The organism is Polaribacter huanghezhanensis (assembly GCF_030444335.1).
In the GTDB taxonomy this organism is placed as follows: Bacteria; Bacteroidota; Bacteroidia; order Flavobacteriales; family Flavobacteriaceae; genus Polaribacter; species Polaribacter huanghezhanensis.
Map to the genome: position 1 here is coordinate 1671395 of NZ_CP128595.1, position 57671 is coordinate 1729065.

At 32.6% G+C, this 57671-nt stretch carries 50 protein-coding genes and 6 tRNA genes (2 of these 56 running past the window's edge); 41 read left to right on the forward strand and 15 right to left on the reverse strand.

The window, feature by feature from the left end; genetic code table 11:
• Together wecB and KCTC32516_RS07910 are read left to right on the forward strand one after the other, a co-directional pair.
• Window positions 1-350: the 3' end of a non-hydrolyzing UDP-N-acetylglucosamine 2-epimerase gene (gene wecB / locus KCTC32516_RS07905; RefSeq protein WP_301399881.1), read on the forward strand. The gene continues 736 nt to the left of window position 1, outside the view; 350 of the gene's 1086 nt are visible here — the last part of the coding sequence; the start codon falls outside the window, past its left edge; it ends in the stop codon at window positions 348-350.
• 8 nt (window positions 351-358) lie between these two features.
• Window positions 359-1819 carry an oligosaccharide flippase family protein gene (locus KCTC32516_RS07910; RefSeq protein ID WP_301399882.1) on the forward strand — a complete coding sequence of 487 codons (1461 nt, stop codon included), beginning with the start codon at window positions 359-361 and terminating at the stop codon, window positions 1817-1819.
• On the opposite strand, the gene KCTC32516_RS07915 is transcribed toward KCTC32516_RS07910, so the two are convergent.
• The 10 genes from KCTC32516_RS07915 to KCTC32516_RS07960 form a co-directional block, all read right to left on the reverse strand.
• Window positions 1800-2108, reverse strand: a complete 309-nt coding sequence (locus KCTC32516_RS07915) for a DUF6122 family protein (protein ID WP_301399883.1) — start codon at window positions 2106-2108, stop codon at window positions 1800-1802. The genes KCTC32516_RS07910 and KCTC32516_RS07915 overlap by 20 nt on opposite strands.
• 181 nt (window positions 2109-2289) lie before the next feature.
• Window positions 2290-2832, reverse strand: coding sequence for a Crp/Fnr family transcriptional regulator (locus KCTC32516_RS07920; protein WP_301399884.1), 543 nt, complete (start codon window positions 2830-2832; stop codon window positions 2290-2292).
• Window positions 2833-2836: 4 nt separating this feature from the next.
• Complete coding sequence (locus tag KCTC32516_RS07925; protein ID WP_301399885.1) at window positions 2837-3463, reverse strand: WbqC family protein; 627 nt, start codon at window positions 3461-3463, stop codon at window positions 2837-2839.
• Complete coding sequence (gene lepB, locus KCTC32516_RS07930; protein WP_301399886.1) at window positions 3464-5068, reverse strand: signal peptidase I; 1605 nt, start codon at window positions 5066-5068, stop codon at window positions 3464-3466.
• 88 nt (window positions 5069-5156) lie between these two features.
• Entirely contained in the window at window positions 5157-5858 is a 702-nt protein-coding gene (dapB, locus tag KCTC32516_RS07935) for a 4-hydroxy-tetrahydrodipicolinate reductase (RefSeq protein WP_301399887.1), read from the reverse strand.
• 1 nt (window position 5859) lies between these two features.
• Complete coding sequence (locus tag KCTC32516_RS07940; RefSeq protein WP_301399888.1) at window positions 5860-6450, reverse strand: DUF5683 domain-containing protein; 591 nt, start codon at window positions 6448-6450, stop codon at window positions 5860-5862.
• Complete coding sequence (locus KCTC32516_RS07945) at window positions 6450-7337, reverse strand: ParB/RepB/Spo0J family partition protein (protein WP_301399889.1); 888 nt, start codon at window positions 7335-7337, stop codon at window positions 6450-6452. The genes KCTC32516_RS07940 and KCTC32516_RS07945 overlap by 1 nt, the downstream gene beginning before the upstream one ends.
• Window positions 7337-8101 carry a ParA family protein gene (locus KCTC32516_RS07950; protein WP_301399890.1) on the reverse strand — a complete coding sequence of 255 codons (765 nt, stop codon included), beginning with the start codon at window positions 8099-8101 and terminating at the stop codon, window positions 7337-7339. Before KCTC32516_RS07950 ends, KCTC32516_RS07945 begins: the two co-directional genes overlap by 1 nt.
• Window positions 8102-8288: 187 nt before the next feature.
• Window positions 8289-9752 carry an aminoacyl-histidine dipeptidase gene (locus KCTC32516_RS07955; protein WP_301399891.1) on the reverse strand — a complete coding sequence of 488 codons (1464 nt, stop codon included), beginning with the start codon at window positions 9750-9752 and terminating at the stop codon, window positions 8289-8291.
• A gap of 148 nt (window positions 9753-9900) precedes the next feature.
• The gene (locus tag KCTC32516_RS07960) at window positions 9901-10533 is read right to left on the reverse strand and encodes an NAD(P)H-dependent oxidoreductase (protein ID WP_301399892.1); all 633 of its coding nucleotides are present in this window, start codon (window positions 10531-10533) and stop codon (window positions 9901-9903) included.
• 144 nt (window positions 10534-10677) lie between these two features.
• Here KCTC32516_RS07960 and KCTC32516_RS07965 point away from each other — a divergent pair, with 144 nt between their 5' ends.
• Window positions 10678-11952 (forward strand): DUF2851 family protein, encoded by a 1275-nt coding sequence (locus tag KCTC32516_RS07965; protein ID WP_301399893.1) that lies wholly within the window; start codon window positions 10678-10680, stop codon window positions 11950-11952.
• Here the strand turns inward: KCTC32516_RS07965 and KCTC32516_RS07970 are convergent.
• The 4 genes from KCTC32516_RS07970 to uvrA form a co-directional block, all read right to left on the reverse strand.
• Window positions 11949-14402 carry an alpha-ketoacid dehydrogenase subunit alpha/beta gene (locus KCTC32516_RS07970; RefSeq protein WP_301399894.1) on the reverse strand — a complete coding sequence of 818 codons (2454 nt, stop codon included), beginning with the start codon at window positions 14400-14402 and terminating at the stop codon, window positions 11949-11951. The genes KCTC32516_RS07965 and KCTC32516_RS07970 overlap by 4 nt on opposite strands.
• A 133-nt stretch (window positions 14403-14535) precedes the next feature.
• On the reverse strand, window positions 14536-17337 hold the full coding sequence (locus KCTC32516_RS07975) for a gluzincin family metallopeptidase (RefSeq protein ID WP_301399895.1): 2802 nt from the start codon (window positions 17335-17337) through the stop codon (window positions 14536-14538).
• A 70-nt stretch (window positions 17338-17407) separates the two neighbouring features.
• Complete coding sequence (locus KCTC32516_RS07980; protein ID WP_301399896.1) at window positions 17408-18118, reverse strand: LOG family protein; 711 nt, start codon at window positions 18116-18118, stop codon at window positions 17408-17410.
• 64 nt (window positions 18119-18182) lie between these two features.
• The gene (gene uvrA, locus KCTC32516_RS07985; RefSeq protein ID WP_301399897.1) at window positions 18183-21005 is read right to left on the reverse strand and encodes an excinuclease ABC subunit UvrA; all 2823 of its coding nucleotides are present in this window, start codon (window positions 21003-21005) and stop codon (window positions 18183-18185) included.
• A 109-nt stretch (window positions 21006-21114) separates the two neighbouring features.
• On the opposite strand from uvrA, the gene KCTC32516_RS07990 reads away from it, so the two are divergent.
• The 32 genes from KCTC32516_RS07990 to KCTC32516_RS08145 all read left to right on the forward strand — a co-directional run bounded on the left by KCTC32516_RS07990 (window position 21115) and on the right by KCTC32516_RS08145 (window position 51561).
• The gene (locus tag KCTC32516_RS07990; protein WP_301399898.1) at window positions 21115-21342 is read left to right on the forward strand and encodes a PspC domain-containing protein; all 228 of its coding nucleotides are present in this window, start codon (window positions 21115-21117) and stop codon (window positions 21340-21342) included.
• Window positions 21342-22340: a potassium channel family protein gene (locus KCTC32516_RS07995; protein WP_301399899.1), complete on the forward strand. Its 999-nt coding sequence runs from the start codon at window positions 21342-21344 to the stop codon at window positions 22338-22340. The genes KCTC32516_RS07990 and KCTC32516_RS07995 overlap by 1 nt, the downstream gene beginning before the upstream one ends.
• Window positions 22340-23242, forward strand: coding sequence for a dTDP-4-dehydrorhamnose reductase (gene rfbD, locus KCTC32516_RS08000; protein WP_301399900.1), 903 nt, complete (start codon window positions 22340-22342; stop codon window positions 23240-23242). The genes KCTC32516_RS07995 and rfbD overlap by 1 nt, the downstream gene beginning before the upstream one ends.
• Window positions 23243-23330: 88 nt before the next feature.
• A complete protein-coding gene (locus tag KCTC32516_RS08005) occupies window positions 23331-25031 on the forward strand; it encodes an alanine/glycine:cation symporter family protein (RefSeq protein ID WP_301399901.1) in 1701 nt (566 codons plus the stop codon).
• A 21-nt stretch (window positions 25032-25052) separates the two neighbouring features.
• Entirely contained in the window at window positions 25053-25931 is an 879-nt protein-coding gene (locus KCTC32516_RS08010; protein ID WP_301399902.1) for a ComEA family DNA-binding protein, read from the forward strand.
• A 28-nt stretch (window positions 25932-25959) separates the two neighbouring features.
• On the forward strand, window positions 25960-27126 hold the full coding sequence (locus KCTC32516_RS08015) for an acyl-CoA dehydrogenase family protein (RefSeq protein ID WP_301399903.1): 1167 nt from the start codon (window positions 25960-25962) through the stop codon (window positions 27124-27126).
• 242 nt (window positions 27127-27368) lie between these two features.
• Window positions 27369-27566 carry a 30S ribosomal protein S21 gene (gene rpsU / locus KCTC32516_RS08020; protein WP_301399904.1) on the forward strand — a complete coding sequence of 66 codons (198 nt, stop codon included), beginning with the start codon at window positions 27369-27371 and terminating at the stop codon, window positions 27564-27566.
• A 138-nt stretch (window positions 27567-27704) separates the two neighbouring features.
• Window positions 27705-28592, forward strand: a complete 888-nt coding sequence (locus KCTC32516_RS08025; RefSeq protein ID WP_301399905.1) for a tyrosine-type recombinase/integrase — start codon at window positions 27705-27707, stop codon at window positions 28590-28592.
• 6 nt (window positions 28593-28598) lie between these two features.
• On the forward strand, window positions 28599-28907 hold the full coding sequence (hpf, locus tag KCTC32516_RS08030) for a ribosome hibernation-promoting factor, HPF/YfiA family (RefSeq protein WP_301399906.1): 309 nt from the start codon (window positions 28599-28601) through the stop codon (window positions 28905-28907).
• Between the two features lie 96 nt (window positions 28908-29003).
• A tRNA-Thr gene (locus tag KCTC32516_RS08035) sits at window positions 29004-29077 on the forward strand.
• Between the two features lie 30 nt (window positions 29078-29107).
• Window positions 29108-29189 (forward strand) — tRNA-Tyr (locus KCTC32516_RS08040).
• A gap of 41 nt (window positions 29190-29230) precedes the next feature.
• Window positions 29231-29303 (forward strand) — tRNA-Gly (locus tag KCTC32516_RS08045).
• An 11-nt stretch (window positions 29304-29314) separates the two neighbouring features.
• A tRNA-Thr gene (locus KCTC32516_RS08050) sits at window positions 29315-29387 on the forward strand.
• A 63-nt stretch (window positions 29388-29450) separates the two neighbouring features.
• Window positions 29451-30635: an elongation factor Tu gene (tuf, locus tag KCTC32516_RS08055; protein WP_301399907.1), complete on the forward strand. Its 1185-nt coding sequence runs from the start codon at window positions 29451-29453 to the stop codon at window positions 30633-30635.
• A 65-nt stretch (window positions 30636-30700) separates the two neighbouring features.
• Window positions 30701-30773: transfer RNA gene (locus tag KCTC32516_RS08060), tRNA-Trp, on the forward strand.
• Window positions 30774-30788: 15 nt separating this feature from the next.
• On the forward strand, window positions 30789-30977 hold the full coding sequence (secE, locus tag KCTC32516_RS08065) for a preprotein translocase subunit SecE (protein WP_301399908.1): 189 nt from the start codon (window positions 30789-30791) through the stop codon (window positions 30975-30977).
• Window positions 30978-30979: 2 nt separating this feature from the next.
• Window positions 30980-31531 (forward strand): transcription termination/antitermination protein NusG, encoded by a 552-nt coding sequence (gene nusG / locus KCTC32516_RS08070; RefSeq protein ID WP_301399909.1) that lies wholly within the window; start codon window positions 30980-30982, stop codon window positions 31529-31531.
• Window positions 31532-31601: 70 nt separating this feature from the next.
• A complete protein-coding gene (gene rplK / locus KCTC32516_RS08075) occupies window positions 31602-32039 on the forward strand; it encodes a 50S ribosomal protein L11 (RefSeq protein WP_301399910.1) in 438 nt (145 codons plus the stop codon).
• A 21-nt stretch (window positions 32040-32060) separates the two neighbouring features.
• The gene (gene rplA, locus KCTC32516_RS08080; protein WP_301399911.1) at window positions 32061-32750 is read left to right on the forward strand and encodes a 50S ribosomal protein L1; all 690 of its coding nucleotides are present in this window, start codon (window positions 32061-32063) and stop codon (window positions 32748-32750) included.
• A gap of 11 nt (window positions 32751-32761) precedes the next feature.
• Complete coding sequence (gene rplJ, locus KCTC32516_RS08085) at window positions 32762-33277, forward strand: 50S ribosomal protein L10 (protein WP_301399912.1); 516 nt, start codon at window positions 32762-32764, stop codon at window positions 33275-33277.
• Between the two features lie 51 nt (window positions 33278-33328).
• Complete coding sequence (rplL, locus tag KCTC32516_RS08090; RefSeq protein WP_301399913.1) at window positions 33329-33703, forward strand: 50S ribosomal protein L7/L12; 375 nt, start codon at window positions 33329-33331, stop codon at window positions 33701-33703.
• 124 nt (window positions 33704-33827) lie between these two features.
• Window positions 33828-37643, forward strand: coding sequence for a DNA-directed RNA polymerase subunit beta (gene rpoB, locus KCTC32516_RS08095; protein ID WP_301399914.1), 3816 nt, complete (start codon window positions 33828-33830; stop codon window positions 37641-37643).
• A 105-nt stretch (window positions 37644-37748) separates the two neighbouring features.
• Window positions 37749-42023 (forward strand): DNA-directed RNA polymerase subunit beta', encoded by a 4275-nt coding sequence (gene rpoC, locus KCTC32516_RS08100; RefSeq protein ID WP_301399915.1) that lies wholly within the window; start codon window positions 37749-37751, stop codon window positions 42021-42023.
• 51 nt (window positions 42024-42074) lie between these two features.
• Entirely contained in the window at window positions 42075-42389 is a 315-nt protein-coding gene (locus KCTC32516_RS08105) for a DUF3467 domain-containing protein (RefSeq protein WP_301399916.1), read from the forward strand.
• Between the two features lie 414 nt (window positions 42390-42803).
• Window positions 42804-43370: a helix-turn-helix domain-containing protein gene (locus KCTC32516_RS08110; RefSeq protein ID WP_301402745.1), complete on the forward strand. Its 567-nt coding sequence runs from the start codon at window positions 42804-42806 to the stop codon at window positions 43368-43370.
• A gap of 23 nt (window positions 43371-43393) precedes the next feature.
• A complete protein-coding gene (locus KCTC32516_RS08115) occupies window positions 43394-46129 on the forward strand; it encodes a PAS domain S-box protein (RefSeq protein ID WP_301399917.1) in 2736 nt (911 codons plus the stop codon).
• Window positions 46122-46556: a response regulator gene (locus KCTC32516_RS08120; RefSeq protein WP_301399918.1), complete on the forward strand. Its 435-nt coding sequence runs from the start codon at window positions 46122-46124 to the stop codon at window positions 46554-46556. Before KCTC32516_RS08115 ends, KCTC32516_RS08120 begins: the two co-directional genes overlap by 8 nt.
• 272 nt (window positions 46557-46828) lie before the next feature.
• Window positions 46829-47044 (forward strand): hypothetical protein, encoded by a 216-nt coding sequence (locus KCTC32516_RS08125; protein WP_301399919.1) that lies wholly within the window; start codon window positions 46829-46831, stop codon window positions 47042-47044.
• Window positions 47045-47112: 68 nt separating this feature from the next.
• Window positions 47113-47301 carry a CsbD family protein gene (locus tag KCTC32516_RS08130; RefSeq protein WP_301399920.1) on the forward strand — a complete coding sequence of 63 codons (189 nt, stop codon included), beginning with the start codon at window positions 47113-47115 and terminating at the stop codon, window positions 47299-47301.
• Between the two features lie 113 nt (window positions 47302-47414).
• Window positions 47415-47570 carry a lmo0937 family membrane protein gene (locus KCTC32516_RS08135; RefSeq protein WP_301399921.1) on the forward strand — a complete coding sequence of 52 codons (156 nt, stop codon included), beginning with the start codon at window positions 47415-47417 and terminating at the stop codon, window positions 47568-47570.
• A 329-nt stretch (window positions 47571-47899) separates the two neighbouring features.
• Window positions 47900-49429 carry an ice-binding family protein gene (locus KCTC32516_RS08140; protein WP_301399922.1) on the forward strand — a complete coding sequence of 510 codons (1530 nt, stop codon included), beginning with the start codon at window positions 47900-47902 and terminating at the stop codon, window positions 49427-49429.
• Between the two features lie 80 nt (window positions 49430-49509).
• Window positions 49510-51561 (forward strand): OmpA family protein, encoded by a 2052-nt coding sequence (locus tag KCTC32516_RS08145; protein ID WP_301399923.1) that lies wholly within the window; start codon window positions 49510-49512, stop codon window positions 51559-51561.
• 223 nt (window positions 51562-51784) lie between these two features.
• Here KCTC32516_RS08145 and aroC read toward each other — a convergent pair whose 3' ends face one another.
• Complete coding sequence (gene aroC, locus KCTC32516_RS08150) at window positions 51785-52846, reverse strand: chorismate synthase (protein ID WP_301399924.1); 1062 nt, start codon at window positions 52844-52846, stop codon at window positions 51785-51787.
• A gap of 212 nt (window positions 52847-53058) precedes the next feature.
• Here aroC and KCTC32516_RS08155 point away from each other — a divergent pair.
• From KCTC32516_RS08155 to KCTC32516_RS08180, 6 genes are all read left to right on the forward strand, one after another.
• Window positions 53059-53143: transfer RNA gene (locus KCTC32516_RS08155), tRNA-Ser, on the forward strand.
• A gap of 71 nt (window positions 53144-53214) precedes the next feature.
• A complete protein-coding gene (locus KCTC32516_RS08160) occupies window positions 53215-53817 on the forward strand; it encodes an alpha-ketoglutarate-dependent dioxygenase AlkB family protein (protein ID WP_301402746.1) in 603 nt (200 codons plus the stop codon).
• A gap of 35 nt (window positions 53818-53852) precedes the next feature.
• Window positions 53853-54737: a 23S rRNA pseudouridine(2604) synthase RluF gene (gene rluF, locus KCTC32516_RS08165; RefSeq protein WP_301399925.1), complete on the forward strand. Its 885-nt coding sequence runs from the start codon at window positions 53853-53855 to the stop codon at window positions 54735-54737.
• Between the two features lie 54 nt (window positions 54738-54791).
• Window positions 54792-55922: a tRNA guanosine(34) transglycosylase Tgt gene (gene tgt / locus KCTC32516_RS08170; protein ID WP_301402748.1), complete on the forward strand. Its 1131-nt coding sequence runs from the start codon at window positions 54792-54794 to the stop codon at window positions 55920-55922.
• A 1-nt stretch (window position 55923) separates the two neighbouring features.
• The gene (locus tag KCTC32516_RS08175; RefSeq protein WP_301399926.1) at window positions 55924-57009 is read left to right on the forward strand and encodes an LptF/LptG family permease; all 1086 of its coding nucleotides are present in this window, start codon (window positions 55924-55926) and stop codon (window positions 57007-57009) included.
• Window positions 56996-57671, forward strand: the 5' portion of a protein-coding gene (locus KCTC32516_RS08180; protein WP_301399927.1) for a DMT family transporter. It continues 230 nt past the right edge of the window; 676 of the gene's 906 nt are visible here — the first part of the coding sequence; its start codon is at window positions 56996-56998; its stop codon lies off the right edge, out of view. Before KCTC32516_RS08175 ends, KCTC32516_RS08180 begins: the two co-directional genes overlap by 14 nt.

A 57671-nucleotide genomic window follows, 5' to 3' on the forward strand; every position in this document is an offset into this window, starting at 1 on the left:
AAATATTAGTACAGCATCATATTCAACCAAAAATCACTTTGATAGATCCTGTTGGTTATTTTGCCATGTTAGAATTATTAAAACATTGTAAACTCGTAATTTCGGATAGTGGCGGATTACAAAAGGAAGCATTTTTTAATAAAAGAAATTGCATTACTGTAAGAGAAGAAACCGAATGGATTGAATTGGTAGAAAACGGTTTTGCAGAAATCGTTGGAAGCAATCAATCTAAAATTATACATGCATTTCACAAGTTTAAAAATGCAAAAATGGATTTTAATAAAGAACTTTATGGGAATAGGGTTGGAGAAAGTATTCATCAATCTATTTTAACATTGTTAACTAAATAAATTTTTCATTGGGAATTGTTTTAAATCAATCGTTTAAAAACACAATTATCACTTTCGGAGCATTCGGAATTGGTGGTGTAAATGCGTTGTTTTTATATACTAATTTCTTAACGGACGAATATTATGGTTTGGTTACTTTTTTATTATCAACTGCAAATTTGTTGATGCCTTTAACTGCTTTTGGTGTACAATATTCTATCGTTAAGTTTTTCTCGTCGTACACTTCTAAGCTAGAAAAAGATAAATTTTTGAGCTCATCTTTGGTGTTTCCATTGCTAATTGCATTGCCATTTGGATTTTTTGGAACTGTATTTTACGAGCAAATTAGCAACTATTTGTCTTTAGAAAACCCGATTATAAAAGAGTTTACTTGGGTTATTTATTTAGTGGCAATTGCAACCGCGTATTTCGAAATTTTTTATGCTTGGGCAAAAGTGCAAATGCAATCGGTTTTTGGAAATATTTTAAAAGAAATGTTTTCTAGAATAATTGTAATGATTTTGTTAATATTAATTTTTTTTAAAGTTATTGATCAAGTTGAATTTATTTATTATTTAACCGGAGCTTATTTTATTCGCGCACTTATCATGCTTTTGTATGCATTAAAATTATACACGCCAAAGTTTACTTTTCAATTGCCAGAAAATTATAAAGAAGTATTTAAATACGCTTCGTATATCATTTTAGCAGGTTCTGCAGGAGCAATTTTATTGGATATTGATAAATTTATGATTCCGCAAAAAGAAGCAATTGCGTACACAGCATATTATTCTGTCGGGGTGTATATTGCATCCTTATTAGAAGCTCCAGGAAGAGCGATGGCACAAATTGTGCAACCAATTACCGCAAAGGCTTTAAACGAAAATAATGCACTAGAAATTAATAAATTATACAAAAGCACATCCATTAATTTAGTATTAATCTGCGGATTGTTTTTCTTGCTGATAAATCTAAATATCAGTCAAGGATATTTATTGATTGATGAAAAATATTCTCAAGGAATTTGGGTTGTGTTTATGATTTCTGTAGCAAAATTATACACAATGGCATTGGGAAATAACGGCGCAATCATTTCGAATTCTAAATACTATAAAATTTTATTACCATATTCTATTGCAATGGCGTTGGCTGTAATTATTTTAAATAATTGGTTTATTTCTCTTTATAGAATGAACGGAGCAGCATTATCTACATTAATTGTTTTATTGTTTTTTAATACAATTAAGATTTGGTACGTAAAAAAGAAATTCAATATTCTACCTTTTACGATTAAAACAATCTATTTGCTTTTGATTTTAGTAGTTATATATGGCTTGTTTTTCTTTTGGGATTTTAAATTTCATCCACTAATTAATATCGGATTAAAAGGAACTTTAATAACTGTTTTGTACTTGGTTAGTATTTACAAATTAAAGATTTCTTCTGATATCAATACGATCATCAATAAGTTTATAAAAAGCAATCAATAGCATCTGCAAGAATGTGTAATAGTAATCCAATCGCTAAGATTCTAGATTTTTTCCAAATCAATAATAGAAAATAAATTGCAATTGCAATATAACTGTGTAATGGATGAAAATTAATACTACATCTGTTCGGGTCAAAAATGGGGTTTGCCAATAAATGATCTACATCTATAAACATCGTTGCAATAAAAATAAGGTACACTTTTTTCCAGTTTTCTTTAAAAAACGCACCTGCAATTATTGCAGGAACAATAAAGTGAAAGCTATAATGTACTAGAAATTTTAATTCCATTTTGTAAAAATAAAAAAGACTTGTGGTTAAACAAGTCTTTTTTTTAATAAACAACTAGGGGATAGTAAATTTATCAAGGAACATTCTTCTGCCAAAGGTAGAAGAATATCTAATGTTAGTAGTTAACATATGTTAAGAGATCGTTTTATTTAGAATACAACTCTTTTCTAATTCTACTTAATTACACAGGTGTTATATTTAAGAATGATGCAATATGGTATTGTTGTATTAAATTATTAATATTTGGAATGTCTTTTTTTAATTTGATATACCTTTCAGTAGCATTTAATAAAGAAAGATCAAAAATCCTTTTTTCAGTTCTAATAAAAACACTTTCTAAAACTCTATTGTAAAATAGTGCTAAATCGTGATGTTCTTCTGTAGATTTTATAAAAGCGGTAAAATCGCCAACTAATATTTCTGCATCTGTTAAGCAATCGTAAATTGCACTTGACGGTGTTTTTGTGATTAACGAAGACAATGATCCAGAAGTAGTAACCGGAGTGTAAATAGTTCTTATATGTTCTTTTCCTTTAGAATCCCGCATAAAACTTCTTAATACACCAGTTTTTAAGATATAGAAGTTTGTAGGGATTTCTCCAAGACTTACAATAACATCACCTTTTTTAAAAGATTTTAATTGGATGTACGATTCAAAAATTTGCCTAGATTTTTTTGATAAATCAGGCGAATATGCGCTTAAAAATTTAGAAACAAAATTCATGCTATTATTTTGATTCACCCAAAGTTAAAGTATTATTTTCTAAAAAACTAATAGTATTTGGTCCTTCCATAAATAATAAATCTAAAATAGAAAGGTTTTTTAGAAACCCAAATTTGTCATCAAAAGTCTGAATATAGGTTTTAAAATTACAATTATGTTCTTGTTTTGCATTGGCTAATAAACGATAATCATTTTTGGCATCAAGTTGATATTCTGCGGTCTTTTTATATTCTTGATTTATTTGTAAAGCATCCGTAATAAAAAGATACGTGTCAGTATTTACGTCTAATAAGTATTTGTATTTTTTTGATAAAATGGGTAGTAAATCATCTTCGTAAAATTCAAAAAAAGGGGAGTTTCGATACGCAATTTGTATCGATTTTAAATGCTGACTTTGCCAAGAAACCGTATTGTCTACTAAAGTGTCTTTTGTCTTTTTTTTAGATGAAGTTGAAGTGTGTTTTACAGGAATGTTTAGTAATTGTTTTCCGTTTGGGCCATAAATATAGCACCGATTTCTATAGGTTTGCTTCTGATAATTGTCTTCTGTTTCAAAAAGTACTTCGTCTGAATTTACAATCGCAATATATTGCGAAATAGGAGAGAAGTAAGTTGGTAAAAACAACGACATTTATTTGGTTACTTTTTTCTTTTTACGGTAATAATTTATTACAAAATAACCCATTAAAACTACTAAAAAAGCTTTAAAATAAGAAACTGGTTCTCCGCTTCCACCAACAGTTGTAAACATTCTGTCCCAACGAATAGAAGCTAATTTTGCAAATCCTTTTGCATTTGGATCCCAACTTAACCAAATAAAAACTGGTTTTCCAACCACATGATCAAACGGAACATAACCCCAATAACGTGCGTCTAAAGAGTTTTGTCTGTTGTCTCCCATCATCCAATAATAATCTTGTTTAAAGGTGTAAGAAGTGATTTTTTTACCATTTAAATAATAGTTGTTGCCAACGATTGATAAATTATTACGCTCGTATCTTCTTATGATTTGCTCATAAAAAGGCATCGATTTTTCATTTAATTCAACTTTATCTCCTTTTTTAGGAATATAAATTGGGCCATAATTATCTTGACTCCATAAATAGTATGGACTGTGCGGAAATAAATCTTTGTTAAATGTTCCTTTAGGTTCTAATTTTTTTACAACACTTTTTACAATTGGATTGTTTTTAATGAGAGCAGCTTCTTCATCCGTTAAATTTAAAAGAAATTCTCCTTTCTCATTTGTAACTAAATTACCATTTCTATCTCTATAAGCTTCTCTAATATTATATCTATTTAATGCTCCTCTACTAAATTGTTTTCCCCCGGTATTAACAGCAAATATATATTGAGTTTTTGCTCTGTCTGGCAACACCGTTCTTTTTCCATTTATAAATACATAACCATCTCTTACCTCTAAAGAATCTCCAGGAATACCAACTGCACGTTTTACATAATTGGTTTTTTTGTCGATTGGTTTGTATGTAAATTTTCCAGAATGATCTCCCCACATTAAATTTAAAGAATCCGCAGGCCAACTAAATACAACAATATCGTTGCGTTTAATTTTTTGAATTCCTGGCAAACGCATATACGGAAGCGATAATTTGTTTAAAATCGAATTTTTATCTTTAGAATTTGAGAGGTACGATTTTCCTAAGAAAGGCAAGGTGTCATGAACCATTGGAGCAGCAACTGTTGTCATCGGAACTCTTGCTCCGTAATGAAACTTACTTACAAATAAGAAGTCGCCAACATACAATGTTTTCTCTAATGATGATGTAGGAATTGTGTATGGCTGCATAAAATAAGTATGCACCAAGGTAGCTGCAATAATTGCAAAAGTGATAGAACTAATCCATTCTCCAAGCGCACTTCTTGGCTCTAAACTTCGGTCTTTTACATATTCGTTTTTAGAAAAATAATTGATGTAAAATAAATAAAAGCCTAAAGTTGCAATGGCAAGAATTGTATCTGGTTTTTTATGATGACTAAAACTTCTACAGGTTTCTACCCAAATTATTGGAAACATTAATAAGTTTACAATTGGAATAAACAATAAGATTGTCCACCATTTTGGTCGATTTATAATTTGCATTAATACAATTGCGTTGTAAATTGGTACAATTGCTTCCCAAGCTTTTCTTCCAGCTTTTATGTATAATTTCCAAGTAGCTAAAAAGTGGATTGCTTGTATTGCTAAAAAGAATAAAAACCATTCTGTAAATGTCATAATTTGTGTTTTTTGATTGTTTTCTTATTAGAAAACGTCATCGTAATATTAGTTTATTAGTTCGTTTTACTGAAAAATGTTACATTCTTTAACCTATGTTTAACACATCTTTCATTGTAAAAACGCCTTTTTTATTTAGAATCCATTCTGCAGCAATCACTGCTCCCAAAGCAAATCCTTTTCTATTATGTGCTGTGTGTTTTATCTCAATTGCATCAACTTCTGATGCGTAATTTACAATATGTGTACCTGGAACATCGGCAATTCTTTTAGAAGTTATAGGAACAATTTCTTCGGATGTTTCTCCGTCTAATTTCCATGATGTTTTAGAACTATTTTCTATAATTCCTTCTGCCAATGTAATTGCTGTTCCGCTTGGTGCATCTAGTTTTTGTGTGTGATGAATTTCTTCTAAAGAGATTTTATAATCACTTAAAGAATTCATCATTTTTGCCAATTGCTTGTTGAGTTCAAAAAAAATATTGACTCCGATGCTAAAGTTTGATGCATAGATAAAAGCGCCATTTTTATCTTTACATAAAGCAACAATTTTATCATATTTTTCTAGCCAACCAGTTGTTCCAGAAATTACAGGAACTTGGTGTTCAATACAATTCGAAATGTTGTTGAAAGCAGAATTTGATACACTAAAATCGATAGCAACATCCGCAGTTTTTATATCATAAGAACTATCAGAACTTGTTTTAAGCACAATTTCATGCCCTCTTTGTAAAGCAATTTTCTCAATTTCTTTACCCATCCTTCCGTATCCTAATAAAGCTATTTTCATCTTAAAAAGAATATTTAAAGGTTAATCCAAATTTAGGAACCTCATAGGTTGTAGGATTGTACATCATTACCGGAGTGAATGTTAAATTATCGTTGGTGTTAAATTGCAATAAATGTGCATTTACACTTGCTTCAACGATTTGTAAAACGTAAAAAACCACTGTGGTTAACAACGCTAAATCTCGATTACTTTTTAATGTTTTTTGTGCATTGATCAATCCGTTTCTAGAAATTAACAAAGAGCCATCGCCATTTGTAAACTCATCTTTTAAACCAGCTTCACGCATTTTAAATGCTGTTCTGTATCTATTATACTCTTTGTTATTATCCAAATACAAATAAATACTAGTTGCCATTGCTCCCCAAACAATTGGCGCTTTCCAATATTTCTTGTTGTAAATTTGTCCACCACCAGGAAAAATAGCGGAATAAAATGCTGCTTTTGATGGTGATAGCGGATTAAAATAATTGCTATTGATGTTAATTTTCCCTTTTATTTTAAGATCATCTACTTGCGTAGAATCTTTTTGTGCGCTTATAGAAAATGATATAAGTACAGATAAAAAGAAAAATATTTTTTTTAGTGATAACACTACTTTAATAAGTTTTTTATTCGGTTAAAATCTTCTTCTGATTTAAAAGAAATTGAAATTTTTCCTTTTCCTTTTGCCGTTACATTTACATCAACTTTACTACCAAAAAAGGAATTTAATTCGGATAAAGATTCTTTTACAAAAGCAGGAGTTTTCTTTTTTGATTTTGCTGCAGTATTTCCTTCTTTTAGGTTCTTAACCAATTCTTCAGTTTGTCTTACAGACAATTTATCTTTGACAACTTTGGTGTAAATATTCAATTGATTTTCAGAAGAATCAACATTGATTAATGCGCGTCCATGTCCCATTGAAATAAATCCATCTCGCATTCCGGTTTGGATAATTGGATCTAATTTTAACAATCGTAAATAGTTGGTTACGGTGGATCTTTTTTTACCAACTCGCACACTTAACTGTTCTTGTGTTAATTTTATTTCATCAATTAAGCGTTGATAAGAAAGTGCAACTTCTATCGGGTCTAAATTTTTCCGTTGGATGTTTTCTACCAATGCCATTTCTAGCATTTCTTGATCGTTGGCAAGTCTAATATAAGCCGGAACAGTAGTGTTTCCAACTAATTTTGAGGCTCTAAATCTACGTTCTCCAGAAACTAACTGGAATTTATTTCCCTCTAATTTACGAACGGTAATTGGCTGAATAACGCCTAGTTCTTTAATAGAATTGGCTAATTCAGTTAAAGCATCTTGGTCAAAATAAGTTCTAGGCTGAAAAGGATTTACTTCGATGTTTTCTAACTCGATTTCTACAATGGTACCAACTAATTTGTCGGCATTTTTGTCTGAAACAGAATTAATGTCTGCCGAAGATTCTTTTAATAAAGCAGATAATCCTCTACCTAAAGCTTGCTTTTTTGTTGCTTTTGCCATTATGCGTTTTTCTTAATAATTTCGTTTGCTAAACTTAAATAATTTACAGCACCTTTACTCGTCGCATCATAAGCAATAATGCTTTCTCCGTAACTTGGAGCTTCTCCTAAACGTGTGTTTCTTCTAATAATTGTATCAAAAACCATCGAACTAAAGTGCTTTCGAACTTCTTCTACAACTTGATTAGAAAGGCGTAAACGAGAATCGAACATGGTTAATAATAATCCTTCGATATCTAAATTTGGATTGTGGATATTTTGTACACTTTTAATGGTGTTTAATAACTTTCCTAATCCTTCTAATGCAAAATATTCACACTGAATTGGAATGATAACCGAATCTGCTGCAACTAAAGAGTTTAACGTGATTAAACCTAAAGAAGGAGCACAATCAATTAAAATATAATCGTATTTGTTTTTTAATTTTGTGAGCGATTTTTGAAGCATGTATTCTCTTTGCTCTTTATCAACTAACTCAATTTCTATCGCAACCAAATCTATGTGAGCGGGAACAATATCAACATTCGGTGACGTAGTTTTTTGGATCGCATCGTTTATAGAAGCAGTATGTTCTAAAACTTGATAGGTTCCAATTTCTACAACATCTACATCAATTCCCAAACCCGAAGAAGCATTTGCTTGAGGGTCAGCATCTATTAACAACACTTTCTTTTCTAAAACACCTAAAGAAGCGGCTAAGTTTACAGTGGTTGTTGTTTTACCAACACCGCCTTTTTGATTTGCAATTGCAATAATTTTAGTCATTAAAATATCGGATTATATAAAAAGTAAAAATACAATTATTTGTCGTTAATTAAAATCAAAGATGTTAACAAAATAATAAAAATATAACAATATGCAAATCAAAAACTTATGTTTATTTTATTGAAGATAATAAACATTATAAGGCGTAAAAAAACCGTTGAGTTATCAACGGTTTTCTGATTGAGTTTTATTCTTTTTTAGGAATATTTTTAAGTATTTCTTGTAAGAATTTCCAAATTTTTTGGGTTGATGAAATGCTTGCTCTTTCGTCTGGAGAATGTGCTCCTAAAATTGTTGGTCCAAAAGAAACCATGTCCATTTCTGGGTAATTCTGACCTAAAATTCCACATTCTAACCCAGCATGACAAGCAGCTATTTTTGCTTTTTCTCCGTGTAGTTTTTCATATAAATTATCTAAAATTTTTAAAATTTCTGAATTGATATTTGGCAACCAACCAGGATATTCTCCAGAGAAAGTAACGTCAAATCCAGCCAATTCAAAAGCAGCACGAATGGAATTTGCCAAGTCTATTTTATTGCTTTCTGAGGAAGAGCGCGTTAAACAATTCACTAAAATTTCTCCGTCTTTTACAACAACTTTTGCAATATTATTTGAAGTTTCTACCAAATCTTTAATGTCTGGACTCATTCTGTAAACTCCGTTTAATGTAGCATAAACCGATTTTATAAATCCTTCTTGAACACCTAATTCCATTACTTTTTCTGGAGGATTTACTTCAGAAATCTCAATAGATAAATTAGGCTCAATAGTTTTAAATTCGGCGTAAATACTGTTGATTAATTCATTCATTTCAAAAAAGAAAGGTTCTTTTGAAACGGTATCAATTACAACCGTTGCTTCGCTTTCTCTAGGAATTGCATTGCGTAAACTTCCTCCATTTATTTCTGAAACTCGCAAACCAAAATTTTCAAAACCATCAAACAAAATACGATTCATTATTTTATTTGCATTTCCTAATCCTTTGTGAATATCCATTCCAGAATGTCCGCCGTTTAATCCGTTTACAGAAATCGTAAATGCTAATGTATTTTCAGAAATTGCTTCTTCAGAATAGCTTCTTTTTGCTGTAACATCAATTCCGCCAGCACAACCCATTCCAATTTCATCATCTTCTTCAGTATCTAGATTTAATAGAATTTCTCCGTCTAAATATCCAGCTTCTAATCCCATTGCACCTGTCATTCCAGTTTCTTCATCAATGGTAAATAAGGCTTCAATTGCAGGGTGTGCTATTGTTGTAGATTCTAAAACACTCATAATTGCAGCAACTCCTAAGCCGTTATCTGCACCTAAAGTGGTGCCTTTTGCAGTTACCCAATCGCCATCAACATACATTTCGATTCCTTGCGTATCAAAATCAAAATCAGTATCAGAATTTTTTTGATGTACCATGTCTAAGTGACTTTGCATCACGATTGTTTTTCTGTTTTCAAATCCAGCAGTTGCCCGTTTTTTAATGATGACATTTCCAACAGGATCTACAACAGTTTCTAATTTTAGTTTTTTACCAAAATCAACTATAAAAGCAATGACTCTTTCTTCTTTTTTTGAAGGTCTTGGGACAGTGTTTAAGTCTGCAAAATTCTTCCAAACAGCTTTTGGTTCTAAGTTTTTTATTTCTGAGTTCATGGTGTTTATTTTTTGTGTTTCAAAAGTACTCTTTTACTCTTGTTCTATAAAATTAAAGTATTTAAAAGGTCTCGACTCCGCTCGACCAGACAAAGTATAAATGTCGCTTCGAGCGGAGTCGAGAAGTATTTTTTAGTCCATCTAATTGTTAATTGATTTCGATAATGACTTCATCGGTATTTTTACGAACTTTTTTCAAGTCCTTCATAAAATCATCTTCGGCTCTAAAGCCAACAGGAATAACTAAAACTGATTTTAAATTGTGTTTATCTAGGTTTAAAAGTGCATCATATTTTTCAGGAATAAATCCTTCCATCGGACAAGAATCAATATTTTCTGATGCCGCAACCGTCATTAAATTTCCCAAAGCGATATAGGCCTGATTTGTCATCCAAGAATGTAAATCAACTTCAGATTTAGCATCCATATCATTTTTTAAATATTCTTTAAACGGATTTATAATTTCATCGGGTGTATTTCTGATTTTCTTGACTAAAGAAAAATAATTTTCTACGTCTTCGCTAGACATATTTTTCTGAATGCAAAGGACTAAAACATGAGACGCTTGTGAGATTTGTTGTTGATTCCAAGAATGTTTTACCAATTCTTCTTGTAGTTTTTTATTATGAACAATAACCATTTTTACCGGTTGTAATCCGTAAGAAGTTGCGGTTAAATTAAACGCTTTTTTTAAAGTATTTATCTGTAAATCTGACAGTACTTTTGTAGCATCAAATTTTTTTGTTGCATACCGCCATTCTAAATTTTTTATAATACTCATTCTGTCTTTTTTACTGAACAAAAGTACCATAAATTCAATTTAATACAGAAGATCCTTCATTAGATTTAATAATCTTTATATAGATTTTTTCTTTACTCAATTTTTTTTTCTAAATTGATTGGCGAAAAAGAAAAATATTTAGCTATGAAGGAAGATTTTCTACATTATGTGTGGAGACATCAATTGTTCTCTAAAACAAATTTACAATCCACAGAATTTAATCAAATTGAAATTGTTTTTCCGGGAATGTATAATACCAATTCTGGGCCAGATTTTTTAAATGCTAAAATTAAGATTGAGGACATTTTATGGGCAGGAAATGTGGAGATTCATGTAAAATCTTCTGATTGGTATGTGCATCAACACGAGAAAGATGCTAATTACGATTCCGTTATTTTACACGTTGTTTGGGAAGATGATGCTGAAGTTTTTAGCAAAGATAATTTGTCTTTGCCAACCATAAATCTCTCTAAATTAGTTGCCAAAGATTTGTTGTTTAACTATCAAAAATTGTACTCAAAAGAACAGCGTTGGATTCCTTGTGAAAGTACAATTAATACAATTGATTCTTTTGTGTTTGAGAACTGGAAAGAGCGTTTGTTTTTTGAACGATTGGAAGAGAAATCAGTATTGATAAATCAATTATTAAACGATTCTAATTCTGATTATGAAGCAGTACTTTTTAAATTATTGACTAAAAATTTTGGATTGAAAACCAATGGAGAAGCATTTTTAAATCTAGCAAACTCTATTGATTTTTCTATCGTTAGAAAATTGCAAAATGATTCTTTTAAATTACAAGCATTATTTTTCGGTCAAGCTGGATTTTTAAAAACAAAATCTGAAGAACAATATGCAATCGATTTAAAAACTGAATATGAGTATTTAAAATACAAGTTCAAGTTAGAGCCAATTCACAACGGACAATTTCAATTTTTTAGAATGAGACCAACAAATTTTCCGACCATAAGAATTGCACAATTGGTTTCTTTGTATCAAAAGCACCAAAACTTGTTTTCTAAATTGATGGAAATTGCTGATGTAAAAGAAATGTATAAATTCTTTTCAATTGATTTAAATGATTTTTGGAAAACACATTACACCTTTCAGAAAACAGGATTGAAAAGTGCAAAAAATAGCACAAAATCATTTGTAGATTTATTGTTGATTAACTCTGTAATTCCTTTGAAATTTAATTATTTAAAAAGTAGAGGAGAAGTAGAAGAAGCTGAATTTTTAACATTAATTCAACAGTTAAAACCTGAGCAAAATTCAATTATTTCTAAATTTAAAGAATTTGGGATTCTTTCTAAAAATGCTTTTGAAACGCAAGCGTTGTTACAGCTTAAAAAGAACTATTGCGCAAAGAAACGATGTTTGCAATGCGCAATAGGAAATGTAATTTTAAATAGAATTTAGTACAAACTTTTATACTTTGTTGGGTTTGCTTCGTGCATTATTTTATAGATAGTTTCAAAAATATCTTCAACAGAAGGTTTAGAGAAGTAATCTCCATCGGTTCCGTAAGCTGGTCTGTGCGCTTTTGAAGTCAATGTTGTTGGTTTGCTGTCTAAATGCTCATATCCGTTTTGGTTTTCTAAAATTTCTTGTAATAAATATGCTGAAGCTCCGCCCGGAACATCCTCATCAACCACCAACAATCTGTTTGTTTTTGCTATACTTTTTACCGTTTCTTTATTGATATCAAAAGGCAATAAACTTTGCACATCAACAATCTCTATATTAATATCAACCTGTTGTAATTCTTTTGCAGCTTCTTCTACCAATCTTAAAGTTGATCCGTAAGAAACAACCGTAATGTCTTTTCCTTCTTTTATGACTTCAATTTCTCCGATTGCGGTTTTAAAATCACCTAAATTGGTTGGTAATTCTTCTTTCAATCGATATCCATTTAAACATTCTATAACCAATCCTGGATCATCGCCCTCTAATAATGTGTTGTAAAAACCAGCGGCTTTTGTCATGTTCCTGGGAACCAAAACATGCATTCCGCGAGTATTATTTATAATTCCGCCCATCGGAGAACCAGAGTGCCAAATACCCTCTAATCTGTGTCCGCGAGTTCTTATAATTAATGGTGCTTTTTGTTTTCCAGCGGTTCTGTAACGTAAGGTTGCTAAATCATCACTTATGATTTGCAAAGCGTATAATAAATAATCTAAATATTGAATTTCTGCAATTGGGCGTAAACCTCTCATTGCCATTCCAATTCCTTGTCCAATAATAGTTGCTTCTCTAATTCCTGTGTCTGAAACTCTTAATTCTCCAAATTTTTCTTGTAAACCTTCTAATCCTTGATTTACATCACCAATAAAACCTGCATCTTCACCAAAAATTAAAACTTCTGGATGTTTTTGTAGGATAGCATCAAAATTATCTCTCATAATGACTCTCGCATCCACCAATTTCTTTTCAGAATTATATGTTGGTGGTACTGGAGGTATATTTGTTGTTGCGAATTCGGTTTCACTCAATAAATGCGTTGAGAATAAGTCAAATCCTTGATTGATTTTGTTTTTTATAAAGTTTTGTAAAACAGTCTTTTCAGCAAAAGTTTCATCTTTTAGATAGCGTAACGCTTTTCTTGTCGCAATTAAAATGTCTTTTCTGATGGGGTCAGAAATAGCTTCCAATTCGTTTTTTAATTTTAGAATAAAAGTCTTGTTAGAGCTTTTAATAGCAACTTTGTCTAAGATATTGAGGGCTATTTTTACTTCGCCTTTTATTTCATCTAAATACGCACTCCAAGCATTTCTCTTTGCCTCGCCAACGTGCTTTTTTGCATCTTTTTCTAGTGCTATTAATTCTTCTTCTGAGGTAACAAATTTTAAAGTTTCTCCATCGCCATCTTCTAATTCGAAATCTAAAATCCAAGAACGCATCTTTGCGATACAATCAAAATCTTGTTCCCATTTTAATCTGTTCTCGTCTTTATAACGTTCATGAGAACCAGAAGTAGAATGACCTTGAGGTTGTGTTAATTCTTTTACATGAATTAAAACTGGAACATGTTCTTCTCTTGCGATTTTTGATGCTTTTTGATACACGTCAATTAGTTGCACATAATCCCATCCGTTGACAACAATAATTTCGTAGCCGTTATTTTTTTCGTCTCTCTGAAACCCTTTTAAAATTTCAGAAATACTTTCTTTTGTGGTTTGATATTTTGCGTGAACCGAAATTCCGTATTCATCGTCCCAAACATTCATTACCATTGGTACTTGCAAAACTCCAGCAGCATTTATAGTTTCAAAAAACACGCCTTCGCTTGTACTTGCGTTCCCAATTGTTCCCCAAGCAATTTCGTTTCCGTTGGTAGAAAAAGTAGAAGCATTTTTTAATTCATCTACATTTCTGTAAATTTTTGATGCTTGTGCCAATCCTAATAAACGAGGCATTTGTCCGGCAGTCGGAGAGATATCTGCACTAGAATTGTATTGTTTTGTTAGATTTTTCCAGTCTCCATTTTCATCTAAACTATGCGTTGCAAAATGTCCGCCCATTTGTCTTCCGGCCGACATTGGTTCTGCTTCTATACTTGGGTGCGCATACAAACCTGCAAAAAATTGTTGCGCAGTTAATTCGTCCAAAGCCATCATAAAGGTTTGATCTCTGTAGTAACCAGATCTAAAATCTCCTTTTTGAAAAGCTTTTGCCATTGCCAATTGCGGCACTTCTTTTCCGTCTCCAAAAATTCCGAATTTTGCTTTTCCGGTAAGTACTTCTCTACGACCTAACAAACTACATTCTCTACTAATACGGGCAATTTTATAATCATTTAAAACTTCGTTTCGAAAATCATTAAAAGATAATTTTGTTGAACTAGAAAGTGCAGTGTCTTGAGTCATATGTTATGGTTTTAATCTTTTGCAAATATACCTTTTTTGATTGATATTTAAAAATGTTTTATTTGATTGAGAATATCGCAATTAAAACACGGTATTTGTACTTAAAAATAGGAAATTGATAATGAATGTACAGTTATAAAAAGCCTCTTCTAAAAAAGTTGTAAATGGCAGAAGGTCTTGCGGTTAACACAAAACGAATTTTACTTGAATAGGCATTTTGCGTTATTTCCCAACCATTATTAGAGTACATTGGGAAGTAAATTTCTAGAATATTGTGAATAAAATTAAAACGAATTCCGTTTTCGTACGCAAAATAAGTACTTGCACCTTTGTTCTTTAAAAAAGCGACATCGTTATAATATTCTACCCATTTCCAAAGCCCGATACTTGAGTTAAAAGATACCATAAACTGATTTGCATAACGCGTTGGCAATACAGATTTAAATCCACCATCATTAATAATAACTTGTTGGCTAAAAATTCCTGAGCTTTCTGATCTCCCAAAATAATTTTGCTCAAACAAATAATCTGAAGGACGATCTAGTCCAAAGCTAAAATAGTTTCCTGAGGTATTATTGTTTAAAAAGAATCCGCCAAAAAATCTAAAATCTAATAGTCTGTTAGTTTCAGTTAGTTTTCTATATCGTATATCTGTAGAAAATTTTGTAAAGTTTGATGAAATATCAGTGTTTATTTTGTACGAAATTCCTTCAATAATATTTGGTTTAGAATAGAGGTATTTTACATTTAAAACATTGTACACATCTTGCTCTCTAACAGAAGTATTTGGTGCAGATTCCTTGTATACATTCACGTATTTAAGGGTTAGAGCGCTTCCGCCAACATCACGCAAACTATGACGTTTAAAAACGGCAGCAATATATGGAGCAAAAATACCGTAAGATAATTCTGGAGCATAATGAAAATTGCTCGCTGAAACTCCGTAAATAATTTGTCGAATCTTAGATTTTTCGAAATACTGATTGTACATTATAGAAGCAAAACCCGTTACAGACTGACTTTTTGTTGCGTAAGAGGGTACTAATTTAAAAACAAAATTTCGAGGGATTATAGGTTTGTTGTGCAGTTTTAACCCAAGTGTAACTCCATCATAATAATTGTAGCCAAACTCAGGCTGATAAAATAATTGATTGTAATAAGGGTCTTCAATATCTTTAATTAATTTTAATTGTATGGGTTTGTCTAAAATGCTTTTTTCTACATTTTTCCAATTATCTAAGGTGTTGTATTCTGGGTATAATTGCTCGTAATTAAGAGATACTTTATCAAAATCTCCTTTTGCAATGGTTACTGTTTTTGTAGAATCGATACCCGTAAACCATTTTTTAAATTTTATTTCTTTGTTTTTTACGCCATATAAAGCAACAGGAGCAGTAATATTTCTTTTATTTTTGATGTCAATTTTTAAAGAATCATTTTCTGTTTCGATTTTTTTAATGGTGTAATCAATTTTTTTATTGGTGTTGATATAATCGCCAAAAAACCAGGTCAAATCTTTATCTGTTTTCGATGAAATGATGTCGTTAAAATCAGCACTTTTACTAACTTTTAAAAGATGCGTTTTGTAGTATTCTTTAAAGCTTTGTTTGACAATAGAATCTCCTAAATATCCTTTTAAATATTGCAATCCTAAACCAGCTTTGTATTTGTTGGTAATTTTTCTATTAAAATTTGATAAAGAATCTGCTCTTGTAGTCAATGCTTGATCTAAAAATTGACGCGCGCTAAATTGATAGATAAACGGATATTTATCATTAAAATTTAGCTTAGAAAAATTAAAATTTCTGATTCCCCAAATTTTAGAAACGTTTCCTAAAAGTTTTACTTCTGGATAATATGTATTTACATATTCAATCATTAAATAGGTTTGAATTCCGTCTATCAGCCAGTAATCTTTTCGTCTGTTTAAGAGTAAAGTGTTTTCGATATATTTTCTTGTAATCGCTTTAAAAAAGGTGATATCTCTATCAAAAACATCAGAAAACGGACTTAAAAATTTTGGCAATTGATTTAATCCATAAATAGGATTGTTATTTTGAGAAATTTGATCAATTAAAATTTCTTTATGAGGGTATTTACCTAAGTAGCTTTCTATAAAATAAAGTTCTCTATTTAAAATATCAGACGTTAATTTTTTGTTGATTCCCTTTGTTGGAATGTCAGAAATAACATCAATATTTTCGGTTTTATAAACCGTAAAATTATTTTTTTTATCAATACTTATTATGACATCTGTTTTGTTTTTCCCCGACAAAGTATAAACCGAATTTGATTCTTTTTTTTGCGTTAAATTACTTGTCACAAAAGTGTTTTCGGTAACTTTTAAGCGGATGTCATAATTGGTGATATTTATAAATAAATCATCAATATTTAAATTGCTCATTAATTGCCAATCAGTAGTAAAAACAACAGGCGTTAAATACCAATAACGTAAATGATACCCCGTTTTTGTTTTTCCGTAACCTGTAAATTTAGCATCTGGAATTTTAACAGTAAACGAAGTACTGATGACAATAGAATCTGCAGGATTTAACGCTTCGGCTAAATCAATTTTTAAAATGTCTTCAGTATTTTTATCCGAAGTAAATGGTACCGGTTTATAGTTTACAGATACGTTTAAAATCTTGCTAAAACCACGCTCATTCTTTTTTGCAAAATAGAGTGATTTATCATAGTCTTCAATCAATCTTTTTGTTAATGGTGTGTTTTTATCTTTAAAACTATTTGCCCAATTAAGAAGATATATTTCGCTTAAAGATTGGTTAGAATTGTTGTAGTAAACAAGTTCTTGCTGAATTTTTAATACATCATTTTTTGCATCTAAAACTGCATTAATTCGACTCGAATTTGTTTGCGCGCAAATCCGATTCACAAATAATAAAAGAAAAAATGCAAAGATTAGTTTTAGCTTCAAAACGAAATTAATTTTAATAAAGAGTACATGTTATTAATGAAAAAATTTCAAAAAAAGTATGTAGCTATTTTTAGAAGTTTGGTTTTAGACTGTATTTTGCATAAAACTTATTTAAATGATCTATGGCTTCATTAGCAGTATCAACAATTCTAAATAAATTTAAATCTTCTGCATTAATATTTCCTTCTGCAATTAAAGTTTTTTTAATCCAATCTAACAATCCGCCCCAAAAATCTTTACCAACTAAAACGATAGGAAAACGGCCAATTTTTTTAGTTTGAATTAAGGTAATTGCTTCAAACAATTCATCCATTGTGCCAAAACCTCCAGGCATTACAATAAATCCTTGAGAATATTTTACAAACATTACTTTACGAACAAAGAAATAATCAAATTCTAAGTTTTTATCGCTGTCTATCCACGGATTAAAGTGCTGCTCAAAAGGCAATTCAATGTTTAATCCAACCGAAGTTCCTTTTCCTCTGTGCGCACCTTTATTACCAGCTTCCATAATTCCTGGTCCGCCGCCAGTAATTACACCATAACCGTTTTGTGTAAGTTTGTAGGCTACTTCTTCAGCTAATTTATAATATTTATCTTCTGGTTTTGTTCTCGCAGAACCAAAGATTGAAACACAGGGGCCAATTTTACTTAATTTTTCATATCCTGTAACGAATTCAGACATGATTTTAAAAATCGCCCAAGAGTCGTTTGATTTTATTTCATTCCACGTTTTTTGATCTAATTTCTCTCTAATTAATTCCTCTTCCTTCGGATCCATAATCTCTATTTTTAAATGATTCTATTAAAATTGTATGAGCCAAATTACTTTTTTGGCAAACGTGCTAAGATACTTCTTTTTTCAAAAACTTAGCAGTATAACTGGTTTTATGTTTTGCAACTTCTTCTGGAGTTCCGAAACATAAAACTTCTCCGCCTTTTTTTCCGCCTTCCATACCAATATCAATAATATAATCTGCCAATTTTATAACATCTAAATTGTGTTCTATAATTAAAACAGTATTTCCTTTATCTGCCAACTTGTTTAACACATCCATTAACACCCTAATGTCTTCAAAATGTAAACCAGTGGTTGGTTCGTCTAGAATGTAAAAAGTATTTCCGGTATCTCTTTTAGATAATTCTGACGCTAATTTTATTCGTTGTGCTTCTCCACCAGAGAGTGTTGTTGATTGTTGTCCTAACGTAATATATCCTAAGCCAACATCTTTGATAGTTTTAATTTTACGGTGGATTTTAGGAACTTTTTCAAAAAAGACAACTGCGTCATCAATGGTCATTCCTAAAATATCTGAAATTGATTTTCCTTTGTACCGAATCTCTAAGGTTTCTCTGTTAAAACGTTTTCCTTGACAGGTTTCACATTCTACATGAACGTCTGGTAAAAAATTCATTTCAATAACTCGAACTCCGCCACCTTGACACGTTTCACATCTTCCGCCAGTAACATTAAAAGAAAATCTACCGGGTTTGTAACCACGAATTGCAGCTTCTGGTGTGCGTGCAAATAAACTTCTAATTTCTCCAAAAGTTCCTGTGTAAGTTGCAGGATTTGAACGAGGAGTTCTTCCGATTGGAGATTGATCAATATCTATTACTTTATCAATATGTTCTAAACCTTTGATGCTTTTATACGGCATTGGTTTTTTAACGCCACGATAAATATGTGCGTTTAAGATTGGATACAACGTTTCGTTGATTAAGGTAGATTTTCCGCTTCCAGAAACTCCGGTAACGCAAATCATTTTTCCTAAAGGGAACTCTACCGAAACGTTTTTTAAATTATTTCCGGTTGCGCCTTTTAATTGAATTTTTTTTCCGTTTCCTTTTCTTCTTTTTTTAGGAACGGCAATCACTCTTTTTCCTGTGATATAATCCGCAGTTAACGTATCGTGTTTTTTTAATTCTTCAAAAGTTCCTTCGCTTACAATTTCTCCGCCATGTCTTCCAGCTCCAGGACCAATGTCAAACACAAAATCTGCTGCTTCAATCATGTCTTTGTCATGTTCTACAACCAACACCGAATTGCCAATATCTCGTAATTTTATTAAAGAATCAATTAATTTTTGATTGTCTCTTTGGTGCAAGCCAATACTCGGTTCGTCTAAAATATACAACACACCAACTAGTTGAGAACCGATTTGTGTTGCCAATCTGATGCGTTGCGTTTCTCCGCCAGACAACGATTTTGAAGTTCTGTCTAAGTTTAAATAATCTAAACCAACATCAAGTAAAAACTGAATTCGAGTTCTAATTTCTTTTAAAATTTCTTCGGCAATTGTTAACTGCCTTTTAGAGATTTTATTATCGATTTTATCAAACCAATTTGCCAATTCGGTGATGTCCATCTTCGCTAAATCGCTAATATTTTTATCGAGAATTTTAAAATATAAGGCTTCTTTTTTAAGGCGATTTCCGTTACACGTAGAACACGAAACTTCGTCCATAAAATCTTTTGCCCATCTTTTTATAGAAGTAGATTCACTGTTTTTATACTGACTGTTGATAAATGAAATAATGCCTTCAAAATCAATTTCGTAATTTCTAGTGATGCCAATTGATTTAGATTCTATATTAAATTTTTCGTTTCCGCCATTTAAAATAATATCAATTGCTTCTTTGGGGATTTTACTAATTGGATCGTTTAATTTAAAATTGTAGCGTTCTGCAATTAATTCTAGTTGTTTAAAAATCCAGCTATTTTTTTGTTCTCCTAAAGGAATAATTCCGCCATTTTTTATAGAAATAGCTTCATCAGGAATTACTTTATTCAAGTTCACTTCATTGGTGATTCCCAATCCGTTGCAAGATGCACAAGCACCTTTAGGTGAATTAAAAGAAAAGGTATTTGGTTCTGGATTTGGATATGCAATTCCGGTTGTTGGACACATTAAATCTCTACTAAAATATCTTGGGTTATTGGTTTCTAAATCAATCACCATTAAAATATTATCGCCAGTATATAAAGCCGTTTTTATCGTTTCTTCTAGTCTTTTTTCTACGGAATTATTGACTGCAATTCTGTCAATTACAACTTCTATATCGTGCGTTTTGTATCTGTCTAAACGCATTCCTTTTGTTATCTCAATAATTTCTCCATCAACACGGACTTTCACAAAACCCTGTTTAGAAATTTGCTGAAATAATTCTCTGTAATGTCCTTTTCTAGACTTTACAAGCGGTGCTAAAACAGCAATTTTTTTATCTTGAAAATCGGTAAGAATTAATTCTTTGATTTTTTCATCCGAATAACTGACCATTTTTTCATCCGTATTATAAGAATACGCATCAGCAGCTCTGGCAAAAAGCAATCTTAAAAAATCGTAGATTTCTGTAATCGTTCCAACAGTAGAGCGCGGACTCTTGTTGGTGGTTTTTTGCTCGATAGAAATCACCGGAGAAAGTCCGTCAATTTTATCAACATCAGGGCGTTCTAATCCGCCTAAAAATTGTCTTGCGTAGGCAGAAAATGTTTCAATATAACGTCTTTGTCCTTCTGCATAAATAGTATCAAAAGCCAACGAAGATTTTCCGCTTCCGCTTAAACCAGTAATAACAACTAGTTTTTCGCGTGGAATTTTTACATCAATATTTTTTAAATTATGAACTCTAGCGCCAAAAACTTCTATATATTCTTGTTGTTTCAATCTGCGAATTTTAGGAAAAAGGCAAAGTTACACAAACCAATTTATTTTTTACTAAAAAGCAAAGAGCAATTCATCTTTATATATTATCTTGCATACACAAAATTATAAGATGAGTTTTATACATTCAGTAAGGCATTATTTTGAACGTCATGGATTTGCAGTTTCTACAAGATTAGCAGATCGGTTAGGAATGCGTGCCTTGAATGTGAGATTGTTCTTTATTTATATTTCTTTTGTAACCGTTGGGTTGTCTTTTGGGTTGTATTTAACCTTGGCTTTTGTATTGCGGTTAAAAGATATGGTGTATACAAAACGCAGTTCTGTTTTTGATTTATAATGATTGATATAAAATCAAAATTTTATAAAGCGATATTATTTCTGCTATCAATTCTTGCAATTGGCGTTGTTGGCTATATGTTTTTGTCTGAGTTTAGTTTTATTGATGCTGTTTATATGACAGTTATTACAATATCTACAGTTGGGTTTAGAGAATTACACCCAATGAATTCAGAAGAAAAAATATTTACAATATTTTTAATTTTAACAAGTCTTTCTTTATTTGGGTATGCAGTTTCATCATTTACGGAAGCAATAGCAAGTGGAGAATTTTTTAAACAATTAAAACGAAAGAAAGTGCAACAAAAAATAGATAAACTAAAGAATCATATCATTGTTTGTGGTTATGGAAGAAATGGTATGCAAGCAATTCATAAATTAAAAAACTATCAAAAAGAGTTTGTAGTTGTAGAAAAAGATAAAGAAATATTAAGTTTTTTAGAAGCAGAAGGGATTTTATATATTGAAGGAGATGCGACTACCGATGAAATATTATTGAATGCAGGGATAGAAAATGCAAGTAATTTGATTACCGCTTTGCCTTCTGATGCAGATAATTTATTTGTAGTTTTAACAGCAAGTCAATTAAATAAAAACTGTAGAATTATTAGTAGGGCATCCAACGAATCATCGTTTAATAAATTAAAATTTGCAGGAGCATCAAATGTAATTATGCCAGATAAGTTAGGTGGCGCACATATGGCTTCTTTAGTTGTAACACCAGATGTTATAGAGTTTGTAGATAGATTAACCATTGAAGGAGAAACAACTGCAAACTTAGAAGAAGTAGCTGTAAATGATTTGCCTAAAGAATATTTAGGGAAAACAATTTTTGATTTAGATCTACGAAAAAAAACAGGTTGTTCTGTGATTGGATTTAAAACTTCTGATGGGGATTATATTATCAATCCAGAATCAGCAATAAAATTAGTAGCAGACTCTGGTTTAATTGTTTTAGGAAAACCAGAACAGATTGTAAAATTAAGAAAGTTGTTTTAATGAAAATAAAAATTCTTATTACTGGAAGTAACGGATTGTTAGGTCAAAACTTAATTGAATTATTTCTAAAAGACACCAAAAATTACGAAATTTTCGGATTCTCTAGAGGAGAAAATAGAAGCGGAAGAACCGATTTTGAATATCAAGATATTGATATTACGAACCAACAATTGTTAGCAAAAAAAACAAAGCAAATCAAACCAAATTTTATTATCAATACCGCAGCAATGACAAATGTTGACGCGTGCGAAAACGATAAAGTTGGTTGTTATGATTTAAACGTAAATGTTGTTCAGTATCTAGCAGCTATTTGTTCAGAAATAAACGCCCATTTAATTCATATTTCTACAGATTTTATTTTTGATGGAAAAAAAGGAAATTACACAGAAGATGCTGTTCCGAATCCGTTAAGTTATTACGGAGAAACCAAATTGCTTTCTGAAGCGGTTTTACAAAAATCAGCCATAAATTATACTATTTTAAGAACCATTTTAGTGTACGGTTTGGTAAATGATATGAGCAGAAGTAATATTGTACTTTGGGTCAAAGAATCCTTAGAGAGGAACAAAGAAATTACGATTGTTGATGATCAATTTCGAACGCCAACCTATGTAGAAGATTTGGCATTGGCATGTAAAATTTCAATCGATAAGAAAGCAACAGGAATTTTTAATATTTCTAGCAATCAATTGTTAAGTATTTATGAAATTGCACAAGAAATTGCAGAAGTTTTTCAATTAGATAAAACGTTGATAAAGCCAATTTCTACAAGCACTTTAAATCAGACTGCACCAAGACCTCCAATTACAGGATTTGATTTAACAAAGACAAACAAAATATTGAGTTTTTATCCAAAATCATTCAAAGAAGATTTGCAAAGATTTAAGCAGAAATTAATATGATGTTTATTTTTAACGTCTAAAAGTTGTCAAAAGCTCAATTTTTTATGATATTGCGGTCAACAAAATTAAATAAACTAACTTACATATTATGAAGAAAAAATTTCTAACGGCGCTACTTTTTGTTGCTCCTATGTTAACTTTTGCTCAAGAAACTGCTTCGGTAGGTATCGATCAAAAAATCGATGCAGCTTTTAAACCAATTTCAGAATTTTTTAGCAAGATTATATTTTTTAATGTTTGGCACGATCCAGATATTCCTTTTGTATTGTTGCTTTTGGTTGGGAGTGCAGCTTTTTTTACTATTTATTTTGGTTTTCCAAACTTTCGTTTTTTCAAAAAAGCAATCGATATTGTTCGTGGTAAGTATGAAGATATTGAAACACATGGTGCGCAAATGCTTTATGGTGAAGATGGAATTGCACAAGGAACTGATTTTAACAATGTAGATGATATTGAGAAGCATATCGACGAACTTTCTGACGATTTAGCTATTGACGGCGATATTAAAGATACGATTAGAGATGAGAGTACGAGTGGAGAAGTCTCTCACTTTCAAGCTTTGGCAACAGCAGTTTCTGGGACAGTTGGTAACGGAAATATAGCGGGTGTAGCTTTGGCAATTGCATTGGGTGGTCCTGGAGCCACTTTTTGGATGGTAGTTTGTGGATTGCTAGGTATGTCAACTAAATTTGTTGAATGTACTTTGGGTGTACAATATAGAGATGTTGGAGAAGATGGAACGGTATATGGAGGTCCAATGTACTATTTAACCAAAGGATTAAAAGAACGTGGATTTGCTAAGTTAGGTAAAGTTGCTGCAGTATTATTTGCAATATTTTGTATTGGTGGATCTTTCGGTGGTGGTAATGCTGCTCAATCAAATCAAGCTACAATTGTAATTAAAGACATTATGGGCTTAACAAGTACTGGTGCAGGATTCTGGATTGGTGTTGTCTTAGCTGTTTTTGTTGGAATTATAATTATTGGAGGAATTAAACGAATTGCTCAGGTAACAGAAAAAGTTGTGCCTTTTATGGCGGTTCTATACATAGGAGCATGTTTGTATATTTTATTTAGCAATTTCAGTTTGTTGGATGATGCATTTGGTGTTATTTTTAGAGAAGCCTTTAATCCGAAAGCAATTGGTGTGGGTGGATTTATCGGAGTGTTATTAGTCGGATTTAAAAGAGCTGCTTTTTCAAACGAAGCAGGTGCAGGTTCTGCATCTATTGCTCACTCGGCAGTAAAAACAAAGTATTCTGCTTCAGAAGGTTTGGTGGCTTTATTAGAGCCTTTTATTGATACAGTTGTTATTTGTACAATGACAGCTTTAGTAATTGTAATTTTTAATATGGGCGGTGCTTTTCAATATGGAGGTGACGGATTAGGAGCTGTAATGATTAACGGTGAATCTTTTGAGGGAGCAGGAATTACACAACAAGCTTTTAATAGCTTTATTCCATATTCTCATTTATTCTTAACAGTAGCAGTTGTATTGTTTGCTGTTTCTACTATGATTTCTTGGTCTTATTACGGACTGCAATCGTGGAAGTATTTATTTGGTAGAGGAAAAGTAGCTGATTTAACATATAAAGTGCTATTCTTAATCTTTGTAGTTATTGGTGCTGCGGCGAGTATGAAATCGATCTGGGAATTCTCTGATGCAATGATTTTTGCAATGGTATTTCCAAACATGATTGGATTGTACTTCTTGTTCCCAGTAGTTAAAAAACAATTGACACGTTATTTAGATGCTATTAAATTAAAGCACAAAGCTTTGAAAGACTAGATGAGCTAAAACAAGATTAATATGAAAAATTTAAAACCCCATTTCTGGTATAATAAAAGCCAACGAAATGGGGTTTTCTTTTTGCTGTTGCTAATTATTGCGTTACAAATAGCAATTTTATTTATTGATTTTTCAGAGAACAATAATCTTTTTAATACAAAAGAATCTATTGCATTAAATGCTAAAATAGATTCTTTAAAAAAAGTTGAGATAGAAAAAAGAAAACCAAAAATCTATCCATTCAATCCAAACTACCTTACAGATTATAAAGGTGCTCAATTAGGAATGTCAATTCAAGAGATTGATCGATTACTTGCCTTTAGAGAAGGTGGTAAGTTCATTAATTCAGCAAATCAGTTTCAGAAAGTTACACAAGTTTCAGATCGTTTATTGCGTAAGATTTCTCCTTATTTTAAGTTTCCAGAATGGGTTGTGAAAGAGCAACAGAAAAATATAAAAAAATCAACAAGAAAATTAGAAAACTCTAAAATAGAAGTAAGTACTAGAGATATAAACGTTGCAACTGCAAAAGACTTTCAAACCATAAACGGAGTTAATGAATATTTAGCCCAAAGAATACTTAAATACAGAAAAAAACTAAGCGGATTTTCATATTCAAATCAATTGCTAGAAGTTTGGAAATTAGATGCAATTACTGCGCAAAGAATTTTGAATACTTTTAAAATTATCGACAAGCCCATCATCAACAAAATAAATGTAAATACCGCTACATTTAAACAAGTGCTCTCTAATCCTTATATAGATTATGATTTATGTAAAAAAATCTTTGAATTTAGAGATGAAGTTGCTGAATTGCAATCGATTGAAGAATTAAAAAATATTGAAGGTTTTCCTTTGGATAAATATGATAGAATAATTCTATATTTGGAAGCTAAATAAACAAACAACTAAAATAGCAAGCAGTACTATGAATAATATGTACTTTACAGAAGAACACGAAGTTTTTAGAAAAAGTTTTCGTGATTTTTTACAAAAAGAAGTAACTCCGCATATTGATAAGTGGGAGAAAACAGGAACAATAGAACGCTTTATTTGGAAGAAATTTGGCGAAATGGGTTATTTCGGATTAAACTCTCCTGAAGAATTTGGTGGATTGAATCTAGATATTTTTTACACCGTTATTTTCTTAGAAGAACTGCAAAAAATCAACTCTGGCGGGTTTGCAGCTGCAATGTGGGCGCACGCATATTTAGCAATGACGCACGTTACAAAAGAAGGCGACGACAGAATTAAAAACGAATATTTAACACCAAGTATCGATGGCGATAAAATAGGTTGTTTATGTATTTCAGAACCTTTCGGCGGAAGTGATGTTGCTGGAATGAGAACAACTGCTGTTAAAAAAGGAGATTCGTATGTAATTAATGGTTCTAAGACTTTTATTACAAACGGAATTTATTCTGATTATTTAGTGGTTGCAGCCAAAACAAATCCAGAAGACAAGCATAAAGGAATGAGTATTTTTATTATCGATAGAGATACACCTGGAATTTCATCAACCAAATTAGATAAATTAGGTTGGAGAGCTTCAGATACTGCAGAAATCGCTTTTGATAATGTGGTAATTCCATCAGAAAATTTAATGGGAGAAGAAGGAAAAGGTTTTCCTTATATTATGCAGCATTTTGCGTTAGAACGCTTAATTATGGCGATTAATGCGCATGCAAGAGCAGAATATGCAGTAGAATATGCAATACAATATATGAGTGAGCGCCAAGCTTTTGGAAAAACGTTGGATAAATTTCAGGCATTGCGTCATAAAATAGCAGAAATGGCGAGTGAAGTAGAGATGTGTAAAGAATTTAATTATTCAATTGCAAAAAGATTAAATGATGGAACGTATGTTGTAAAAGAGGCAAGTATGGCAAAAATGTTGTCAACCAAAATGGCAGATTCTGTGATTTATGATGCTTTACAAATGTTAGGCGGATATGGTTATATGGAAGATTACCCATTGGCAAGAATGTTAAGAGATAGTAGATTGGGTCCAATTGGTGGCGGAACTTCTGAAATTTTGAAAGAAATTATCGCAAAAATGATTATTGATAAAAAAGATTACAAGCCTGCGACTTAGTTTAATTGTTTTTGCGAAAATGGTTTTTCCCATTCGCAAAAATGATTGTAAACCCGCGACTTAGTTAGATTGCTAGATATTTAGACTGCTAGATGTTTTTTTATAATTGATAATTGGTAAGTGAAAACTGGTAACTGTTCATTGATAATTGAAATAATCAATACTTTTTACTTGCGCATTAAAAAAACCTTTGTATTTTTGCAGTCCAATTTAAAGAACGACATGAAAGGAGGTGCCAACATATGTTAATTATACCTGTAAAAGAAGGAGAGAATATAGATAGAGCTTTGAAACGTTTCAAAAGAAAATTTGATCGTACGAAGACTATGAAGAACTTACGTAACAGAAAGCATTTTACAAAGCCATCTGTAGCAAAAAGAGCTCAAAACATTAAAGCGTCTTACGTTCAAAAACTAAGAACTCAAGAAGAAGTTGGTTAGTGATAATCAGTTTTAAAAATATAAATCCTGTCAATTTTTGACAGGATTTTTTTGTTTTTATTAACGAAATTCACTTTTATATTATGTAACTTTGAGTGTGTAATTAGTAGTTGATACACTAGAACAAAAATTAGTAATATGCTTGTGAATTCTTTTTTAGAATATTTAGTTTTAGAGAGAAAATATTCAGCACATACAGTTTTGGCTTATAAAAAAGACATCACTTCTTTTTTTGAGTTTTGTAAAGAAGCATATGAAACAGAAAACCTTACGGATGTTAATTACAGTCAAATAAGATCTTGGATTGTAAAATTGGTTGATGATGGAATTTCGAACAACTCTATAAACAGAAAAATTAGTTCTTTAAAATCGTTCTATAAATTTTTACAGAAAACAAATCAGATTACATCAAATCCTTTAGCAAAACACAAATCACTAAAAGTTGCAAAAAAAGTTCAAGTTCCGTTTACATCCAAAGAAATAAATCAAGTTATTGAGAGTTTAGAAGAAGGTAGTGATTTTAAATCGTTAAGAAATAAATTAATTGTAGAACTTTTTTATTCTACAGGAATGAGAAGAGCAGAGTTGATACATCTAAAATTAGCGTCTATAAGTTTTCAATCAAAAACAATAAAGGTTTTAGGGAAAAGAAATAAAGAAAGATTAATCCCTTTGATTCCTTCTGTGTTAAAAACAATCGAAGAATATTTAATTTTTAAAAAAGAAATTGCAACCGACACTAATTATTTATTTGTCACAGAAAAAGGAAATAAAGTATACGAAACACTTGTTTATAGAGTTATAAATAATTACTTTAGTGATGTCTCTACAAAAGTAAAAAAGAGCCCGCATATATTACGACATTCGTTTGCTACTCATTTACTAAATCAAGGAGCAGATTTAAACTCGGTTAAAGAACTGTTAGGGCATTCAAGCTTAGCATCAACTCAAGTTTATACACACAATAGTTTAGAGAAAATAAAACAAGTGTACAACCAGGCTCATCCTAGAAGCCATAAAAAGTAAAATTATATGAAAGTATTTATTCAATCAGTTAATTTTAACGCAGATTCAGATTTATTAAAGCATGCTGAAACCAAAGTGCAAGGTTTGGTTAAGTTTCATGATAAAATTATAGATGCTGAGGTTTTCTTAAAAGTTCAAAACACGAGTGAAAAAGAGAATAAAATTTCAGAAATTAAAATTAATATTCCGGGCAGTGAATTGATTGTAAAAAAAGAGGCAAAATCTTTTGAAGAGGGAATTAGCATGGGTGTAGATTCGTTAAAAAGACAGCTTAAAAAGTCAAAAGAAAAATTAAGAGATTCTATGTCTATTTAAAAAACAAAAAAATAGGTAAAAAAAGTTTTAGAAATAAAAAAAACTTTATACATTTGCAGTCCGTTAGAAATAGCGGATTGTTTTTTTATGCAATATGCCGATGTAGCTCAGCTGGCTAGAGCAGCTGATTTGTAATCAGCAGGTCGGGGGTTCGAGTCCCTTCATCGGCTCAAAAAGACAAAAACGTTCATTGAAACAAGGGTGAGATACTCAAGCGGCCAACGAGGGCGGACTGTAAATCCGCTGACTACGTCTTCGCAGGTTCGAATCCTGCTCTCACCACGATAGTTTTTCAATTGAAAAACAAAGGATAAAAATAAAATGCGAAAGTAGCTCAGTTGGTAGAGCGTCAGCCTTCCAAGCTGAATGTCGCCGGTTCGAACCCGGTCTTTCGCTCTAAGTTTTAAGCCGGTGTAGCTCAGTTGGTAGAGCGCATCCTTGGTAGGGATGAGGTCACGGGTTCAACTCCCGTCGCTGGCTCAAATAAAAGTAGAATAAAATAAACACTAAATATATTTAACTAAGAATTAAAAATTAATAATCATGGCAAAAGGAACTTTCGATCGTTCAAAACCACACTTAAACATTGGTACTATTGGACACGTAGATCACGGTAAAACAACTTTAACTGCTGCTATTACAAAAGTATTAGCGGATGCAGGTTTTTCAGAGGCAAAATCATTTGATCAAATTGACAATGCTCCAGAAGAGAAAGAAAGAGGGATTACAATTAATACATCTCACGTAGAGTATCAAACTGCTAATCGTCACTACGCTCACGTTGACTGTCCTGGTCACGCGGATTACGTAAAGAACATGGTAACTGGTGCTGCACAAATGGATGGAGCTATTTTAGTAGTAGCTGCAACTGATGGCCCAATGCCACAAACAAGAGAGCATATCTTATTAGGTCGCCAGGTAGGAATTCCTAGAATGGTTGTATTTATGAATAAAGTAGATATGGTTGATGATGAAGAGTTATTAGAATTGGTAGACATGGAAATTAGAGATTTACTTTCTTTCTATGAATATGATGGAGATAATGGACCTGTTATTGCTGGATCTGCATTAGGTGCATTAAATGGTGAACAAAAATGGGTTGATTCTGTATTAGAATTAATGGCTGCCGTTGATACTTGGATTGAAGAGCCAAAAAGAGAAGTTGATAAAGATTTCTTAATGCCAATTGAAGATGTATTCTCAATTACTGGTCGTGGAACTGTAGCTACAGGACGTATCGAAACTGGTATTGCTAACACAGGAGACCCCGTTGAAATTATCGGTATGGGAGCTGGAAAATTAACTTCTACGATTACTGGTATTGAAATGTTCCGTCAAATCTTAGATAGAGGTGAGGCTGGAGATAATGCAGGTATTTTATTAAGAGGTATTGATAAAGAACAAATCAAAAGAGGAATGGTAATCTGTAAGCCAGGTTCTGTAACTCCACACGATAAATTCAAAGCGGAGGTTTATATTCTTAAAAAAGAAGAAGGTGGACGTCATACTCCATTTCATAACAACTATCGTCCACAATTCTATGTTAGAACTACGGATGTAACAGGAACAATTACTTTACCAACTGGAGTAGAAATGGTTATGCCAGGTGATAACTTAACAATTACTGTTGAGTTACATTCTACAATTGCAATGAACGTAGGTTTACGTTTTGCAATCCGTGAAGGTGGTAGAACAGTTGGAGCTGGTCAAGTAACTGAAATTCTTTAATTAGAGTTCATTTAATAACATTTCAAGGTGCTTCTCAATATATTTTGGGTTAGCACCTTGTGTTTACGGGCGTAGCTCAGCTGGTAGAGCACTGGTCTCCAAAACCAGGTGTCGGGAGTTCGAGTCTCTCCGCCCGTGCAAATAACTAATAATATGATAAAATATATCAAAGAATCATTTGAAGAATTAGGGAACCATGTAACATGGTTGCCTAGAGATGAGGCACAAAAATCAACGGTAGTGGTTGCTGTGTTTACAATAGTATTTGCATTGGCAGTTTTTGCTGTTGATTACGTTTTTCAATTAGGCTTAGATAACTTTTTTACCATGTTTAATAATTAATTATGGCTGATTCAGTTAAAAAGTGGTACGTAGTTAGAGCAATTGGTGGTCAAGAAAATAAAGTAAAAGCTTATATCGAAACTGAAATAGCAAGGCTAGGCTTGTCTGATTATGTTGATCAGGTTTTAGTACCAAAAGAAAAAGTTATACAAATTAGAGACGGAAAAAAAATACACAAAGAAAGAGTGTATTTTCCTGGTTATATAATGGTAGAAGCTAATTTAGCGGGAGAAGTTCCTCACGTAATTAAATCTGTAACTGGTGTTATTGGTTTTTTAGGTGAAACAAAAGGTGGTTCTCCAGTTCCATTAAGAAAATCAGAAGTGAATAGAATGTTAGGTAAAGTTGATGAACTTTCAGTTCAGGACGATAATGTTTCTATTCCTTATATTATTGGAGAAACAGTAAAAGTTGTTGATGGTCCATTTAATGGATTTGACGGTACTGTTGAAAAAATAAATGAAGAGAAAAGAAAACTTGAGGTTATGGTGAAGATTTTTGGACGTAAAACTCCATTAGAATTAAGCTATATGCAAGTAGATAAAATTTCATAATTGTTACACAAATAGAAATTGATTTTTAATCGCTTCCACGATTCAAAAATCTTAAACTAAAGTTTAAAAAATGGCAAAAGAAGTAAGTAAGGTTGTTAAATTACAAGTGCGTGGAGGATCAGCAAATCCTTCTCCACCAGTTGGACCTGCTTTAGGTGCTGCCGGAGTTAACATCATGGAGTTCTGTAAGCAATTTAATGCTAGAACTCAAGATAAGCAAGGGAAAGTTTTACCAGTAGCAATTACTGTGTATAAAGACAAATCTTTTGACTTTGTTGTTAAAACTCCACCAGCTGCAGTACAATTATTAGAAGCAGCAAAAATTAAAAAAGGTTCTGGAGAGCCTAACCGTAAGAAAGTAGCTAAAGTTTCTTGGGATCAAATTAAAGTTATTGCAGAAGACAAAATGGTAGATTTAAATGCATTTACAGTTGAGTCAGCAATGAAAATGATTGCAGGTACAGCTCGTTCTATGGGATTAACAGTAACAGGAAACGCTCCAGCTTAAATTTAATAACGGTTATTCAAAATGGCAAAATTAACAAAAAAGCGAAAAGAAGCAAGCGCAAAATTAGATAGTACAAAGTCTTATTCTGTAAGTGAAGCTTCAGCTTTAATAAAAGAAATAACAAATGTAAAATTTGATGCATCTGTAGATTTAGCAATACGTTTAGGAGTTGATCCTCGTAAAGCAAATCAAATGGTTCGTGGTGTTGTAACATTACCTCACGGAACAGGTAAAGATGTAAAAGTTTTAGCATTGGTTACTCCAGATAAAGAAGCAGAAGCTACAGAAGCTGGTGCAGATTATGTTGGATTAGATGAGTACCTTCAAAAAATTAAAGGAGGATGGACAGATGTTGATGTAATTATTACGATGCCAAGTGTTATGGGGAAATTAGGTCCTTTAGGTCGTGTTTTAGGACCAAGAGGTTTAATGCCTAACCCAAAGACTGGTACAGTAACAATGGATGTTGCTAAAGCTGTTGCAGATGTAAAAGCTGGTAAAATTGACTTTAAAGTTGATAAAACTGGTATTGTACATGCAGCAATTGGTAAAACATCATTCGACGCTGATAAAATTGCAGATAATGCAAATGAATTAATACAAACAATTGTTAAATTGAAACCTACTACAGCAAAAGGAGTATACATTAAAAGTGTATTTATGTCTAGTACAATGAGCCCTAGTGTTGCAGTTGAAGTAAAAGCAGTTTAATCTTAGAAATTATGACAAGAGAAGAAAAATCACAAGTAATCCAAGATTTAACAGCTAAGCTAGCAGATTCTAATATTATCTATTTAGCAGATATTTCAGGTTTAAATGCTTTAGCTACTTCTAATTTAAGAAGAGCTTGTTTTAAAGCAAACGTAAAACTAGCAGTTGTTAAAAATACATTGCTTTCAAAAGCAATGGAAGCATCTGATAAAGATTTCGGAGAGTTACCAAATGTATTAAAAGGAAATACTTCTATTATGATTGCTGAAGCATCTAATGCGCCAGCAAAAGTAATTAAAGAGTTCAGAAAAAAATCAGACAAGCCTGTATTAAAAGGCGCTTTTGTTGAAGAGTCTATTTATGTTGGTGATGACCAATTAGATACACTAGTTAACATTAAGTCTAAAGAAGAACTTATTGGAGATATTATTACCTTATTACAATCACCAGCTAAAAATGTTATTTCAGCATTGCAGTCTAGTGGTCAAAAACTTTCTGGTATTCTTACAACATTATCAGAAAAATAAGTACGCGCACTAATAAACTATAATAAATAAAATTTTTAAAAAACAATTAAAATGGCAGATTTAAAAGATTTCGCAGAGCAATTAGTTAACTTAACAGTAAAAGAAGTTAATGATTTAGCTACTATTTTAAAAGACGAATATGGTATTGAGCCTGCAGCAGCAGCTGTAGTAGCTGGACCAGCAGCAGGTGGTGCTGACGCAGGAGCTGAAGAGCAAACTGAATTCGATGTAATCTTAACAGCAGCAGGTGGTTCTAAACTAGCAGTTGTAAAATTAGTTAAGGAATTAACTGGATTAGGATTAAAAGAAGCTAAAGGTATCGTTGATAGTGCACCAGCACCAATCAAAGAAGGTATCTCTAAAGATGAAGCTGAAGGGCTTAAAGCATCTTTAGAAGAAGCAGGAGCTGAGGTTGAGCTTAAATAAGCTTTAAGAGCTTAAACAAACTTAGGTTTAGGTCTGTAGAACAAGCGTTCTTAGACCTAAACCATTTTGTGTATATATTCGTTTTATATTTTATTATCGATTTTAATCAAAAAAAATTTCTCTTTTGACAACGAAAAACACTACTGAAAGAATAAACTTCGCGTCAGCAAAATTGGGAACTGATTATCCAGATTTTTTGGATATTCAAGTAAAATCATTCCAAGATTTTTTCCAATTACAAACAAAAGCTGAAGAGCGTGGTGAAGAAGGTTTGTATAAAACTTTCATGGATAATTTTCCAATTACAGATACACGTAATAATTTTGTGTTAGAATTCTTAGACTACTTTGTAGATCCTCCAAGATATAGCATTCAAGAATGTATAGAAAGAGGTTTAACACACAGTGTTCCTCTTAAAGCGCGTTTAAAATTATACTGTACAGATCCAGAACACGAAGATTTCGAAACCATCGTACAAGATGTTTATTTAGGAACTATTCCTTATATGACAAACTCTGGTACGTTCGTAATCAATGGAGCAGAAAGAGTTGTAGTTTCTCAATTACACAGATCTCCAGGTGTATTCTTCGGACAATCATTCCACGCAAACGGAACCAAGTTATACTCTGCAAGAGTAATTCCTTTTAAAGGATCTTGGATAGAATTTGCAACTGATATCAATCAAGTAATGTATGCTTATATTGATAGAAAGAAAAAATTACCAGTAACAACATTATTTAGAGCAATCGGTTTCGAAAGAGATAAAGATATTCTAGAGATTTTTGATTTAGCAGAAGAAGTAAAAGTTTCTAAAGCTGGATTAAAAAAAGTATTAGGACGTAAATTAGCGGCTAGAGTTTTAAAAACTTGGCACGAAGATTTCGTTGATGAAGATACTGGAGAAGTAGTGTCAATTGAAAGAAATGAAATTATCTTTGATAGAGATACTATTATAGAGAAAGACCATATTGATGAGATTATCGAATCGGGTGTAAAAACAGTGTTATTACACAAAGAAGATCATCAAATGGGCGATTATGCTATTATTCATAATACGCTACAAAAAGATCCAACAAACTCAGAAAAAGAGGCTGTTGAACATATTTATAGACAATTACGTAATGCTGAGCCGCCAGATGAGGAAACAGCAAGAGGTATTATTGATAAATTATTCTTTTCTGAACAACGTTACAATTTAGGTGAAGTTGGTCGTTTTAGAATGAATACAAAACTTCAGTTAGACGAACCGATTGATCAAAAAGTATTGACAAAAAATGATATTATTACCATCATTAAATACTTAATTGAATTGATCAATTCTAAAGCAGAAGTAGATGATATTGATCACTTATCTAACCGTCGTGTTAGAACTGTAGGTGAGCAATTGGCTGGTCAGTTTGGTGTTGGTTTAGCTCGTATGGCTCGTACAATTCGTGAAAGAATGAATGTACGTGACAACGAAGTATTTACTCCAATTGATTTGATCAACGCAAAAACATTATCATCAGTAATTAACTCATTCTTTGGTACCAACCAGTTATCTCAATTTATGGATCAAACAAATCCATTAGCAGAGATTACACATAAGCGTCGTTTATCGGCTCTTGGACCTGGAGGTTTATCAAGAGAAAGAGCAGGATTTGAGGTGCGTGATGTTCACTATACACATTACGGTCGTTTATGTCCAATTGAAACTCCAGAGGGACCAAATATTGGATTAATATCTTCTTTAGCTGTGTTTGCAAAAGTAAACAACTTAGGATTTATTGAAACTCCATATGTAAAAGTTGCTGAAGGAAATGTAGACGCTAATAAAGAACACATCTACTTAAGTGCGGAGGAAGAAGAAGGAATGAAGTTTGCGCAATCTAATGTAGAAGTTGATGCAAAAAGAAATATTGTTGGAGACAGAGTTATTTCACGTGAAGGTGGTGATTTTCCAGTAGTTACTCCAAATGAAATTGATTATATGGACGTTGCTCCAAATCAAATCGCTTCTATTTCAGCTTCATTAATTCCATTTTTAGAGCATGATGATGCGAATAGAGCTTTGATGGGATCGAACATGATGCGTCAAGCAGTTCCATTATTAAGACCAGAATCTCCAATTGTTGGTACTGGTTTAGAGCGAAGAGTTGCAAAAGATTCTAGAATCTTAATCAATGCAGAAGGAGCAGGAGTTGTAGAATATGTAGATGCAAATAAAATTACAATTAAGTACGATAGATCTGACGAAGAAAGAATGGTAAGTTTTGATTCTGATGAAATATCTTACAACTTAATTAAATTTAGAAAAACCAATCAAGGTACTTGTATCAACTTAAAACCGATTGTAAAAAAGGGAGATAGAGTTACAGAAGGACAAGTTCTTTGTGAAGGGTATGCAACACAAAAAGGAGAGTTAGCTTTAGGAAGAAATATGAAAGTAGCCTTTATGCCTTGGAAAGGGTATAACTTTGAGGACGCAATTGTAATTTCTGAAAAAGTAGTTCGTGAAGATATTTTTACATCAATTCATATTGATGAATATTCTTTAGATGTTAGAGATACAAAATTGGGAACTGAAGAGTTAACGAATGATATTCCTAATGTTTCTGAAGAAGCGACAAAAGATCTTGATGAAAACGGAATGATTCGTATTGGAGCAGAAGTAAATCCTGGTGATATTTTAATTGGGAAAATTACACCAAAAGGAGAATCAGATCCAACTCCAGAAGAAAAATTATTACGTGCAATTTTTGGTGATAAAGCCGGTGATGTAAAAGATGCATCATTAAAAGCTTCTCCATCATTAAGAGGTGTAGTAATTGATAAAAAATTATTTAGAAGAGCAGTTAAAGATAAAACAAAGAGAGCAAGAGACAAAGAAGCAATTATTGCTTTAGAAAGTTCGTTTGTTACTAAGTTTGAAATTTTAAAAGATCAATTAGTTGAAAAACTTTTTGCGTTGATTAGCGGAAAAACTTCTCAAGGTGTATTTAATGATTTAGGTGAAGAAGTACTTCCAAAAGGAAAGAAGTTTACCTTAAAAATGTTAAACTCTGTTGAAGATTATGCGCATTTAACTCAAGGGTCTTGGACAACTGATAAAGATTTAAACAAATCTGTAGGAGAATTAGTTCATAATTATAAAATTAAAGTAAACGATTTACAAGGTAATTTACGTCGTGAAAAGTTTACAATTTCTGTAGGAGATGAATTACCAGCCGGAATTTTAAAACTAGCTAAAGTTTATGTTGCTAAAAAACGTAAATTAAAAGTAGGTGATAAAATGGCAGGTCGTCACGGAAATAAAGGTATTGTTGCTCGTATTGTTAGAGCAGAAGACATGCCTTTCTTAGAAGACGGAACTCCAGTAGATATCGTTTTAAATCCATTAGGTGTACCATCTCGTATGAACATTGGTCAGATTTATGAAACTGTTCTTGGTTGGGCAGGTCAAAAATTAGGAACTAAATATGCAACACCAATTTTTGATGGAGCATCTTTAGATCAAATCAACGAAATTACAGATGATGCTGGTGTACCTAGATTTGGACATACGTATTTATATGATGGTGGAACAGGAAAACGTTTCGATCAACCAGCAACAGTTGGTATCATTTATATGATTAAGTTAGGACACATGATTGAGGATAAAATGCACGCGCGTTCTATTGGTCCTTATTCACTAATTACACAACAACCATTAGGAGGTAAAGCTCAATTTGGAGGTCAGCGTTTTGGAGAGATGGAAGTTTGGGCATTAGAAGCATATGGTGCATCTAGTATCTTAAGAGAAATCTTAACAGTAAAATCGGATGACGTGTTAGGAAGAGCTAAAACGTACGAGGCTATTGTTAAAGGTGAAGAAATGCCAGAACCTGGTTTACCAGAATCATTTAACGTATTAATGCACGAACTGAAAGGTTTAGGATTAAACGTTCAATTAGAAGAATAACAAACAGTGAAATGTCATCAAGTCTTTTTTAAGGCTTGATGACAATCATATATTTAGAAGCCTCTTTAGAGGTCATTTTTACAATTTTAATTCGAATCCATTACCATGGCAAGAAAAAACGAGAAGTACACTGTAAAAAAGTTTAATAAAATCTCAATTGGATTATCATCTCCAGAAGCTATTCTAGGAATCTCTAGAGGAGAGGTGTTAAAACCAGAAACAATTAATTACCGTACACACAAACCAGAAAGAGATGGTTTATTTTGTGAGCGTATTTTTGGTCCTGTAAAAGACTTTGAATGTGCTTGTGGTAAATATAAAAGAATTCGCTACAAAGGAATCGTTTGTGACCGATGTGGTGTAGAAGTAACAGAAAAGAAAGTACGTAGAGATAGAGTAGGACACATTAATTTGGTAGTTCCTGTTGCTCATATCTGGTACTTTAGATCATTGCCTAACAAAATGGGATACCTTTTAGGGTTGCCATCTAAAAAGTTAGACATGATTATCTATTACGAGCGTTACGTAGTAATTGCTCCAGGTATTGCAAAAAATGCTGAAGGAGAACCATTACAAAAAATGGACTTCTTAACAGAAGAAGAATACTTAGATATTGCAGAATCAATTCCGCAAGAAAATCAATATTTAGATGATTCTGACCCAAACAAGTTTATCGCTAAAATGGGAGCAGAATGTTTAATTGATTTGTTAGCTCGTATCGATTTAGATGAACTTTCTTATGAATTAAGACATAAAGCAAATACAGAAACGTCTAAACAACGTAAAACGGAAGCATTAAAACGTTTAAATGTTGTTGAAGCATTTAGAGACTCTAATAAAGAAAGAGAAAACAAGCCAGAATGGATGATTATGAAGGCAGTTCCGGTGATTCCACCAGAATTACGTCCATTAGTGCCATTAGATGGTGGTCGTTTTGCAACTTCAGATTTAAATGATTTATACAGAAGAGTTATTATCAGAAACAACCGTTTGAAAAGGTTGGTTGAGATCAAAGCTCCAGAAGTTATTTTACGGAATGAAAAACGTATGTTACAAGAATCAGTAGATTCATTATTTGACAACACACGTAAATCATCAGCAGTAAAAACAGAATCTAACAGACCATTAAAATCGTTGTCAGATTCATTAAAAGGGAAACAAGGACGTTTCCGTCAAAACTTACTTGGTAAGCGTGTTGATTATTCTGCACGTTCTGTAATTGTTGTTGGACCAGAATTAAAGTTATCGGAATGTGGTATCCCAAAGGAAATGGCAGCCGAATTATACAAGCCTTTTGTAATTAGAAAGTTAATAGAAAGAGGAATTGTAAAAACTGTAAAATCTGCAAAGAAAATAATTGATAGAAAAGAGCCTGTAGTTTGGGATATTTTAGAGAATGTTTTAAAAGGACATCCTGTATTATTAAACCGTGCTCCAACGCTTCACCGTTTAGGAATCCAAGCTTTTCAACCAAAATTAATTGAAGGAAAAGCAATTCAATTACACCCATTAGTGTGTACGGCATTTAACGCCGATTTTGATGGAGATCAAATGGCAGTACATTTACCATTAGGACCAGAAGCTATTTTAGAAGCACAATTATTAATGTTGGCTTCTCACAATATCTTAAATCCTGCAAATGGTGCTCCAGTAACAGTTCCTTCTCAGGATATGGTACTTGGATTGTACTATATGACAAAAGAAAGAATCTCTACTCCAGAAGTTCCAATTAAAGGAGAAGGCTTGACTTTTTATTCACCAGAAGAAGTAAACATTGCTTTTAACGAAGAAATGGTTGATTTGAATGCTGGAATTAAAGTAAGAACTTACGATATTGATGAAAATGGAGAACAAGTTCGAAAAATTATTAAAACAACAGTTGGTAGAGTTTTATTCAACGAAGTTGTACCAGCAAAAGCTGGATATATTAATGACGTATTAACTAAAAAATCTTTAAGAGGTATTATTGGTGGAATTTTAAAAGCTACTGATATCCCTACCACAGGAGAATTTTTAGATAATATTAAAAACATGGGATATAAGTTTGCATTCCAAGGAGGTTTATCATTTAGTTTAGGTGATATTATTATTCCTGAAGAAAAAACATCAATGATTGCTGAAGCGAATGAAGAAGTAGATGTTATTATTGCAAACTATAACATGGGAATGTTAACAAACAAAGAACGTTACAATCAGGTAATTGACATTTGGGGTTCTACGAACAACAGATTAACAGAGTTATCGATGAAACGTTTGCGTGAAGATCAACAAGGGTTTAACTCAGTGTACATGATGCTAGATTCTGGAGCGAGGGGTTCTAAAGAACAAATCCGTCAGTTAACAGGTATGCGTGGATTAATGGCAAAACCTAAAAAATCTACTGCAGGTGGTGGAGAAATTATTGAGAATCCAATTCTTTCTAACTTTAAGGAAGGGTTATCGATTCTTGAATACTTTATCTCAACACACGGTGCTCGTAAAGGATTAGCCGATACAGCATTAAAAACTGCCGATGCAGGTTATTTAACGCGTCGTTTAGTAGATGTTTCTCAAGATGTAATTATCAACGAACAAGATTGTGGTACTTTAAGAGGTTTAGAAGTTATGCCATTAAAGAAAAATGATGAAATCGTTGAGTCATTAGCTGAAAGAATTGAAGGACGTGTTTCTTTACAAAATGTATACGCTCCATTAACAGATGATTTATTAGTAAACGCTGGAGAAGAAATTTCTTCGAATATAGCAGATGCTATACATGCAGCAGGAATCGATAGAATTCAAGTTCGTTCTGCTTTAACTTGTGAGTCAACTAAAGGAATTTGTGCAAAATGTTACGGACAGAGTTTATCTACCCGTAATAAAGTACAAATTGGAGAAGCAGTTGGTGTAATTGCAGCGCAATCTATTGGAGAACCAGGTACACAGTTAACATTAAGAACTTTCCACGTTGGTGGGGTTGCTGGAAATATTTCTGAGGATAATAAGTTAACAGCAAACTTTGATGGTAAAATTTCAATAGAAGATTTACGAACAGTAAAAGGTAAAGATGCAAGTGGGGATGAAATTGTTATTGTAATTTCTAGAACTGCAGAAATGAAAATTATTGATAAGAAAACAGGAATTACCTTAAGTACCAATAACATTCCTTATGGTTCTACTATTTTCGAAATGGATAGAAAATCAATAAAGAAAGGTGATGTTGTTTGTCAATGGGATCCTTTTAATGGTGTTATTGTTTCTGAATTTGGAGGTAAAGTTTGTTTTGATGATTTAGAACAAGGTATTAACTACTCTGTAGAAATTGATGAACAAACAGGTTTCCAAGAAAAAGTAATTACAGATTCTAAGAATAAGAAAATTATTCCTTCTTTAATTATAGAAGATAAAGATGGTAATGCTTTACGTTCTTATAGTTTACCTGTTGGAGCACACTTGATGATTGACAATGGAGAAACTGTAGAATCTGGTAAAATCTTAGTAAAAATTCCTCGTAAATCAGGAAAAGCTGGAGATATTACAGGAGGTTTACCTCGTGTAACAGAATTATTCGAAGCACGTAACCCTTCTAACCCTGCAGTAGTTGCAGCAATTGATGGTGTTGTTTCTTTCGGAAAAATTAAGCGTGGTAATAGAGAAATTATTGTTGAATCTAAAACTGGAGATGTTAGAAAATACTTAATCAAGTTATCTAATCAGATTTTAGTTCAAGAAAATGACTTTATCAAAGCAGGTATGCCATTATCAGACGGAGCAATTACTCCGATAGATATCTTGAATATTCAAGGGCCATCAGCAGTACAAGAATACTTAGTAAACGAAATCCAAGAAGTATATCGTTTGCAAGGTGTGAAAATTAACGACAAACACTTTGAGGTTGTAGTTCGTCAAATGATGCGTAAAGTTAGAATTATTGATTCTGGAGATACACTTTTCTTAGAAAATCAATTGATTCATAAAAATGACTTTATCGAAGAGAATGACGCAATTTACGGAATGAAAGTTGTTGAAGATGCAGGAGATTCTGAAAATTTAAAAGCAGGTCAAATCATTACTTCACGTCAGTTAAGAGATGAAAATTCTATTTTACGTAGAAATGATAAAAATTTAGCATCAGCAAGAGACGCTCAACCAGCAACAGCAGAACAAGTGTTGCAAGGTATTACAAGAGCATCACTACAAACTAAATCGTTTATCTCTGCGGCATCGTTCCAGGAAACTACGAAAGTGTTAAATGAAGCAGCCGTAAATGGTAAGATAGATACTTTAGAAGGATTGAAAGAAAATGTAATTGTTGGTAAGAGAATTCCAGCAGGAACAGGTATGAGACAATACGATCATATCATTGTAGGTCCAAAAGAAGAAATGGAAGAAAATCTATAAATATTTAAAGCCTACAAAATTTATTTTGTAGGCTTTTTTAATGCTATCAATATGGAAGATAATAATAACGAACAAGGACAACAACTAAATATAGAATTAGATGAAGCCGTTGCAGACGGAACCTATTCTAATTTAGCAATTATCAATCATTCGGTATCAGAATTTATTGTTGATTTTATCAATGTAATGCCTGGAGTACCAAAAGCAAAAGTAAAATCTAGAATTATTTTAACGCCACAACACGCTAAAAGATTAACCAAAGCTTTGGCAGATAATGTGCAAAAATTTGAACAGGCGCATGGTGAAATAAAAGATTACGAACAACCACCAATTCCAATGAATTTTGGACCTACTGGTGAAGCATAAAATAAAAAACCGAAACAATTGTTTCGGTTTTTTTATTTATAAATTTTCTGCTTAGATTTTAATTCCTCAAAAAAGAATTCATCATTGGGTATATTCATAATAAAAATCAGTATCTCTTAGATTATTGTTTACGTTTATGGTGTCGTTGTAAAAAATAGCTACACTACAATTAATCTATGCTTATTCAAACGAATGTGTAAATTATGTAACTCATTTCTGAAATTATGTAACACTTTTTTTTAAAAAAAACATGAAACTTTGTGCGCTTCTCTTAAAAAGAGAAATCAATGTTATTTATTAAATACCAATGACACCTACCTTAAAATCTACTCAAACGAAGATACTTTCCAGTGCGGTCTTATTTTGTTGTAACTTGTACAAAAAAGCAACCAATTGAAGTTATACATCAAATATATGGTAAGTAACCGCTGTAAAATGGTGGTGAAAGAAATATTAAAGGAACGTGGACTTCATTTTACTCCAGTTGAGTTGGGTGAAGTGGAAATCATGGAGAATATTTCTGAAGATGAACGCATTCTCCTCAAGGAAGAACTGCTCAAATCTGGACTTGAATTGATGGATGATAAAAGAGCGATGCTGATTGAAAAAATAAAAAATGTGATTATTGAAATGATTCATCATTCTGAAGAAGTAATCAAAGTAAATTTTTCTGATTTTTTAAGTAAAAAATTAGATTACAATTATACCTATTTGTCAAATTTGTTTTCTGAAGTACAGGGAATTACGATTGAGCAGTACATCATCGTTCATAAAATTGAACGGATCAAAGAATTGATGATTTATGACGAACTAAGCATTACAGAAATTACTTGGAAAATGAATTACAGCAGTGTGGCACATTTATCCAATCAATTTAAAAAAGTTACAGGACTCTCTCCGTCTCATTTTAAACAATTGAAAGGCAAAAGGAGAAGACCCATTGAAGAAATTGGAACGATTTCAAACAAAAAAGAAAAGTAGTCACTTTTAGTAAGCTAAATAACATGGAAACCGCTATCACCAAAAAATCGCAATATACCAGAAGCTTAATAGAAGCTAGTTTAGACCCCTTCGTGACCATCAGTCCCGAAGGAAAGATTACCGATGTAAACGAGGCGTCTGTAAAAATCACTGGAATTTCAAGAGAACAGTTGATCAATACCGCCTTTTCAAATTATTTTACAAATCCCAAAAAAGCACAAATAGGATACCGTCGTGTCTTAAAAAAAGGGTTTGTGGTAGATTATCCGCTAACCATAAAACACAAAAACGGGAATTTAACCGATGTTTCCTATAATGCTTCTGTTTATAAAGATGAAGCGGGGACTGTTCTTGGCGTCTTTGCGGCAGCTAGAAATGTGAGCGATCAAAAATGGGCCATCAATTTGAGAAAAGCCAATAAAAAACTGGCCTTTCAAAACAATGAAAAAGAAAAGCGAGCTGCCGAGCTAGTCATTGCGAATGAAGAACTGGCTTTTCAAAATATTGAGAAAGAAAAACGGGCCGCTGAGTTAGTAATTGCGAATGAAGAGCTGGCCTTGCAAAACAATGAGAAAGAAAAACGGGCCGCTGAGTTAGTAATTGCCAATAAAGAACTGGCTTTACAAAATATAGAGAAAGAAAAACGGGCTGCTGAATTAGTGATTGCGAATAAAGAATTGGCTTTGCAAAATATTGAGGCCATCAAACAAGGAATTACAAATAGAGAACTCGAAGCTTCTAACATTGATATAAAATTAGATTCTCAATACTCTTTAAGTCTTATTGAAGCCAGTCTTGACCCGTTGGTAACCATTAGTTCTGCAGGGAAGATTACAGACATGAATGCGGCGTTAACAAACATCACAGGGCTCACGCGAGAAGAGCTTACTGACACCAATTTTTTGGATTACTTTACAGAACCGAAAAAAGCGCGGGATGTGTATAAAGAAGTCTTCGCCAATGGTTCTGTTGTCAACTTTCCGCTGACGCTACGCCATAAAAAAGGCAAGCTGACCGACGTGTTGTTCAACGGATCGGTTTATAAAGATGATGAAGGAAATGTAGATGGTGTTGTGATTGTTGCCAGAGATGTTACCGAGCAAAAAAGAATTACGGCAGAACTTGCCGAAGCCATGATCTTTGCCGAGATGGCTACGGCAATTGCCGAGGAGGCAAAAAAGAAAGCAGAACAAGCCACGATAATTGCCGAAAGTGCGATGAAGGCAAAACAGCAATTTTTATCGAATATGAGCCATGAAATTCGCACCCCCATGAATGCCATTATTGGCTTTACAAAAGTGGTATTGAAAACAGAGTTGACAGCAAAACAAAAAGAATATTTAAATGCTATAAAATTAAGTGGCGATGCCTTAATTGTGTTAATCAATGACATTCTCGATTTAGCAAAAGTAGATGCTGGGAAAATGATCTTTGAAAAAATACCCTTTAAAATGTCGGTATCCATATCGGCAATGCTTCATTTATTTGAAAGTAAAATTCATGAAAAGAATTTGAAACTGGTAAAAATATATGATAGTAAAATACCAAAGGTGTTGGTAGGAGATCCTGTTCGATTGCATCAAATTATAATGAATTTGATGAGTAATGCTGTTAAGTTTACAACCAAGGGAGAGATTGTATTCAGCGTTAACTTATTAGAGGAAGACGAAAAGAAAGTAAGCCTTGAATTTTCAGTGAGAGATACGGGCATTGGAATCCCCGAAAAAAAAATAGATACAATTTTCGAAAATTTTCAGCAAGCATCTAGCAATACTTCTCGGTTGTTTGGAGGTACTGGGTTGGGGCTTGCCATCGTTAAACAGTTAATAGAACCGCAAGGGGGAAGCATCCAAGTAACCAGCAAAATTAATGAAGGATCTACTTTTCGTTTTGTGTTGAGTTTTCGAAAAACCAAATCGGAAGCGAATTTAGCAACACAACTCATTGATTTGGATTCGGAAATAACGAATGTAAAAGTATTGGTTGTTGAAGACATTGCGCTCAATCAATTATTGATGAGAACTTTGTTGGATGATTTCGGCTTTGAATGTGATATTGCAGGTAATGGATCCATTGCTATCGAGAAATTAAGAATGAAGACCTACGACCTGGTGTTGATGGATTTACAGATGCCCGAAATGAATGGATTTGAGGCGACCGAATACATTCGGAACAAAATGAAATTAACAATTCCCATCATCGCTATAACCGCAGATGTTACAACTGTTGATTTGGCTAAATGTGAAGCTGTAGGGATGAACGATTATATTGCGAAACCTGTTGATGAACGCTTATTATACAGCAAAATAGTGGGGTTTTTAAAAAAAACCTCCAGTATAAATATACCTTCTATAAGTGAATCAGGAGAACCTGAAGGGGATAAAAGTGCAGTGATTAGATGTACCGATTTAACCTATTTGAAAAGTCGGACCAAATCCAATCGCATATTGATGATGGAGATGATTAGACTTTATCTCGAACAAACACCACATTTGCTCATCGAAATGAAACAAAGCATGTTAGATAAAAATTGGAAATCGCTGCAAGCAGCAGTCCATAAAATGATTCCATCCTTTGCGATAATGGGTATTAGTACCGATTACGAAGATATGGCAAAAAAAGTTCAGGAATACGCGACCAGAGAAGAACAAACAGAAGGTGTGTTAGCGATGGTTTTAAAACTTGAAGAAGTTTGTCTACAGGCCTGTGGCGAATTAGAAATTGAATTGAATACTATAAAAAACAGCAAAAATGGATAACAGAAATAAAATAAAACTCTTTTTAGTAGATGATGATGTGGTATTTTTAAAATTGTTAGAAATTGAATTCCTCGAACATGCTGATTTTACGATTGAGACCTATCCAACAGGAGAGCTTTGTCTGGCTAATTTATCAAATAAACCCGATGTAATTATTTTAGATTACCAACTGGATGGGATTCAAAAAAATGCAGTAAACGGCATCGAAACCTTAGATAAAATAAAAGAGAAAAAGCCAACGATACCAGTCATCATGTTATCCTCTCAAGATAAAATAGATATTGCCATAAGCTGTATGCATCACGGTGCATTTGATTATGTGGTAAAAAGCGAAACAGCTTTTATCCGATTACAAAAAATTATCACTTCGATATTTGAATTGAAAAAAATAGAAAAACAATTGAATTGGTATATGGAAAGAATGTAATTTCTTTCCTTTTTTTATTTTAATCTGTGAATAATACAACTTATTCATAAAACTGTGTAATACTTCTCTTTATAAAATCTTTCACCTTTGTATGGTTGTCTTCGTAGTGGTTGATGTATAAAAAAAACACTTCGAAGTATCCGAAAAAATAGGAGAGTTCAAATCCCATTTTAAAAGCCACTTGATTCGTTAAACAAATTCAATTATGGCAACAACAGAAAAGGAGCATCAAACAGAGAGGTGATTTAAACGCTAATTAAAAATACACAATTATGAAAACTAAAACATTAGGTCTTACAGCTGCTATCATTGGAATATTCATGGTTATTTATACCGGTTTTAACTATATAACAAAAGAAAAAATAGTCGATATAGGTTCGGTAGAAATGAGTGTAAATAAGAGTCATTCTATACAGTGGTCACCAATTGCTGGTGTCGTATTGCTGATTGGAGGAATTGCATTAGCGGCTATAAGTAGAAAAAAATAATGTTCTTAATTTTAAAAACAACCCCCTTGTTTTGAGAAAATAAGTTCACCAAAAAAGAGTAAAAGAACATGAAAAATTTAACAGAAATAAAAGGAAGCTGGAAAGAGACAAAAGGGAAACTGAAACAGAAATTTGCGAAGCTTACAGATAGCGATTTGCTGTTTGTTGAAGGAAAAGAAGATGAAACCTTAGGTCGACTTCAAGTTAAACTTGGTAAAACAAAAGAAGAGATACAAAAACTTATTTCTCAATTATAATGTTGAGAGAGACCAAGTAAATTTATAAGTATCGCTGAACCTAAGATGAGAATTGAATATAGAAAAAGGAGTTCAAACAATTTACATCAAGAAAATTACTGAACTAAAAAATTATGAAAAATTTACTTTATGCTATCGCTGTAATTTTAGTTATTCTTTGGGCAATTGGATTCATAGGATACAATCTAGGAGGCTTAATACATATCTTATTAGTCATTGCGCTTATATCAGTGATACTAAGAATTATTAAAGGAAGAAATCCCCTTTAATACCATTCAAGATTTCAAATAATTAAAATAACAAATAGAGCCTCGGTTATAAACAGTATGTGCGTTTAAAAATAATTACTCGTATAAAGCTTTCATTATGGTTGCAAACCATTCTTAACACATTTAATTTTTTCAATCAGGCTATCAAAATAATAGATTTTGTGTCGCCTGTTTTGTCTTGCTCAATCCTTTTGTGAATGTGTAAAATATTATAAAATATTGAAAATCTGTGAATTACATAACTCTTTGTGAAAATTGTGTAAGGCTTCTAGTCTGTTAAATATCCACCTTTGTAGGAACAATAAATTAACCTTTAAAATCAAAAAAAAATGAAAGCTAAAAAAATACTTTTACCCTTTGCAATACTTATTATTGCATTTTTTTACAGTTGCGCCAAAGACAATTTCGTTGAAACCGATGGTGTTTGCCCGCTTGTAACGGTGACGAATCCTGATAACGGTGCCATAAACGTGCCTTTAAATAAGGTAATCACAGCAACGTTTAATGAAAAAATGAATCCATTAACAATTGGAGATGCTTCATTTCTCGTGGCAAAAAGTAATACTCAAATAAGTGGAAATGTCACATATTCAGATTCAACAGCTGTTTTTACGCCTACATCACCACTTGATTATAACACAGTGTATACGGGTACAATTAGAAGCTTAGTTACTGATGTAAAAGGAAATGCTTTGCAACAAGATTATGTGTGGGCATTTACCACCATTCTTCCTATAAAAAAATACCTAGTTGATACCTCTTCAAGTCCAACTGCTGGAGGTGTCACCTCTGGAGGTGGTTCTTTTGATGATGGAACGAGTGTTACGGTAACAGCAACCCCAAATACGGGCTACAATTTTGTGAATTGGACGTCGGCAGGAACAGCAGTTTCAACGAATTTAACTTATACTTTTGTGCTTAGTGCAAATGCAACTTTAGTGGCTAATTTTGAAGCAAAAACTTACACATTAAATGTAACAGCACAAAACGGAACAGTACTTAAAAATCCGGATGCGGTAACGTATAATGGTGGAGACACTGTACAACTTACGGCTACTCCTAATTCAGGATATGAATTTACCTTTTGGAGCGGAGATGCTACAGGAACTACCAATCCGTTAACAGTACTTATGAATGCTAATAAAAATATCACAGCAAACTTTAGTTTAATAACATCTGTTGTTTGTACTCCTGCAGTTGATTTGGGAACAGCTGGAAATTATGCGATATTGGCAGAATCTGGAATCTCTACTACGGGGACCACTTCAATTACAGGTGATATGGGAATAAGTCCTGCAGCAGCAACTTTTATAACCGGATTTGGTTTAAGTTATGTCGCTGGAAGCACTTACTCAACGTCAAGTTTGGTAACCGGAAAAATTTACGCTCCTGGTTATGCAAACCCAACACCTTCGAATTTAGTGACTGCCGTTAATGATATGCATACTGCATTTACTACAGGAAATGGATTGGCCGCAGGTACAACTGAACTGTTATCTGGAAATCTGAATGGTCAGACTTTGGCTGCTGGTATTTACAAATGGAGTACAGGGCTATCAATAACAAATGGAATTACCTTAGATGGTGGTGGTGATCCTTGCGCAATGTTCGTATTCCAAATTAGCCAAGATCTTACAGTAGCAAACAATACTATTATTACTTTAGCAAATGGCGCAAAACCAGAAAATATTTACTGGTTAGTTGCCGGTTCAGGTGCTGTGCTTGGAACAACTGTCCAATTCCAAGGAAATATATTATCTAAAACTTTGATCTCTGTAAATACAGGCTCTACAGTTAATGGTAAATTATTAGCACAAACAGCGGTTACTTTAAAAGCAAGTACAATTGTTAAAAAATAATTAAAAAATAATTAGTCCTCACTAATTGGTGAGGACTTTTATAAAGATTTTAAAAATTAAAAATTTTAATTCACTCAATTATGAAAAATACAATAAATTTAAAAAAGGGAACACGGGTTGTGTGGTCCTTAAAACAAACCTTGAAAACCTTGCTTATAGGGGTCTTGGTTTTAACAGGGCTTGAAGCTCCCCTTCAAGCACAGGAAGTACAGGCAACACACTACACAAAACCTACTTGGTACTTTGGATTGGCCGGAGCTGCAAACTTTAATTTTTACGACGGTTCAACGCAACAGCTGAACGCAGCTTTCACACCGCCTACAACCTTTCATAAAGGTTCTGGTATCGGACTTTTTTTGGCGCCAAGCATAGAGTTTTACAAACCTAATACACGATTCGGATTTATTTTACAAGCCGGACTAGACAACCGGAGTGGTCAATTTGATCAGCAACTAACCGATTGTAATTGTGCTGCCGACTTGTCAACGAACTTGAGCTATATTACTGTAGAGCCCAGTTTGCGTTTTGCACCAACCAAAGGTAATTTCTATGTATATGGTGGACCCAGATTAGCGTTCAACATCAACAAAGCGTTTACCTATCAGCAAGGAGTTAATCCAGCGTATCCAAATCAGGTAGCACCCGCTAATGTTAAAGGCGATTTTAGTGCTGTGAGAAATACAATTCTGTCTATGCAAGTTGGCGCAGGATATGATATTCCTTTGTCAAAAAACACTAGTAAAACACAATTGATGCTTTCGCCTTTTATAGCTTTTCAACCGTATTTTGGACAAAAACCGCGATCCATAGAAACGTGGAATCTTACCACGGTAAGAGCTGGTATTGTGCTTAAATTTGGTGTGGGTCACGAAATTGTAGTCGAAAAAGAAAAGGAAGTTGTCGCAGCAGTGGTTGTGATTCCCAAAACTAATTTTACAGTTATTTCTCCCTTAAATGTTCCTGCAGAACTAAAAGTAGTAGAAATTTTCCCTTTGCGTAACTATATCTATTTTGATAAAAATTCTACAGATATCTCAGAACGATATGTGTTGTTAAATAAAGCTCAGGTAAAAGACTTTAAAGAAGATCAAGTTGAAAAATTTGCTCCAAATACAGATCTAGGAGGTCGTTCAAAACGCGAAATGACCGTGTATTATAATATCTTAAATATACTTGGTGATCGTATGGGGAAAAACCCAAATACAAGCATTACTTTGGTTGGATCTTCAGAAAATGGGCCTGCACAAGGGAAATTAATGGCTGCCTCTATTAAGCGCTATTTGGTTGATCTTTTTGCAATTGATGCAACGCGAATAGCCATTGAAGGAAGAAGCAAACCCAAAGCTCCATCTTTTATCTCAAATCCTACAAAAGATGTAACCATGCTTCAAGACGGAGATCGAAGAGTTGACATTGAAAGCAGTTCGTCTGCGTTGTTAATGGAATTTCATAATGGTCCTACTGCTCCCTTGAAACCAGTTCTAATACGAGGAGTTGAGCAAGCACCTGTTGATAGTTATGTAATTTTTAAAGCTGCGGGAGAAAAGGAATCTTTTGACTCATGGAAGATGGAGATTACTGGTGAAGACGGAATGGTACAAAATTTTGGCCCCTATACGCAAGATGAAGTGAGTATTCCTGGGAAAGCTATTTTAGGAACAAGTCCCGAAGGAAATTACAAGGTAAAAATGATTGGTACAACAAAAGGAGGCATCGTTGTAACCAAAGAATCGACTACACATATTGTAGCCTGGACACCTTCTAAAGTTGATGAAGGAACGAGGTTTAGTATTATTTACGAATTTGATGATGCCAATGCAATAGCGATGTATAACAAATACCTTTCAGAAGTTGTGACACCTAAAATCCCAGCGAATGCAAAGGTGATTATACGGGGGCATACAGATATTATTGGAAAAGCAGATTATAACCAAAAATTATCGTTGGCAAGAGCCAATGATGTGAAAGCTATTCTGAAAAAAAGTGTGTCTAAATTAGGTACAAGGGGTGTAACTTTTGAAGTAACAGCCTTTGGAGAAGGTGAGGTAGCCGCACCTTTTGGAAATACATTACCAGAAGAACGTTCGTATAACAGAACAGTAATCATTGATATCATTTCTGCTAAAAATTAAGGAGCTTATTAAAATTTTTTAGAGTATAAATAAAAAGACAGCGAATTAATTCGCTGTCTTTTTATTTAATATATTTTAAAAAAGATAGAATTATATTTTTAAAGCATGTGAAAGGTGTTTATTTAACATTTACAATAGATAAGAATGTGTTATTTTTGGTAATTTTTTTCATTAAAATTGAATTATTTTAAAATAAAGATCCCTCAAAAAAGCACAAAATAGTTTAAATCTTTCTTGTTCTATCTAACAAATAAAAATCAGCTAACACCAAAGCAGTTAAAGCTTCTACAATAGGAATTGCTCTCGGAACAACACAAGGATCATGACGACCTTTACCATGAATTTCTGTAAGATTTCCTTCAGAATCGATGGTTTGTTGATTTTGCATAATGGTAGCAACAGGTTTAAAAGCAACCCGAAAATAAATATCCATTCCGTTGCTTATTCCGCCTTGAATTCCGCCAGATAAATTGGTTTCTGTTTTGCCATCAGCATTAAAAAGATCGTTATGTTCGCTGCCTTTCATTCTGCTTCCACAAAATCCGCTACCAAATTCAAACCCTTTTACGGCATTGATAGATAACATGGCTTTGCCTAATTCGGCATGTAATTTATGAAAAATAGGTTCTCCCAATCCAACAGGAATATTTTGTGCAACACAGGTAATGGTTCCGCCAATGGTATCTCCTTGTTTTTTAATCTCTTTGATTTTTGCAATCATTTTTTCTGCAGTAATTGCGTCTGGACAACGCACCATATTAGTATCAGTTTTAGAAAAATCTAATTCTTGATACGGTTTGTCAATAAAAATAGCTCCAACTGAAGAAGTAAACGCATTGATATTAATATGAGCAATTAATTGTTTTGCCAATGCTCCTGCAACCACCCAATTGGCAGTTTCGCGAGCAGACGTTCTTCCGCCGCCTCGAAAATCTCGAGTTCCATACTTTTTATCATAGGTGAAATCTGCATGAGAAGGACGATACACATTGGTGTTATGAGCATAATCTTTTGATTTTTGATTGGTATTCTGAATTTGAAAACCAATAGAAGCTCCTGTGGTAACTCCTTCAAAGATTCCAGATAAAAACTGAACTGTATCTGGCTCTTTACGCTGTGTAACAATTGCAGATTGTCCAGGCTTACGGCGGTCTAATTCTTTTTGAATGGCCTCAAAATCGACTTTCATTCCTGCCGGAAAACCATCAATAATTCCGCCTATAGCAATTCCGTGAGATTCGCCAAAAGTTGTAAGTTTTAATAAGTTTCCAAAAGAATTAAACATCGACTTTTACTTTTAAAGAGTTGAGAAGCGAAGTTACTTTTTTTTCTTAGAAAAACCATAATTTTATAAGTTGCATATTTTATAAGTTGCTATAAAACGCTAGCCATTATCAATTAGAAAAAATAATAGTAAAAAAGTTTAAAATCCTTTTAGGAACTCAAAAAAGATGCTATATTTGCATCCGCATTCAGGGAATACCTGATGAGGCTTCTGGAGAATTGGCAGAGTGGTCGAATGCGGCAGTCTTGAAAACTGTTGACTGTAACAGGTCCGGGGGTTCGAATCCCTCATTCTCCGCAAAATGAAACCCGTAACAAATTGTTACGGGTTTTTTATTTACATTATATTAAAAAGTGTATTTTTAAATGATGAATTTATTCAACCAAGAAACAATACAAAACATTCTGCCTTCTGATGGAATTACCAATTATCATGGTGCAATTCTATCGCAAGAACAAAGCCATTTTTATTATCAAAAATTGTTGTCAGAAATAGCATGGAAAAATGATGAGGCTGTAATTTTTGGAAAAAGAATCATTACAAAACGAAAAGTTGCTTGGTACGGAACTACAGATTATTATTACAAGTATTCTAACATAACAAAACAAGCATTAATTTTTACAGAAGATTTATTGGCGTTAAAAAAAATCGTAGAAAAAGAAAGCAATGCAACGTATAATTCGTGTTTATTAAATTTATATCATACAGGAGAAGAAGGAATGGCGTGGCATTCTGATGGAGAAAAAATGCTCAAGAAAAACGGAGAAATAGCATCGTTAACTTTAGGCGCAGAACGCAAGTTTTCCTTTAAACATAAAATCACCAAACAAAAAATAGATCTTGTTTTAGAAAGAGGAAGTTTGTTGGTGATGAAAGGCACAACGCAAACCAATTGGTTGCACAGATTACCGCCAACGAAACTGATTAAAACGCCAAGAATAAATTTAACTTTTAGAACTATACTTATTTAAAGAATCCGTTTCTTTGTAGAAATAGTTTAGCACTTTTGGAACAGAAAAATCAACAATCTACAAACCTTAATAAGTTTATCAGCAGCACAGGGATTTGCTCTCGTAGAGAAGCAGAAAAACTAATTATTGCCGGTAGAGTTACCATAAACGGAAACTCAACAGAACTTGGTAACAGAGTTTTTGATGGTGATGTTGTAAAAATTGATGGACGTGCGTTGCAGCCAAAACCCAAAACACTTTACATTGCTTTTAATAAACCTGTCGGAATTGTTTGCACGACAGATTCAAGAGAAAGAGACAATATTATCGATTATATAAATCATCCAGAACGGTTATTCCCTATTGGTCGATTAGACAAACCATCTGAAGGATTGATTTTTTTAACCAACGATGGTGATATCGTTAATAAAATTTTGAGAGCTGGTAACAATCATGAAAAAGATTATGTTGTAAAAGTTGACAAACCAATTACAGAAGATTTTATCAAAAAAATGAGTAACGGAATTCCGATCTTAGGAACTGTTACCAAAAAATGTAAGGTCACAAAAATTAGCACAAACACCTTTCAAATTGTATTGACACAAGGCTTAAATCGACAGATTAGAAGAATGTGTGAGTATTTAGGATACGAAGTTTTAAAATTACAACGAACTCGTATTATGAATGTACAACTCGATGCTTTAAAAATAGGGGATTGGCGCGAACTCACCGAAAAAGAATTGTCAGAAATTAATGCAATGGTGGCAAATTCTACAAAAACAGAAGAAGCATCTGTAGACAAACAAAAGCCTAAAAAGAAAGCACCACAAAAAACAGTAATACAACCAGATGCGTTTACTAAGAAAAGTGCTGTTTTTAGAAAAAACTCACCAAAATCGAAACGGAATTCTAATACATCCTTTAAAAGAAAAAAGAGATAAATCCTATCCTTTCTTTAACATTTCAATTCTTAAATAACTGTATCTTTGCCAGCAATGAAATTTGACTTAAAAATAACCGACCCAAAAAGTAAAGCTAGAGCTGGAGTAATGACGACAGATCATGGCGAAATTGAAACTCCGATTTTTATGCCAGTCGGCACCGTTGGTACTGTAAAAGGAGTGCATCAATCCGAATTAAAAAACGACATCAATCCTGATATTATTTTAGGAAATACCTATCATTTATATTTAAGACCAAAAACCAACATTATAGAACAAGCTGGTGGTTTGCATAAGTTTATGAATTGGGATCGAAATATTTTAACAGATTCTGGTGGTTATCAAGTGTATTCTTTATCTGGAAGAAGAAAAATTAAAGAAGAAGGTGTTAAGTTTAAAAGTCATATTGATGGTTCTTATCATTTCTTTTCACCAGAAAATGTAATGGAAATTCAACGTTCAATCGGAGCAGATATTATCATGGCTTTTGATGAATGTACACCATATCCTTGCGATTTTAATTACGCAAGAAGATCTATGCATATGACGCATCGTTGGTTAAAACGTTGCATCAATCATTTAGAAAAAACACCTTTAAAATACGATTATAACCAATCGTTTTTTCCGATTGTACAAGGAAGTACGTATAAAGATTTACGAAAACAATCGGCAGAATTTATTGCTTCTGTAGGAGCGGAAGGAAATGCAATTGGAGGGTTGTCTGTTGGTGAACCAGCAGAAGAAATGTATGCAATGACAGAGGTTGTTACCGCTATTTTGCCAGAAGACAAACCACGGTATTTAATGGGCGTAGGAACGCCAATTAATATTTTAGAAAATATTGCATTGGGAATTGATATGTTTGATTGTGTGATGCCAACAAGAAATGCAAGAAACGGCATGTTGTTTACAGCACACGGAACCATCAATATCAAAAATAAAAAATGGGAAAATGATTTTTCTGCCATTGATGATATGGATATTACCTTTGTAGATACGTTGTATTCTAAAGCGTATTTACGTCATTTATTCGCAGCAAAAGAATTGTTAGGAAAGCAAATAGCCACTATCCATAACTTAGGATTTTACTTATGGTTGACCAGAGAAGCAAGAAAGCATATCTTAGCAGGAGATTTTACCGAATGGAAAGATAAAATGGTAAAGCAAATGGACAAAAGATTATAATTTGAAAATTATTGATTCTTACATATTAAAAAGATATTTAGTAACCTTTTTTTTTACGTTATTAATCTTAATACCAATTGCTATTGCCATTGATATTGCTGAAAAAGTAGATAAATTTTTAGCTTCAGATACCATTACATTTTTTGAAATTGTCAATGATTATTATTTAAACTTTATCATTTATTATGCAAATACATTTATGCCTTTGGCATTATTTGTTGCTGTAATTATCTTTACTTCTAAGCTATCTAACAATACAGAAATTGTAGCAATTAACAACGCAAGAGTTTCGTTTACGCGTTTTTTATACCCTTATTTTATTGGCGCAACATTGGTTACCATTCTGGCATTGGTAATGAATCATTTTGTGGTTCCAAATAGTAGTAAGGTTCGTAAAAAATTTGAAAACACCTACATCTTGAAGCCAAAATATGGCGATAATATAGTGAGAGATTTTAGTCTGCAACTAACTGATAGTACATATATATTTATTCAAAGTTTTGATTTAATAAGGAATACAGGATATAATTTTTCTACAGAAGTGTATCATGGAAATAAAATAAAATCAAAACTAACAGCCAATTATTTTAATTGGGATAAGAAAGACAGTCTATTTAAATTGTCTAAATATAAAATTAGAAGAATTTATAAAGATAGAGATAGTCTTTTTTCAGGAAATGCTTTAGATACGGTTTTTGCATTTTCTCCAAAAGATTTAGTCTATAAAGCAGCATTAGCTCAAGAAATGCCCTCAGATGAATTGATAAAATTTATAAACATCTCTAAAAAGAGAGGAGTAAAAAATCTAAATGCTTACTTGGTAGAATTACACAAAAGAACAAGTTTACCAATAGCATCATATATTCTAACGATTATTGCAGTTGCTTTAGCGTTTAAAAAACGTAGAGGAGGAACAGGAGTTAATTTAGCCGTAGGTTTTGGGCTAATGTTTGTGTACATTTTTTTCTTAAAAGTTTCAGAAGTCTTAGGAGCTGTTGCCGGAGCAAATTCTTTATTAACCGTTTGGATCCCAAATTTTGTGTTCGGAGCTTTGGCTTTATACCTCTATTATAATGCCAGAAAGTAAACTAAAATATTTTTTACAACTCCATTTGATTGTATTTATCTGGGGATTTACTGCAATTCTTGGAGCTTTAATTAGCATTGATGCCGTTCCGTTAGTTTGGTTTAGAATGTTGCTAGCGGTCTTTTTTATTTTGCTGTATTTTATAGTCAAAAAGAAAAAATTATCAATTGATAAAAAAACCTTGCTTCAGTTTTTGTTAACGGGAATAATAATTGCCCTGCATTGGATTACATTTTTTAAAGCGATTAAAGTTTCTAATGTCTCAATTGCTTTGGTAACCATGAGTACAGGTGCTTTTTTTACATCACTTATAGAACCTTTGTTTTTTAAAAGAAGAATTAAAGCAGTAGAAATTCTTTTAGGATTATTAGTTATTGGCGGATTGTATATTATTTTTAATTTTGAAACAACCTATTATTTAGGAATTATATACGCCTTAATATCAGCATTTTTAGCGGCGTTATTTTCAGTTTTAAACGGAATATTTATCAAGAAAACAGCTGCGGATGTAATTTCCTTTTATCAATTATTTTTTGGGGTAGTATTTGTAACCGTATTTTTATTTTTTACAGATTCTTTTACAGCAGGTTTTTTTAATTTGAAAATATCAGACTGGTTTTACTTACTTATTTTAAGTAGTATTTGTACAGCATATGCATTTA

Coding starts and splice junctions, on each gene's coding strand:
- KCTC32516_RS07915 (WP_301399883.1), bottom strand. CDS start 2,108: ATGGAATTAAAATTTCTAGTACATTATAGCTTTCACTTTATTGTTCCT.
- KCTC32516_RS07920 (WP_301399884.1), bottom strand. CDS start 2,832: ATGAATTTTGTTTCTAAATTTTTAAGCGCATATTCGCCTGATTTATCA.
- KCTC32516_RS07925 (WP_301399885.1), bottom strand. CDS start 3,463: ATGTCGTTGTTTTTACCAACTTACTTCTCTCCTATTTCGCAATATATT.
- lepB (WP_301399886.1), bottom strand. CDS start 5,068: ATGACATTTACAGAATGGTTTTTATTCTTTTTAGCAATACAAGCAATC.
- dapB (WP_301399887.1), bottom strand. CDS start 5,858: ATGAAAATAGCTTTATTAGGATACGGAAGGATGGGTAAAGAAATTGAG.
- KCTC32516_RS07945 (WP_301399889.1), bottom strand. CDS start 7,337: ATGGCAAAAGCAACAAAAAAGCAAGCTTTAGGTAGAGGATTATCTGCT.
- KCTC32516_RS07950 (WP_301399890.1), bottom strand. CDS start 8,101: ATGACTAAAATTATTGCAATTGCAAATCAAAAAGGCGGTGTTGGTAAA.
- KCTC32516_RS07955 (WP_301399891.1), bottom strand. CDS start 9,752: ATGAACTCAGAAATAAAAAACTTAGAACCAAAAGCTGTTTGGAAGAAT.
- KCTC32516_RS07960 (WP_301399892.1), bottom strand. CDS start 10,533: ATGAGTATTATAAAAAATTTAGAATGGCGGTATGCAACAAAAAAATTT.
- KCTC32516_RS07965 (WP_301399893.1), top strand. CDS start 10,678: ATGAAGGAAGATTTTCTACATTATGTGTGGAGACATCAATTGTTCTCT.
- KCTC32516_RS07970 (WP_301399894.1), bottom strand. CDS start 14,402: ATGACTCAAGACACTGCACTTTCTAGTTCAACAAAATTATCTTTTAAT.
- KCTC32516_RS07980 (WP_301399896.1), bottom strand. CDS start 18,118: ATGGATCCGAAGGAAGAGGAATTAATTAGAGAGAAATTAGATCAAAAA.
- KCTC32516_RS07990 (WP_301399898.1), top strand. CDS start 21,115: ATGAGTTTTATACATTCAGTAAGGCATTATTTTGAACGTCATGGATTT.
- KCTC32516_RS07995 (WP_301399899.1), top strand. CDS start 21,342: ATGATTGATATAAAATCAAAATTTTATAAAGCGATATTATTTCTGCTA.
- rfbD (WP_301399900.1), top strand. CDS start 22,340: ATGAAAATAAAAATTCTTATTACTGGAAGTAACGGATTGTTAGGTCAA.
- KCTC32516_RS08005 (WP_301399901.1), top strand. CDS start 23,331: ATGAAGAAAAAATTTCTAACGGCGCTACTTTTTGTTGCTCCTATGTTA.
- KCTC32516_RS08010 (WP_301399902.1), top strand. CDS start 25,053: ATGAAAAATTTAAAACCCCATTTCTGGTATAATAAAAGCCAACGAAAT.
- KCTC32516_RS08015 (WP_301399903.1), top strand. CDS start 25,960: ATGAATAATATGTACTTTACAGAAGAACACGAAGTTTTTAGAAAAAGT.
- rpsU (WP_301399904.1), top strand. CDS start 27,369: ATGTTAATTATACCTGTAAAAGAAGGAGAGAATATAGATAGAGCTTTG.
- KCTC32516_RS08025 (WP_301399905.1), top strand. CDS start 27,705: ATGCTTGTGAATTCTTTTTTAGAATATTTAGTTTTAGAGAGAAAATAT.
- hpf (WP_301399906.1), top strand. CDS start 28,599: ATGAAAGTATTTATTCAATCAGTTAATTTTAACGCAGATTCAGATTTA.
- tuf (WP_301399907.1), top strand. CDS start 29,451: ATGGCAAAAGGAACTTTCGATCGTTCAAAACCACACTTAAACATTGGT.
- secE (WP_301399908.1), top strand. CDS start 30,789: ATGATAAAATATATCAAAGAATCATTTGAAGAATTAGGGAACCATGTA.
- nusG (WP_301399909.1), top strand. CDS start 30,980: ATGGCTGATTCAGTTAAAAAGTGGTACGTAGTTAGAGCAATTGGTGGT.
- rplK (WP_301399910.1), top strand. CDS start 31,602: ATGGCAAAAGAAGTAAGTAAGGTTGTTAAATTACAAGTGCGTGGAGGA.
- rplA (WP_301399911.1), top strand. CDS start 32,061: ATGGCAAAATTAACAAAAAAGCGAAAAGAAGCAAGCGCAAAATTAGAT.
- rplJ (WP_301399912.1), top strand. CDS start 32,762: ATGACAAGAGAAGAAAAATCACAAGTAATCCAAGATTTAACAGCTAAG.
- rplL (WP_301399913.1), top strand. CDS start 33,329: ATGGCAGATTTAAAAGATTTCGCAGAGCAATTAGTTAACTTAACAGTA.
- rpoC (WP_301399915.1), top strand. CDS start 37,749: ATGGCAAGAAAAAACGAGAAGTACACTGTAAAAAAGTTTAATAAAATC.
- KCTC32516_RS08105 (WP_301399916.1), top strand. CDS start 42,075: ATGGAAGATAATAATAACGAACAAGGACAACAACTAAATATAGAATTA.
- KCTC32516_RS08110 (WP_301402745.1), top strand. CDS start 42,804: ATGGTAAGTAACCGCTGTAAAATGGTGGTGAAAGAAATATTAAAGGAA.
- KCTC32516_RS08115 (WP_301399917.1), top strand. CDS start 43,394: ATGGAAACCGCTATCACCAAAAAATCGCAATATACCAGAAGCTTAATA.
- KCTC32516_RS08120 (WP_301399918.1), top strand. CDS start 46,122: ATGGATAACAGAAATAAAATAAAACTCTTTTTAGTAGATGATGATGTG.
- KCTC32516_RS08125 (WP_301399919.1), top strand. CDS start 46,829: ATGAAAACTAAAACATTAGGTCTTACAGCTGCTATCATTGGAATATTC.
- KCTC32516_RS08130 (WP_301399920.1), top strand. CDS start 47,113: ATGAAAAATTTAACAGAAATAAAAGGAAGCTGGAAAGAGACAAAAGGG.
- KCTC32516_RS08135 (WP_301399921.1), top strand. CDS start 47,415: ATGAAAAATTTACTTTATGCTATCGCTGTAATTTTAGTTATTCTTTGG.
- KCTC32516_RS08140 (WP_301399922.1), top strand. CDS start 47,900: ATGAAAGCTAAAAAAATACTTTTACCCTTTGCAATACTTATTATTGCA.
- KCTC32516_RS08145 (WP_301399923.1), top strand. CDS start 49,510: ATGAAAAATACAATAAATTTAAAAAAGGGAACACGGGTTGTGTGGTCC.
- aroC (WP_301399924.1), bottom strand. CDS start 52,846: ATGTTTAATTCTTTTGGAAACTTATTAAAACTTACAACTTTTGGCGAA.
- KCTC32516_RS08160 (WP_301402746.1), top strand. CDS start 53,215: ATGAATTTATTCAACCAAGAAACAATACAAAACATTCTGCCTTCTGAT.
- tgt (WP_301402748.1), top strand. CDS start 54,792: ATGAAATTTGACTTAAAAATAACCGACCCAAAAAGTAAAGCTAGAGCT.